The sequence below is a fragment of the Flavobacterium pectinovorum genome (assembly GCF_900142715.1).
Taxonomy (GTDB): domain Bacteria; phylum Bacteroidota; class Bacteroidia; order Flavobacteriales; family Flavobacteriaceae; genus Flavobacterium; species Flavobacterium pectinovorum.
Genome location: NZ_FRBX01000001.1, coordinates 115,343 through 173,013 on the forward strand (window position 1 = coordinate 115,343; position 57,671 = coordinate 173,013).

At 35.7% G+C, this 57,671-nt stretch carries 29 protein-coding genes (2 of these 29 running past the window's edge); 25 read left to right on the top strand and 4 right to left on the bottom strand.

From position 1 onward, the window contains the following. Positions 1-117: the 3' end of a DUF6624 domain-containing protein gene (locus tag BUE22_RS00400; RefSeq protein WP_073392856.1), read on the top strand. The gene continues 483 nt to the left of window position 1, outside the view; only the last 117 of its 600 coding nucleotides appear in the window; its start codon lies off the left edge, out of view; its stop codon occupies positions 115-117. Between the two features lie 92 nt (positions 118-209). Here the strand turns inward: BUE22_RS00400 and BUE22_RS00405 are convergent, their stop codons facing one another. Next, entirely contained in the window at positions 210-1,319 is a 1,110-nt protein-coding gene (locus BUE22_RS00405; protein WP_073392859.1) for a PepSY-associated TM helix domain-containing protein, read from the bottom strand. A 41-nt stretch (positions 1,320-1,360) separates the two neighbouring features. Next, the gene (locus BUE22_RS00410) at positions 1,361-3,805 is read right to left on the bottom strand and encodes a TonB-dependent receptor (protein ID WP_073392862.1); all 2,445 of its coding nucleotides are present in this window, start codon (positions 3,803-3,805) and stop codon (positions 1,361-1,363) included. A gap of 364 nt (positions 3,806-4,169) precedes the next feature. Here BUE22_RS00410 and BUE22_RS00415 point away from each other — a divergent pair, with 364 nt between their 5' ends. Together BUE22_RS00415 and BUE22_RS00420 are read left to right on the top strand one after the other, a co-directional pair. After that, entirely contained in the window at positions 4,170-7,157 is a 2,988-nt protein-coding gene (locus BUE22_RS00415; protein WP_073392865.1) for a SusC/RagA family TonB-linked outer membrane protein, read from the top strand. 11 nt (positions 7,158-7,168) lie between these two features. Further along, positions 7,169-8,770, top strand: a complete 1,602-nt coding sequence (locus tag BUE22_RS00420) for a RagB/SusD family nutrient uptake outer membrane protein (protein WP_084540184.1) — start codon at positions 7,169-7,171, stop codon at positions 8,768-8,770. 367 nt (positions 8,771-9,137) lie between these two features. Here BUE22_RS00420 and BUE22_RS00425 read toward each other — a convergent pair whose 3' ends face one another. Further along, positions 9,138-9,980: an AraC family transcriptional regulator gene (locus BUE22_RS00425; RefSeq protein WP_073392869.1), complete on the bottom strand. Its 843-nt coding sequence runs from the start codon at positions 9,978-9,980 to the stop codon at positions 9,138-9,140. Positions 9,981-10,117: 137 nt separating this feature from the next. Here BUE22_RS00425 and BUE22_RS00430 point away from each other — a divergent pair, with 137 nt between their 5' ends. From BUE22_RS00430 to BUE22_RS00495, 14 genes are all read left to right on the top strand, one after another. Next, entirely contained in the window at positions 10,118-11,032 is a 915-nt protein-coding gene (locus BUE22_RS00430) for a dihydrodipicolinate synthase family protein (protein WP_073392872.1), read from the top strand. A gap of 20 nt (positions 11,033-11,052) precedes the next feature. Beyond that, positions 11,053-12,621, top strand: a complete 1,569-nt coding sequence (locus BUE22_RS00435) for an aldehyde dehydrogenase (NADP(+)) (protein ID WP_073392874.1) — start codon at positions 11,053-11,055, stop codon at positions 12,619-12,621. Between the two features lie 3 nt (positions 12,622-12,624). Further along, positions 12,625-13,635, top strand: a complete 1,011-nt coding sequence (locus BUE22_RS00440; protein ID WP_073392877.1) for a 4-hydroxyproline epimerase — start codon at positions 12,625-12,627, stop codon at positions 13,633-13,635. Between the two features lie 78 nt (positions 13,636-13,713). After that, complete coding sequence (locus tag BUE22_RS00445) at positions 13,714-14,949, top strand: NAD(P)/FAD-dependent oxidoreductase (protein WP_073392880.1); 1,236 nt, start codon at positions 13,714-13,716, stop codon at positions 14,947-14,949. A gap of 512 nt (positions 14,950-15,461) precedes the next feature. Beyond that, on the top strand, positions 15,462-16,877 hold the full coding sequence (locus BUE22_RS00450; RefSeq protein WP_073392883.1) for an APC family permease: 1,416 nt from the start codon (positions 15,462-15,464) through the stop codon (positions 16,875-16,877). Between the two features lie 246 nt (positions 16,878-17,123). Further along, positions 17,124-19,376 carry a S9 family peptidase gene (locus BUE22_RS00455; protein ID WP_073392885.1) on the top strand — a complete coding sequence of 751 codons (2,253 nt, stop codon included), beginning with the start codon at positions 17,124-17,126 and terminating at the stop codon, positions 19,374-19,376. A gap of 57 nt (positions 19,377-19,433) precedes the next feature. Next, on the top strand, positions 19,434-22,490 hold the full coding sequence (locus tag BUE22_RS00460; protein WP_073392887.1) for a beta-L-arabinofuranosidase domain-containing protein: 3,057 nt from the start codon (positions 19,434-19,436) through the stop codon (positions 22,488-22,490). A 127-nt stretch (positions 22,491-22,617) separates the two neighbouring features. Further along, positions 22,618-24,309, top strand: a complete 1,692-nt coding sequence (locus BUE22_RS00465; RefSeq protein ID WP_073392889.1) for a DUF885 family protein — start codon at positions 22,618-22,620, stop codon at positions 24,307-24,309. Positions 24,310-24,394: 85 nt separating this feature from the next. Further along, positions 24,395-27,085 (top strand): DUF5695 domain-containing protein, encoded by a 2,691-nt coding sequence (locus BUE22_RS00470; RefSeq protein WP_073392891.1) that lies wholly within the window; start codon positions 24,395-24,397, stop codon positions 27,083-27,085. A gap of 10 nt (positions 27,086-27,095) precedes the next feature. After that, positions 27,096-29,195, top strand: a complete 2,100-nt coding sequence (locus BUE22_RS00475) for a beta-galactosidase (protein ID WP_073392893.1) — start codon at positions 27,096-27,098, stop codon at positions 29,193-29,195. Positions 29,196-29,517: 322 nt separating this feature from the next. Beyond that, on the top strand, positions 29,518-31,653 hold the full coding sequence (locus tag BUE22_RS00480) for a family 43 glycosylhydrolase (RefSeq protein WP_073392895.1): 2,136 nt from the start codon (positions 29,518-29,520) through the stop codon (positions 31,651-31,653). Positions 31,654-31,698: 45 nt separating this feature from the next. Beyond that, a complete protein-coding gene (locus tag BUE22_RS00485) occupies positions 31,699-32,910 on the top strand; it encodes a M24 family metallopeptidase (protein WP_073392897.1) in 1,212 nt (403 codons plus the stop codon). A 337-nt stretch (positions 32,911-33,247) separates the two neighbouring features. Next, positions 33,248-35,452 (top strand): alpha-galactosidase, encoded by a 2,205-nt coding sequence (locus BUE22_RS00490; protein WP_073392899.1) that lies wholly within the window; start codon positions 33,248-33,250, stop codon positions 35,450-35,452. 193 nt (positions 35,453-35,645) lie between these two features. Then, entirely contained in the window at positions 35,646-37,874 is a 2,229-nt protein-coding gene (locus BUE22_RS00495) for a DUF6055 domain-containing protein (RefSeq protein WP_073392901.1), read from the top strand. A gap of 228 nt (positions 37,875-38,102) precedes the next feature. Here the strand turns inward: BUE22_RS00495 and BUE22_RS00500 are convergent, their stop codons facing one another. Then, entirely contained in the window at positions 38,103-39,515 is a 1,413-nt protein-coding gene (locus BUE22_RS00500; RefSeq protein ID WP_073392903.1) for an arylsulfatase, read from the bottom strand. Positions 39,516-39,961: 446 nt separating this feature from the next. On the opposite strand from BUE22_RS00500, the gene BUE22_RS00505 reads away from it, so the two are divergent. The 8 genes from BUE22_RS00505 to BUE22_RS00540 form a co-directional block, all read left to right on the top strand. Then, a complete protein-coding gene (locus tag BUE22_RS00505; protein WP_073392905.1) occupies positions 39,962-44,011 on the top strand; it encodes a hybrid sensor histidine kinase/response regulator transcription factor in 4,050 nt (1,349 codons plus the stop codon). Between the two features lie 452 nt (positions 44,012-44,463). Beyond that, complete coding sequence (locus BUE22_RS00510; RefSeq protein WP_073392907.1) at positions 44,464-45,861, top strand: cadherin repeat domain-containing protein; 1,398 nt, start codon at positions 44,464-44,466, stop codon at positions 45,859-45,861. Between the two features lie 45 nt (positions 45,862-45,906). Further along, complete coding sequence (locus BUE22_RS00515; RefSeq protein ID WP_073392909.1) at positions 45,907-48,939, top strand: SusC/RagA family TonB-linked outer membrane protein; 3,033 nt, start codon at positions 45,907-45,909, stop codon at positions 48,937-48,939. A gap of 11 nt (positions 48,940-48,950) precedes the next feature. Next, complete coding sequence (locus BUE22_RS00520) at positions 48,951-50,552, top strand: RagB/SusD family nutrient uptake outer membrane protein (protein ID WP_073392911.1); 1,602 nt, start codon at positions 48,951-48,953, stop codon at positions 50,550-50,552. After that, complete coding sequence (locus BUE22_RS00525; RefSeq protein ID WP_084540185.1) at positions 50,552-52,189, top strand: glycoside hydrolase; 1,638 nt, start codon at positions 50,552-50,554, stop codon at positions 52,187-52,189. The genes BUE22_RS00520 and BUE22_RS00525 overlap by 1 nt, the downstream gene beginning before the upstream one ends. 284 nt (positions 52,190-52,473) lie before the next feature. After that, positions 52,474-54,057 (top strand): glycoside hydrolase, encoded by a 1,584-nt coding sequence (locus BUE22_RS00530; protein ID WP_073392915.1) that lies wholly within the window; start codon positions 52,474-52,476, stop codon positions 54,055-54,057. Positions 54,058-54,148: 91 nt separating this feature from the next. Continuing rightward, entirely contained in the window at positions 54,149-56,572 is a 2,424-nt protein-coding gene (locus BUE22_RS00535; protein ID WP_073392917.1) for a glycoside hydrolase family 2 TIM barrel-domain containing protein, read from the top strand. Between the two features lie 264 nt (positions 56,573-56,836). Continuing rightward, positions 56,837-57,671 carry the 5' portion of a glycoside hydrolase family 27 protein gene (locus BUE22_RS00540; protein ID WP_073392919.1) on the top strand. Its footprint extends 536 nt past the window's final position, so only the first 835 of its 1,371 coding nucleotides appear in the window; it begins with the start codon at positions 56,837-56,839; the stop codon falls past the right edge of the window.

A 57,671-nucleotide genomic window follows, 5' to 3' on the forward strand; every position in this document is an offset into this window, starting at 1 on the left:
CAAACAGAAATTATAAGAAAACAGGTGAAAAACGAAAATCAATCACCACCGACAGACTTTGAAAAAAGAAAGAAGGAAATTGAAGAATGGAAAAAAACTGTCGGCTGGATAAAATAAAAACAACCATTAATAATTGACGTTTTTGAATTCTCTGCTGAAATGAGCGGTTTGAACTTTCCTGTTCTCAATTACAATGATATCGCTACTTATTATTTTTTCTTTTTTTTCCTTCCCAGCCATATTATTAAACCCGTGATAGGCATTGTCGCAGCAAAAAGGCAGACCAAAAAAGCCAGAATTTTTGTTGGATAACCATAGATGCTTCCTGTATGAATGGGATAAATAAGACGGCGCACTTTATCGCCTCGGCTAAAAGATTCGTAAGGTTTTATTTTTAAAAGCTCTCCCGTATATTTATCAAAATATGCCATACTTGAAATATTTGGAATCGATTTTTCAAGGTTGAGTTTAATCACCATAATACTGTTTATGGTATCAGATGGGATTCTGATTTGAGTATCGCCTTTATATTTATAAATGCTGTCTGTTTTTGAAAATATGTTTTGATAAAAAAACGTTTTCTCAAGTTTAGGATCGACTTTTGTTGGATTTTCAACTTTGGCCGAAGGCTTTTTTGTTGTTCCGTCTGCGAGTAAATAGATACTGCTTTCAAACCATTTAAAAGACCATGTTAATCCGGTCAGCGATATTATCAGAAGAAATAAAAAGCTGTAGAAACCAAAATTTGAATGAAAATCCCAATTCACTCTTTTAAAAGAGGCGCTCCATTTCACGGTTAATCTTTGTTTTAGGTTTTTGATTTTTTTCGGCCACCATAAAATAAGACCCGAAATAAGCATAAATGCGAAAATGAGACAGCTGCAGCCGGTAATAAATTTCCCTACTTCTCCTAAAATTAAATGTCTGTGCAGATCTAGTACAACAGAAAAAAACCTGCTTTTTTCAGGAATAGACGCCAATACTTTTCCTGTGTAAGGATCTACAGAAAAGATCTGATCTTTTTTATCAGCATCGGTTCCGGAAATAATTACAGTTCTTGCCGGATCTTGATAAGTTTGAATACGATCTAATTCAGTAATATTATATTTTTTCTGAATGGTATTAACGTAAAGATCGACAGGTAATTTTTTTGTTCCCAGAGTCGAAACTTTATAAAATTCAGGATTGACAAAAGCATCAATTTCATCTTCAAAAACTAAAATGCTTCCTGTAAGTGCTACAATAAATACAATAAGCCCGGACGAAAGTCCGAGCCATAAATGTAAAAATCCAATATTTTTTTTAAATGTTTTATTCATGTAAAAGAGGCGGAAAATATTCTCAAATATAATAAAGCTTTTTAAAACGAGTAACCAAGAGTTAAAAGCCAGTTCGAAGGCGCGCCGGGAAACAAACGAATATAATCATAGCCACCAACCCAGTAGGTTTTATTCAATATGTTATTGGCATTTACCTGAATTTTAAATTTATTAATGCTGTAATACAATGCCGCATTAAATAAAGTATAGCCAGGAAGTGTCTGCTTGTCGGTTTGGCTTAGTGTACGTGTGGTTGCAAAATTGCTTCCAAAAGCAAGTCCAAAATCTTTCAAAGCACCGTCTGTAAAATTATAACGTGTCCATAAATTACCTTGCTGACGCGGTGTATTTGGTTTTTGTCTTCCAATTTCAGATTCAATCGGACTTTCAGAAATTGCAGCTTCATTATAAGAATAAGCAGCAGAGATACTCCAGTTTCTTGTAATATTTCCGTTCAAATCAATTTCAATACCTTTCGATTCTTCTTCACCTATAGCACGCATTAAATCAGGATTTGTAGTATCATTTGCCGGATATAAAGTGTTTTTCTGCTTAATTTTAAAAAGGGCAACGGTTACAAAAAGTTTTTCTTTAAACCACGAAGATTTTCCTCCAAACTCAATCATATTACTTTCTAACGGATCAAAAGGGCCACCCGCATTTGGGTTTGATAAAGAAGAAGCCGTTTGTGGGTTATATCCTTTTACGTAAGTTCCGTACAAGTTAATGTTTGGATTAAGGGTATATGTAAGTCCAAAACGAGGTAAAAACGAATGCTGTTTTACTTTATTTTCATTCGTTTTTTTGTAGTTTTCCTTATCGCTGTATTCGTCGTAACGTACTCCAATTAAAGCCTGAAATGCACCAAACTTAATATGGTCCTGAAGATAAACTCCATATAATGAATAAAAAGTAGGATCAAAAGGACGGGCTGCATAAAAATACTTGCTCATGTCTTTTAACTGCTGTGATCCAGACGGATTTGTTAAATCAAAATGCGCCACGTTTGGCACAGGATTACCTTTGGAATCCAATAAATAATTAGCTTTATTAGCCGGGTTATACGTTGCAATCGATCCTGTATTTGCAGCATTTCTATATCCTGTAGCCTGCAATTGCGAACCTCCTGCAGGAACTTCTTCCTGAGCATAATCGTAACCCAAAATCAGGTTATGATCTAAAGCTCCGGTTTTGGCTTCGTATTTAAAAAACGTCGAAAGATTATCGATATAACGTTTACGTTTACGCATAAAAACCTGCATTTCTATAGAAGTCGGAATTGTAGTTCCGTCACCGGCAGATGCATATTTATTGGCACCACGATGTTCTAAAAGATCTTCTGTATAACCTGTACGAATGTAAGATCCTGAAAATGACAAACGATCTGTAAATTGATGATTTAAGGAAGTCGTTACAATGTAAGTTTCTTCATTTAAATAATCGTTGGTAGAGTTTAATGAATTAGAAATTTTGGTAGAGTATAAATCATCTTCATATGTCGATTGGCCACGATCCAGTATACTTTTTGAGCTTGTATAAATCAAGTCAAAATTGACACTCGTTTTATCATTTGGAAGGAAAGACAGGGAAGGAGCAAGTACAATATTTTTATCAAATTGTAAATCCCTAAAAGAATTTGCATTTTCATAACCTAAGTTCAATCGGTATAAAAGCGATTTATCTTCTGTTAATGGTCCTGTAAAATCGGCTAAAGCGCGTAAAGTATTAAAACTTCCGGTAGAAAAACTCACGCTGTTTGCAGCCTGATCCAAAGGTTTTTTGGTAACTCTGTTGATAACTCCTCCTGGAGAAGCATTTCCAAACAAAGCCGATGAAGGCCCTTTTAAAACTTCAACACGTTCCAGATAATTAGCAAGCGGTTGTTTCCAGAATCCTGTAGACGTTCGCATACCATTAAGTAATTGCGTGTTACTTCCTCCGTTTATTCTAAAACCTCTAATCGAAATATCATCATAAAAAGTAAACTGGCTCACACCACTGAAATTTTTCACCACTTCGCCTACGCGGATAGCACCCTGATCTGCAATTAATTCTTTGGTAGCATACGAAACGGCTTGTGGTAAATCTTTTAAAGCAATTTCTGTTTTGGCACCAATAAAAGATTTTGTGTTTCGATAAGATTTCTCTTTACGTCCTGTAATTTCTACAGTTTGCAGTGTATTGATATTTTCTTTTAAAACAACAGAAAGATCAAGGTTTTCATCTTCATGGAGTTCGATATTTTTTTCCTCAACTGTAAATCCCATTGCCGAGAAATTAACAGTATAGTTTCCAGGGGTAAGATTAGAGATTTCAAAATTTCCCTTATCATCAGAAACAGTATTTTTTTTAAGGCTTTTAATTGAGACAGAAGCATAAGAAACTGCTTCGTTATTTTCGGAAACAATCTTTCCGGTGATTTTGGCGTTTTGTGCCAGGCCTATATTAAAAACGGCAAGCAGCATTAATGAGAATGTTAACTTCATGGCGGTTATTTATTTTTAAGACTGCAAATCTAAACTTATTTAGATTAAATACAAATAAGATTCTTTAAATAAATGTTTTTAAATGAGCCAATATTGTTTCTAATAATTTGATTGTGATTTTGTTAATTTTTTAAACTAGCTAACATTTAAGAAATTAATTTTTGAGGGTTAAATTAAAATCTCCTAAAAAAACTCTAACAGCATTTTTTTTGTTAAATTATCTATTATTCTATCAATAAAGTAAAATTTACTATAAAAAACGGATAATATAGTATTAGCATGTGGTAATATAAACATTTTTGTTAACTCTAATTTAACATAATTTTACAAGTGTCAAAAATACACTAACCAATATTGTTAAATTATGAAATCAGCCACACAAGCTTTAAAAAGTACTGCAACATCCTGTTACAGAGATAAAATGCAGTACACGATTTTATTTTTGTTTGTCGTTTTTAGCTCTTTTTCACAACAGAAAATCAGCGGTAAAATTACAGATGCAAATAATCTTCCTCTGCCTGGAGTATCAGTTTTAGAAAAAAATACCTCTAATGGCGTTGTAAGTGATTTCGATGGAAATTTTGAGATTACGCTTAAAAATAAAGATTCAAAATTAATTATCAGTTATTTAGGTTTTTTAACTCAGGAAATTTCTGTTTTGAATAAGAATAAAGTAAATGTAGTTCTTAAGGAAAGTAAAGAAGAATTAAATGAGGTAGTTGTTGTAGGATACGGAACTCAGAAAAAATCAAGAATTACCAGTGCTATCGCCAGTATAAAAGAAAAAGATTTTACAAGAGGAGCCATTAATGATGCTTCTGATCTTATAAAAGGTAAAGTTGCGGGTTTAACAATTAATAACGGTTCAGGAGATCCGGGATCCAGACCAGATATTACATTGCGTGGATTCTCAACTTTAAAAGGAGGTACTGGTCCTTTGGTCTTAATTAATGGTGTACCCGGAGGTATAGATACGGTGGCTCCAAATGAAATTGCGTCGATAGATGTTTTGAAAGATGCATCTGCGGCAGCAATTTACGGAACCAGAGGAGCTAATGGAGTAATTCTTATTACAACAAAAACAGTAAATAAAGAAACAGCACCCACAATTACGTACTCAACATTTGCTACAACATCTAATTTTGCTAACAAGGCCAAATTTTTGGATGCCAATCAACAAAGAAGTTTGCGTTCACAAGGGGTTACCTTACCTTTTACCGACGGTGGCGCCAGTACGGATTGGTTAGATCAAATCTCAGGAACTGGATTTTCTCAAAATCATAATTTAGCTTTAAAAGGCGGAAGTGCTAAAACAAATTATGTAGTAAACCTTAATTATGTTAATCAAACAGGAGTTTTTGTTAATACGTTTAATAAAGAGTATCGATTTTCATTTGATGTCAATCATACCATGTTCAATGATAAGTTAAAGATTAACTTAAGCTTGCTAAACGGGACAAGCGATATGGGAATTGAAGAGACCATCGCTGCATATGCTTACAGACAGGCAATGATAAGAAATCCTACCGCTCCTGTATATAACCCAAATGGTACATATAATGAAGATCCAAATAAACTTCAGTATTACAACCCTGTGGCAATTATGAATGAAACCACACAGGATAGAAATAGCACATGGCAAAGATTTACGGCTAATCTGACTCTGGATTTGTTACCGGGATGGGATATAAGTACACAGCTTTCAAAAAATAAAAATACAGGTTTAAATGGATATGTTGAAAGTAAAAAGCATTATTCAAATACCATAAACAGAAGAAATGGAGTTGCCTCAAGAAGTACAGGAGCTACAGATAATGATTATGTGGAAATAACATCTAAATACCATAAAATTTTTGGTAAGCATGAGTTCACAGTATTAGGTGGTTATAGTTATCAATATACCCTTAACGAGGGATTTGAAGCCAGAAATTCTGATTTTCCAACAGATGCCTTTTCTTATAATAATTTAGAAGTTGGAAATGGTTTGTCAGATGGTATCGCATTTATGGATAGTTATAAAAATGACAGTAAATTAATTGGATTTTTTGCCAGGCTTAACTATAATTATAATAACAAATACGATTTGTTATTCAGTATCAGACGTGAAGGTTCTTCTAAGTTTGGAGATAATCACAAATGGGGTAATTTTCCGGCAGCTTCTGCAGGATGGAGCATAAATAAAGAGTCTTTCTTAAAAGACGTTTCTGCTGTAAATACTTTAAAACTAAGAGCAGGTTATGGAGAAACAGGAGTAATACCTAATGACCCTTATATGTCAATGACATTGTATGATTATGAAGGGTATTTCTTTAGTAATGGAAAATGGGTTAAAGGTTTAGAACCGGTAAGTAACCCAAATCCTGATTTACGCTGGGAGAAAACTACGGAGATAAATATTGGTCTTGATTTTGGTTTTTTCAATAATAGAATTAGCGGAAGCTTTGATGTCTATAATAAAAAAACAAGTGATATGTTATGGGATTATAGTGTACCAACACCTCCTTATTTGTTCCCTGAGATTACTGCAAATGTTGGAAAAATGGAAAATAAAGGATTTGAAATTCTTCTTAATACGGTTCCTGTTAAAACAGAAAATTTTGTTTGGAACTCTTCAATGACTTTTTCGCACAATCAAAATAAACTGACGAGTCTTTCTAATGATTTATATAAAATTGAAGGAGATTTTTTGAATACCGGAAACACAGGAGATCCAATTTCGTTTGAAACACACCGATTAGAAGTCGGACAACCAATAGGTAATTTTTGGGGATTAAAATCGGTAGATATTACTACAGATGGAAAATGGATTGTTGAATTGCCAGACGGCACAAGAGAAACACTTACTACAGAAATGTATAACGATGATTATAAGCGATATTTAGGAAATGGTATTCCGCAATATTATGCCGGATGGACGAATACTTTTACCTATAAAAAATTTGATCTTAGTGTTGTATTAACAGGTGCTTTCGATTTTCAAATACTCAATACACAGCGTATGTTTTACGAAAATCCAACAATTGCTTACAATACGTTAGATTCAGCATATGATAAAGTATATGATAAATCAGTATTAAGTTACAATCAAACCTATGTGAGTTATTATGTTGAACAAGGAGATTATGTAAAAGTAGATAACGTAACCTTATCGTATAATTTTGATGTTAAACCATTTAAAGTTATAAACGCAATGCGATTGTATGTATCTGGAAATAATTTAGCAACAATTACCAAATACAAAGGATTGGATCCGGAGATAAAGAGAGATGATCCATTGTCGCAAGGAATGGACAATAGAGATAAATATCCAAGTACTACAGGCTTAACCCTAGGTTTAAATGTAACTTTTTAAATTAAATCAAAATGAAAAATATAGTATATAAAATTCTTATTTCCGGCTTGCTTCTTTCAGGAGCAGGATGTACAAATCTGGATGAGACCGTTTATGATCAGGTAAGTGCAGAGGATACTAAATTAACTGCAGAAGATTTAACGAGTATTATTGCGCCGGCCTACAACTCATTCAGACAAATTTATGCAGATTGGGATGCTATTTACAACTTGTATGAAGATTCGTCAGATCTAATGGTAACACCTCAAAGAAACGGTATTGGCTGGGGCGATTATTACATTACAATGCATAAACATACTTGGGGAACTGCACTTCCAATGGCAGAGGGTAATTGGTATTATATGTATACCGGAGTAAATAAAGTCAATAGGGCAATATACCAAATAGAGGAATTAGAAGGTATTGAAAACAAAGAAAATATCATTCAGGAATTAAAAGCGTTAAGAGCCATTTATTATTATTTACTATTAGATAATTTTAGAAATGTACCTATTGTAACTTCATATATCAATCCTCCGGGTTATTTACCTGTTCAAAATACAGGGAAAGAAGTATATGATTTTGTAGAAAGCGAATTAAAAACAGCTTTGCCTTATTTGAGCAATAAGAACAACTCTGAGACTTATGGTAAAATTAACCAGTGGGCAGTAAAAATGACTTTGGCAAAATTGTATTTGAATTCCGGTGTTTATTTAGGTACACCAAAATGGGATGAAGCTTTAGCTCAGGTTAATGATGTTATAGATAATGGCGGGTTTCAATTAACACCTAATTATCGGGACAATTTCATAATAAAAAATGAACTTTCTAAAGAACAAATATTGTCTATCCCTTTTGATCAGGTGAAAGCTCCGGGAACAAGCTGGCCATACAGAACATTGGCAGCTGCAAGTCAGGCGACTTTTGATTTGGCGGGAGGTCCTTGGAACGGAACTGGCGGAATACCACAATTTATAGATACGTATGATCCGGATGACCAAAGATTAAAAGACTGTTGGTTAGGAGGTAAACAATTTACCAGTCAAGGAGACCCAATAATGTTGGATGACAAAGTAACACAATTTGAATATATTAATTATATAACTAATGTTGATGGAGCTGAGCCTAATGAATGTTTTAGAATGGTTAAATATGAAATTGGCCCTGGTGTTGTAGGACAAGCAAGTAATGATGTTCCTTTTTACAGATTAGCAGATGCTATGATGATTAAAGCTGAGTGTTTATTAAGAAAAGGTGATGCCGGAGGAGCCGCTGCTATTGTTACTGAAGTTAGACAAAGAAATTTTAAAAATACCAATCCTGCCAAAGCAACCGTAACAGGAGAAAAACTTTTAGGAGGCAGTGTTTATAAATACGGGACTTATGAGGCAGGAGTGATTACAAATTATGAAGGTGGTGCAGATATTCTGTATGGTGGTTTCCTTGATGAATTAGCATGGGAATTTGTTGGCGAAGCACATAGAAGACAAGATTTAATACGATTTGGAGTATATTCAAAAAAATCATGGCTTTCGAAAAAAGGAGATGCCAGTGAAGATTTTAGAGCTATTTTTCCAATACCACAGTCAGAAATGGCTAAGAATGGCAATTTAAAGCAAAATCCGGGGTACTAGATAAATATAAAAAATTTGCAAGTTGGTTACTTGTAATTTATAAGTGTGTGAAAAGCTATTCCTCCCCAGGAATGGCTTTTCATTTTAAATGATGTTGATATGAAAAATAAAATCATATAAATTGTTTTTGCCTAAAAACGGACATAATTCTGTGTCAACCTTTGTCAAAGTTTTAAACTTTGACAAAGGTTTTTAAGCATAATCAAACCTGACAGATTTCCAAAACCTTTCCGGAGAATAGAAATAGGGCGACAAAAATATTCAAACATTGCCCACGGTTTCAACCGTGGGAAACGAATCATGATAAATTTTATATTTTATTACATGATAACATTTTCTCTACATTAAATCAATTGCAAAAAAACAATCAAAAATGAGCGCGATAATGCGAAGGCGAAATTCCTTTTAGCTCCTTAAATTTTCTGTTGAAATTGGCAATATCCTGAAAACCGCAAAGCTCAGATATTGAGGCGATCGAAAGGTCTTTTTTATGATGCAGTAATTTACAGGCATTTTCAATTCTGATTTCAATCAAAAACTGAAAAAAAGTTTTATTGGTGCGCTTTTTAAAATAACGGCAAAAAGCATTTTTACTCATATTGGCTTTTTCCGCCACTTCATCAAGAGTAATATTTTGATGGTAAAATTCAATTGCGTATTCAAAAACGGCGCTCATTCTTCTCCCTTCATCATCGGTATATTTTTTCTTGTAAACAAAAGAAGAAAGCGGTGTTTTTTCTGAACCAATAATGATGTTTATAATTTTAAGAAAAGAAGCAATTCGCTGTATTTTATTTTGTTTTTTAAGTTTGGTAAAATGATGAATTATTTTCTTTTGGTTCGATAAGATTTTCATCCCATATTCAGATTCCTTAAAAAAATCGTCGAGACCACTCATATCATTCAGGCTGAAAAAATCTTTTCCAAAGGAAGTTTTGGTAAAAAATAAAGTGAGCATTACAGACTCCGGACTGGCTTCAACATTACTTCTAAAAACATGCGGTATATTCTCGCCAATAACTAAAATATCTTCTTCTTTATAATTGTTAATAGAATCTCCAACAATTAGTGAACCGGAACCTTTCATAATGTAACTGATCTGAATTTCTTCATGCTGATGCAGTTGGTCATAGAAAACACGTTCAATATCTTCCTGATATATCAGCGCTTCCCGTTCAGTTTTAGGTATTTTAAAAGGTAGGATTTTCAACGTAATGTTTTTAGATATGTAAATATTAACAAAAAAAACAGATTATCCAACAGATATGGTAATATAGTATTGATAAAGGCTAATAATGACACAGGAGCTATTTTGTTTAAGCTTTATTTTTGATAAAAATTAAGAATATGAAAATAAATTGGGAAGGCGTAATGCCAGCTGTAACAACAAAGTTTACAGCACAAGGAGAGTTAGACCTGGTAATGTTCGAAAAGAATATTAAAGCACAAATTGATGCCGGTGTTAATGGAATTATACTGGGAGGTACTCTTGGAGAAGCCAGTACATTGACCAAGGAAGAAAAAGAGGTTTTAATAACGGCTACTTTAAAATTTGCCGACGGAAAAATTCCGGTTATCGTAAACATTGCTGAGCAAACTACAAGTGAGGCAATAACTTTGGCAAAACGTGCAGAAGAACTTGGGGTAAATGGTTTAATGTTACTGCCTCCAATGCGATATAAAGCAACAGATTACGAAACGGTGGTTTATTTTAAAGAAATTGCAAAAAGCACATCATTGCCTATCATGATTTACAATAATCCTGTCGATTATAAAATTGAGGTAACACTGGATATGTTTGAAGAACTTTTAAAATTAGATAATATCCAGGCGGTAAAAGAGTCCACTCGTGATATTAGTAATGTAACGAGAATCAGGAACCGTTTTGGAAATCGCTTAAAAGTACTTTGCGGTGTAGATACTTTGGCACTTGAGAGTTTAGTGGCAGGAGCCGATGGATGGGTTGCCGGTTTAGTAGTGGCATATCCGGCAGAAACCGTTGCCATTTATAAATTGGTAAAAGCCGGAAAAGTAGAAGAAGCTTTAGCGATTTACAGATGGTTTATGCCATTGCTTGAACTGGATATCTCGCCGCAATTGGTACAAAATATCAAACTGGCAGAAGTAGCCACAGGACTTGGAACCGAAAACGTAAGAGCACCAAGATTGCCGTTACAAGGAGCAGAAAGAGAACGTGTCTTGGCGATCATTGATGTTGCCATGAAAAACAGACCGGTTTTGCCAGCCTACAAAAACATTTAATTTAATTTTAATAGAAAGCGATGACTACAGGTAAAAATTATATTGGAGACGTGCTTTCCGCAAAAGGTAAAACGACATACAAAACCGTAAATCCGGAATTAAATTCTGAAAATGAAACTGTTTTCTACGAAGCTGCCGCAGATGAAATTTCCAAAGCTGTAGTATTAGCCGAAGAAGCTTTTAAAACATACGGTGTAATTGAAGATGCAAAAAAAGCCGATTTTCTCGAAGCTATAGCGGAAGAAATTGAAGCACTTGGCGAGGATTTATTAACCACTTATATTCAGGAATCCGGCCTTCCGGCCGGAAGAGCCAACGGCGAACGAGCCAGAACAACCGGACAACTAAGGGCATTTGCGGCTATGTTGAGAGAAGGTTCCTGGGTAGAAGCGATTATCAATAAAACCGAAGGAAAACTGGATATTAGAAGATTACAGATTCCGCTAGGGCCTGTCGCTATTTTTGGAGCCAGTAATTTTCCACTTGCCTTTTCTACAGCAGGCGGTGATACGGCGAGCGCTTTGGCGGCCGGTTGCTCTGTAGTGGTTAAATCGCATCCGCTTCATGCGGGAACTGGAGAATTAGTAGCTTCTGCAGTTATTAAAGCAGCCCAAAGAACCGGAATGCCCAATGGTGTTTTCTCTAATCTTAATAGCAGCGGTATAGAAGTCGGAACAGCTTTGGTAGAACATCCTTCCATAAAAGCAGTAGGATTTACAGGAAGTATAAAAGCAGGTACGGCACTTTGTAAAATTGCTGCCAACAGACCAGTTCCAATTCCTGTTTATGCAGAAATGGGAAGTATCAATCCGGTACTCATTTTACCCTCTGCATTGAAAACCGATGCCGAAAAATGGGCTCAAAATTATGCTGCATCGATTGTGGCAGGAACGGGTCAGTTTTGCACAAATCCGGGGCTTATTTTAGGAATAAAAAGCAACGAATTGGACTATTTTATTACTATTTTAGCTTTAGAGATCGATAAATTAGAGCCAACTTGCATGCTGCATCCTAATATAAAAGCACAATATGAGCGTCTAAAATCAGAAGTACTTGGAGAAGAAGGGTATACACAGCAAACCAATTTAGAGAGAAGTGTAAAACCAAATTATGCATTGCAAAATGTTATTACGGTTGATGGCGATATCTTCTTAAAAAACAAAACATTTCATAAGGAAGTTTTCGGGCCATTTTCTATTGTAGTTAAATGTGATGATATTGAGCAGCTTAATGAAATTATTCTTGACTTAGAAGGGCAGCTAACCGGCACAGTTTTAAATGGAGATTTAAACGAATGGGAAGATTTCAAAGAAGTAATTGAAAACCTTAAAAACAAAGTAGGCCGATTAATTTTTAATAATGTTCCGACAGGTGTTGAGGTTTGTTCGGCAATGACACATGGAGGGCCTTTTCCTGCAAGCTCAGACTCCAAATTTACATCAGTTGGATTAACAGCGGTTAAAAGATGGGTACGTCCGGTAACTTTTCAGGATTGGCCAAATCAGCTATTGCCAGTTGCGCTGCAGGATAGTAATCCGTTAGGAATTAATAGAATAGTAAACGACATAGTAACCCACAATCCTATTTAATATATGCCTAGAAAAACCTTTTTTTGTGTAGATGCACATACTTGTGGAAATCCAGTAAGAGTTGTAGCTGGTGGTGGTCCAAATTTGATTGGAGCGAATATGAGTGAAAAACGCCAGCATTTTCTAAAAGAATTTGACTGGATTCGTAAAGGACTTATGTTTGAACCCCGTGGTCATGACATGATGAGCGGCAGTATATTGTATCCGCCAAGCAATCCCGAAAATGATTTTGGAATCTTATTTATTGAAACTTCAGGATGTCTGCCGATGTGCGGCCACGGAACTATCGGAACGATCACTATTGCCATTGAAGAAGGTTTGGTAATTCCTAAAATTCCGGGAAAAATTAAAATGGAAGCACCTGCAGGTTTGGTTCAGATTGAATACCAGCAAACCGGTAAAAAAGTCGATTGGGTGCGTTTAACCAATGTAAAATCATACCTGGCTGCCGAAGGACTTACGATAGATTGTCCCGAATTAGGAGAAATTGTTTTTGATGTCGCTTACGGCGGAAATTATTACGCCATTGTAGACCCGCAAAAGAACTTTTCAGGAGTTCAGGATTTTACAGCAGGAAAAATTGTGCAGTACAGTCAGGAAGTTCGTAAAAGAATAAATGAGAAATATCCAAATCTTTTCATTCATCCTGAAAACGATACAATTCGCGATGTAAGTCATATGCTGTGGACAGGCGATCCTATCGACCCAGCTTCATCAGGCAGAAATGCCGTTTTTTATGGAGATAAAGCAATCGACCGTTCTCCGTGCGGAACCGGAACTTCGGCCAGAATTGCGCAGCTTCATGCAAAAGGAAAACTTAAAAAAGGAGAAGATTATATTCATGAAAGTTTTATCGGAAGCAAATTTATTGGAAGGGTAGAAGAAGAAACTTCGATAGGAGATATCAAAGCCATAGTACCAAGTATTCAGGGCTGGGCAAAGGTTTACGGTTATAACAATATCATTATTGACGAAGATGATGATCCGTACGCATTTGGTTTTCAGGTGATTTAAAAGAAAATAATAATATAAAAAATTCATTGGTTTGCAGATAACTTTCGAGGCCAATGAATTTTTAAATTTATAAGACTAATGAAAAAAGTAAGTATAATTGGTGGAGGGATAATAGGCTTGTGTTCAGCTTATTATTTAGCCAAAGAAGGTTATGAAGTAGTTGTTTTTGATAAATCTGATATGAATGATGGCTGTTCTTACGGAAATGCCGGAATGATCGTCCCTTCGCATATTATTCCACTCGCACAACCCGGTATGATTGCTCAGGGAATAAAATGGATGTTTGACAGTCATAGTCCGTTTTACGTAAAACCCAGATTAAACAGAGATTTAATGAAATGGGGATTGCAATTTTATAAACATGCCAATTTAAATCATGTTGAGAAAGCAATGCCGGCACTTTGCGATTTATCACTTTTGAGCAAAGAATTATATCAGGATCTTGCCAGGCAAAACAACTCTTTTTTTTATGAAGAAAAAGGGCTGTTAATGCTTTATAAAACCGAAAAAACAGCAGAAGAAATTTATCATGAAGGAAAACTGGCAGAAGCATTAGGTTTAGAAGTTGATTTTCTTTCCAAAGAAGAAGTTACAAAACTAGAGAAAGGAACAGCCACAAATGTAATTGGCGGTGTACATTATAAAAGCGATGCACATGTTTATCCGCAAAAATTCATGCAGTTTATAAAAGACGAATTAAAACAGCTCAATGTACAAATTCACCCTTCGACAACAGTTAGTGATTTTGTGTTAAAGAACAACACCATTGCCGAAATTATAACCGACAAAGGCAATTTTACAACAGACGAAGTAGTTTTGGCAACAGGATCATGGAGTCCGCATATCGCTAAAAAATTAAATATCAATATTTCGATTTTACCGGGAAAAGGGTACAGTTTTACACTGAAAGATCAAAACCATAAACCATCTATTCCAAGTATTTTATGCGAAGGAAAAGTAGCCGTAACCCCCATGAACAATGATATACGTTTTGGAGGAACAATGGAAATCACCCATACCAACGATACCAAAATTAATCAAAACAGACTTCAGGGAATCGTTAATTCCATCAATGATTTTTACCCCGATCTAAAAATCGAAATGCCAAAAGAAGAAGAAACCTGGTTTGGATTCAGGCCTTGTACACCTTCCGGAATGCCAATCATAGCCAGAGACAAAAAACTTAAAAATTTAACTTTGGTTACAGGCCACGCCATGATGGGATTAAGTCTTGCCCCTGCAACAGGAAAAATAGTCGCAGAGATTATTTCTGAAAAGAAAACTTCTGTAGACACCCAAATGTTTCAATTCTAAAATTCAGCTTCAATTTTTTAAAGATTGAAGCTGAATTTTTTATTTAGAACAAAACATGTAGGTTGCTAGCCTTGAAAGGGCGTAATATTTATAGAAAAAAGAATGTGTCGCTCCGCTGGAGTTCTAATGTTGAAATATATGGATTGCCGTAAATATTCCGTTCCGCCCGAGCTCGCTGGACAATGATCTTTACAAGCCCTGAAAGGGCGAAATATGTATAGAAAAATAATACATTCATTTTGTTGAACCCATCGGGGTGAAATATTTTTCCGTAAAACACATATATCGCTTCGCTGGAGCTCATATAAAATAATCTAAAATTCAACTATAAATATCTTGCTCCGCCGGAGCTTTAAAATTGAAATATTATAGCATAAACATTCAGACTGATCATCTGAAAATCTAAATCCTAACTCAATTTAGATTCAATACAACCATTTCGCATACCTAACAAAAAACAACCAAAAAACAACCAAAAAACAACCAAAAAACAACCAAAAAACAAACCCAAAATGACAGATAATAATCAGGAAGAATTTAAAAAAGAACTCGGACTTCTCGACGGAACCATGCTTGTGGTAGGTTCCATGATAGGTTCCGGAATATTTATTGTAAGTGCCGATATAGCCCGACAAGTAGGATCAACAGGATGGCTCATTTTAATATGGCTTATTTCGGGAATCATAACCATGATTGCGGCAGTAAGCTACGCAGAATTAAGCGCCATGTTTCCTAATGCAGGCGGACAATATGTGTATCTAAAAGAAGCTTATAATAAATTAATTGCCTTTTTGTACGGCTGGAGTTTTTTTGCCGTTATCCAAACCGGAACAATTGCAGCAGTTGGAGTAGCATTTTCAAAATTTGCGGCCTATATAATTCCTGCTGTCAGTGACGAAAATATCCTGTATGAAATGGGCAGTTTTAAACTAAATGTAGCACAAATTGTTTCTATTGTAACCATTGTTTTTCTTACCTATCTAAACACACGTGGTGTAAAAAACAGCAAGATTCTACAAACCATTTTAACCATTATAAAAATAGTATCCATTTCAGGATTAATCATTTTCGGATTCACCTTAGCGGCTAAATCTTCTATTTGGAATGCAAACTGGACAGATGCCTGGACACCACATTCTTTCAATACCGAAAACGGATCCTGGATGCCAATTGGTACAACAGCTTTAATTTCGGGAATTTCTGCAGCAATGGTTGGTACTTTATTTTCGAGTGATTCCTGGACAGGAGTAACCTTCATTGCAGGAGAAATTAAAAATCCGAAAAGAAATGTTGGGTTAAGCATGTTTCTGGGAACTTTAATCGTAACCATAATTTATGTACTGACCAATTTGATGTATGTAGCCGTAATTCCGTTAAACGAAATTGCCGGCGCAAAATCAGATCGGGTAGCAGTAGTAGCCTGTGATTATATTTTTGGAGATATCGGAACCCTTATTATCGCATTAATGATTATGATCTCGACTTTTGCGTGTAACAACGGATTGATTATGGCCGGAGCCAGAGTTTATTATACAATGGCCACCGATGGTTTGTTCTTTAAAAAAGCAGCCGTATTAAACCATTCAAGTGTTCCTGCCTGGGCATTATGGGCACAATGTATCTGGGCTTCAGTATTATGTCTTACAGGCAAATATGGTGATTTGCTGGATTTTGTAATCATCATCGTGTTGATTTTCTACATTTTAACCATTTACGGAATCATACGCCTTCGTAAAAAAATGCCCGATGCCGTTCGTCCATACAAAGCAATTGGATATCCTTTTTTGCCAATATTCTATATTATAATTGCTTCGGCAGTTTGCATTTCCTTATTGTTTACCAAATTTTCAACTTGTGGCTGGGGTGTTTTTATAATGCTGCTGGGAATTCCAATTTATTATTCAATTAAAGAAAAAACCTCTAAATAAAACCTGTTAAGTCTATCGAATTCCAAAATATAATGTAGAGACGCACAGCAGTGCGTCTTAGACATTGCATATCGACAACCTTTTGTAGACACTACTGTGTCTCTGCAATATTGAATACTTGTAATATGCATTTAATAACTGATTTTGCTTATATCTTTCTTCTGATGGGTAATATAATATTACTATCTGTTAATATTAACCCATAACCGTCAATAAATAATATATATTTTTATTAATATTTAAATTATGAAGACAACTAACAAAAAAATAAGTGTGTTTTTAACACTTTCATGGTGTTTGTTTGCTCACGCTCAGGGAACTTTGAAAGAGTATAAGAAAGCAAATGCCGTAGATTCTTTATTTAAGAATAAAGTGATTAATACGCCTAAAGAATTTCATTGGATTGGAAATGATTATGTATGGTATAGCAATAACCTGCAAAAAGGAAAAGAATTTCTTTTGGTAAACACCAAACAGCAAAAGCAATCTCAGGCGTTTGACCATACAAAATTAGCACAATCCTTATCTAAATTTTCGGGTAAAGAAGTTACTGCAAAAGATCTTCCAATTGAAAATTTAGAATTTGATAAAATGCTTGAAAAACTGGTTTTTACAACAGATACACTTAAACTTTCTTGTAATTTACAAACATACGAACTAACAAAAGTAAGTGGTTATAAACTGCCATTAAACAAAAATGAATACTGGGGCGGAAATTTTGATGAGTTTGGAAATAAACCCGTAGGCTCTCCGGATTCCCTGCATATTGCATTCATAAAAAATTATAATTTATACATACAAAACAAAAAAACAAAAGCAGAAACCCAATTAAGTTATGATGGCTCAAAAGGGTTTTATTATTCGTCTTATATGCAATGGTCGCCAGACAGTAAAATGATTATGGCCTACAAAGTGAGACCGGGAGAAGAGCATAAAATTTATTTTGTAGAATCAAGTCCTGCAGATCAGTTTCAGCCAAAACTGCAAAACAGAGATTATTTAAAACCAGGCGATCAATTACCATTTAAAAGTCCGCAGTTGTTTGTAGTGGCTTCAAAAAAACATATTCCCATTGCCACAGATTTATTTCCGGAGCAATATGAACTCACAGAAATAGAATGGAAAGACGACAACAGCGGTCTTACTTTTGAATACAATCAAAGAGGACATCAGGTGTATCGTGTTCTCGATTTAAACGCTGCTACCGGAAATGTAAAAATTATTATAGAAGAAAAAAGTCCAACCTTTATAGATTATAGTGGGAAAAGATTTCGTTACAACAGCAAAAAAAGCAACGAAATAGTTTGGGCTTCAGAACGTGACGGCTGGAATCATTTGTATTTGTATGATGCCCTTACCGGAAAAGTAAAAAATCAGATTACCAAAGGAAACTGGCCGGTAAGAGAAGTAATAAAAGTGGATGAAGAGAAAAAACAAATCTACTTTACGGCCAGCGGATTAGACAGCAATCAGGATCCGTATTTGCTTCAGTTATGCCGAATTGATTTTAGCGGAAAAAACTTCACCAGATTAACCACTGAAAACGGCAATCACAAAGTAACTTTTTCGCCAGATTACAAATATTATGTGGATCAGTATTCGCGTGTAGATGCCCCACCAATTACGGTTCTGAAAAGTGTAGATTCTCAAAAAACAATTGTCGAAATGCAAAAAGCCGATATTTCGGCATTAGAGAAAACGGGATGGACCGCGCCTGAAGTTTTTACAGCAAAAGGCAGAGACGGCAAAACAGATATTTGGGGAATGATCGTGCGCCCGACTACTTTTGATCCTAATCGTAAATATCCAATTATCGAATACATTTATGCCGGACCCCATGATTCATTTGTTCCAAAAAATTTCCAGCCTTATTACTGGGCGATGTCTTCTTTGGCTGAATTAGGATTTATTGTGGTTCAGATTGACGGAATGGGAACTTCAAATCGTTCAAAAGCTTTTCAGGATGTTTGCTGGAAAAACTTAAAAGATGCCGGTTTCCCTGATAGAAAACTTTGGATGAAAGCCGCTGCCACAAAATATCCTTATATGAATATTGACAAAGTGGGAATTCACGGCACATCAGCAGGCGGACAAAATGCAGGAGCCGCTTTGGTCTTTAACTCAGATTTTTATGATGTAGCCGTATCATCTTGCGGCTGTCATGATAACCGAATGGATAAAATGTGGTGGAACGAACAATGGATGGGATATCCCGTTGGACCAGAATACGAAGCCTGTTCCAATACGACGCATGCAGCACAAGTAAAAGGAAACCTGATGCTGATTCTTGGAGAATTAGATGATAATGTCGATCCATCCTCAACCATGCAATTTGCAAATGCCTTAATAAAAGCCAATAAAAATTTTGAATTGGTAACCGTTCCCGGAATGGGACATTCTGCCGGAGGAGATTTTGGAGAACGAAAACGCAGGGACTATTTTGTACAGCATTTGTTAGGAGTTATTCCGCCAACATGGGAAGAAATTTATACGAAATAAGAAACTTCTAAAAGGAAAAGAAAAGAGATTTTGTAATCATAAGAAAAAGAAGCAGTGATGAAAAAATATCAGTTATTTATTGGTGCGATTTTGAGTTTTTGTGCACTAAGTACAACAACTTTGAACGCGCAAAACGGCGATCAGATTTTGGACGGGATTGGAGAAACCGGATTAATTGCCCGCTATGTTTTTGATGGCGATGCAAAAGACTGGTCACGAAATAATTTACACGGTAAAATTTCCGATACAAAAGCCAAATTTGTAAACGACGAACAATTTGGAACCGTACTTTCTTTACCCGCAGACAGTAAAGCTTTTGTTTCCATTCCTGCCGACGGATTGTTGGGAGAAGAATCATTGAGTATTTCAGGATGGATTTTCTTAAGATCTCCACAAAAAGACCAGCGATTTTTTGATTTTGGAAAAAACACCAATTCACATTTGTTTTTTGCACCAGCCGGAACAGAAAATGAAGCCGGAATTCAAACGCAGGTTATTATAGAAACAGGAACAAAATACACAACAAAATCGGCAGCTTTAGAAACAGGAAAATGGAGTTATGTTGCAGTTGTGATTAATATTCCATCCAAATCGATTAGCACTTACGTGAATGGATTATTGGTAAATGATACCAAGAATGCAGAATTGGACTTAGCAAAATTATTCGATTATAATTCAGCAGAAAAAAATAAACTGTACATCGGAAAATCACTCGCAGACAGCAATATTTATCTCAATGCAAAATTGCACGATTTCAGAATTTACAGAGTTCCATTAACAGACAAACAAATTACCAGAATTTATAACAATGCCCTGAAAGAAAGCCAGGAAGAAGAATCTGGAGAAGAACAAACTGCAGATTTACCAAAGTTTGCAGCAACAACACCACAGCTTTATAATCAGTTCCTTACAAGCGTTTCTGATGTAAAAGTGGAAACAGTTGTGGGTACACTTCCAAGATTACCGAGTTATATAAAAGGGGTTTATACCAATGGAATTGAAGGGCCAGAGGTAAGAGTAATTTGGCCTTCGCCGAAGGATAATAGCGACGTACTTAAAAGCGGAAAATATACCGTAACCGGAAGCATTTCTGGAACAGATTTAAAGCCCAAAGCAACAGTAATTGTCAAAGAAGCCAAAGAAACCGCAACACCGGAACGCAAACTCGAAGTTTTCAAATTAGATCAGGTATTCTTAAACGCTGACCATGACGGTCATCAAACTAAATTCATAGAAAATCGCGACAAGTTCCTGACAACCCTCGTAACGACAGATCCGGATTCTTTCCTGTATATGTTTCGCAACGCTTTTGGGCAGCCACAACCCAAAGAAGCAGAACCGCTTGGCGTTTGGGATACTCAGGAAACCAAATTACGCGGCCATGCTACAGGACATTACTTAACTGCGATTGCTCAGGCATATGCAAGTACAGGATATGATAAAACGCTTCAGGCTAATTTTAAAGATAAAATGGAGTACATGGTTAATACATTGTACGACTTAGAAAAGCTTTCAGGAAAACCAAAGGAAGCCGGAGGTAAATTTGTGTCAGATCCGACGGCAGTTCCTTTTGGTCCTGGAAAAACAAACTATGATTCAGATTTGAGTCCGGAAGGAATTCGTACCGATTACTGGAATTGGGGTGAAGGTTTTATTAGTGCTTATCCTCCGGATCAATTTATTATGCTCGAAAATGGAGCAACTTACGGCGGACAAAAAACTCAAATTTGGGCTCCTTATTACACCTTACATAAAATTATGGCCGGATTAATGGATGTTTACGAAGTGAGCGGTAACGAAAAAGCGCTTGAAACTGCAAAAGGAATGGGCAATTGGGTATATGCCCGTATGAAAAAATTACCGACCGAAACGCTAATCAGTATGTGGAACCGTTACATCGCAGGAGAATTTGGCGGAATGAACGAAGCCATGGCAAGGTTATACAGAATTACAAAAGATCCACATTATTTAGAAGTAGCACAATTATTCGACAACATTAAAGTCTTTTACGGCGATGCCAATCACACACACGGACTCGCTAAAAATGTAGATACTTTTAGAGGATTACACGCCAATCAGCACATTCCGCAAATTATGGGAGCGCTGGAAATGTATCGTGACTCTAATACGCCTGATTATTATCGTGTTGCTGATAATTTTTGGTACAAAACCGTAAACGATTATATGTACAGTATTGGAGGAGTTGCCGGAGCAAGAAATCCAGCCAATGCAGAATGTTTTATCAGTCAACCTGCTACGATTTATGAAAACGGTTTTTCATCGGGAGGTCAAAATGAAACCTGTGCCACTTACAACATGCTTAAACTAACCGGAGATTTATTTCTATACGATCAGCGTGCAGAGTTAATGGATTATTACGAGCGTGGCCTTTACAATCACATTCTTTCTTCTGTAGCAGAAAATAGTCCTGCCAATACGTATCATGTACCGTTAAGACCAGGTTCGGTAAAACAATTTGGAAATGCACACATGACAGGATTTACCTGCTGTAATGGAACAGCGATTGAAAGTAATACCAAATTCCAGAATTCAATTTATTTTAAAAGTGCCGATAACAATGCACTTTATGTAAATCTGTATGTGCCTTCGACATTAAAATGGACAGAAAAAAAGATAACAATCGAGCAAACAACAGACTTTCCTAATGAAGATTTTACCAAATTAAAAATCAATGGAGATGGGAAATTCGATCTTAAGGTTCGTGTACCACATTGGGCGACCAAAGGGTTTTTTGTGAAGATAAATGGAAAAGAAGAAAAAGTAAAAGCACAGCCGGGAAGTTATCTTACGCTAAATAAAAAATGGAAAAATGGAGATGTAATTGAGTTGCGTATGCCTTTTCAGTTTCACTTAGAACCTGTTATGGATCAGCAAAATATAGCCAGTTTATTTTACGGACCAATCTTATTGGCAGCACAGGAAACAGAACCTCGAAAAGACTGGCGTAAAGTAACTTTTGATGCAAAAGATATCAGCAAATCAATAACCGGAGATGCGAAAAAATTAGAGTTTACTATAGGCGGAATTTCGTATAAACCGTTTTATGAAACGTATGGACGCCATTCTGTTTATCTGGATGTTACGTTGAAATAATAGATTGAAATAGCTAAAAAAGTTCGCCACGAATTCCACAAATTATCACGAATTAAATTCACAAAAATTAGTGTGAATTAGTGTAATTCGTGGCAAAAAAAACATTCTAAACCATCAAACCACGAGCATGAAAAAAACAATTCTAAGCCTTATTCTATTTTTATTTATGATAACGCCTTCTTTTTCCAGCGAACTTATAGATGTTGTAAATACCTTTCAGGCAGATAAAACCGCGCTGCAAAATTTTTATTCGAACAATGAATCGGAAGAATATTATGTGCGTTTTTCTAAATTTTATGCCGATTGGTCCACAACAGTAAAAAATATTGATTTCAAAAATTTATCTAAAGACGGAAAAGTCGATTATTTATTATTGAAAAACCTGATCAGCAAAGAAGATTATTTTCTGCAGATAGAATATAAAGCCTATAAAGAAGTGGCTTCAGTGTTGGATTTTTCAACTGATATTTCGCTGTTTATTCAGGAAAGAAGAAGAGGTAAAAAACCAGTTTCCAGTCAATTGGCAAAAGCATTTGATAGTGCCGGAAATAGCATCGATAAAAAAACAGAATTATTAAAAACAAAACCATTTAAAGATTGGTTTGCAGCCGATAAAGCCGCAAAATCAGTAGCTGCTTTTCAACTATCCTTAAAAGAAGCCTATGAGTTTTATTACAGTTATGATCCGGATTTTACATGGTGGATGGAAAAACCGTATAAAAACCTGTCTGAGAAACTTAAAGTTTATGAGGAATTTCTAAAAACCAATTATCCAAAAACAAGTGTAAAAGATGATGGAAGCGGAATTATTGGAAAACCAATTGGAAGAGATGCCATCATCAAAAGCCTTGCATTTGAATACATTCCATATTCTCCGGAAGAATTAATATCGACGGCACAAAGTCAGTTTGAATGGTGCAAAAAAGAAATGATCAAAGCATCAACAGAATTGGGTTATGGAAACGATTGGAAAAAAGCACTCGAACATGTTAAAGATACTTATGTTCCGGCAGGTGAACAGCCACAAGCGATTACTAATTTATACAATCAATCAGTAAAATTTATAGAAGACAGAGATTTAATAACGTTGCCGGATTTGACAAAAGAAACCTGGCAGATGATTATGATGACGCCGGAACGTCAAAAAATAAATCCGTTTTTTACAGGTGGCTGGGAAATCAGCATATCCTATCCAACCGAAGACATGGATCAGAAAGACAAATTGATGAGCATGCGCGGTAATAATCCGAATTTTTCTTTTGCAACCGTACAGCATGAACTACTTCCGGGACATAACTTACAGTTTTTCATGAACAGCCGTTACAAATCATATCGTCAGCCATTTGATACACCGTTTTGGATGGAAGGCTGGGCTTTATATTGGGAAATTAATCTTTGGAACAAACAATTTCCGCAGACACCCGAACAAAAATTAGGCATGTTATTTTGGAGAATTCATCGTTGTGCCAGAATCATATTTTCACTGAAATATCATTTGGGCGAAATGACACCGCAGCAATGTATCGATTTATTAGTGAACGAAGTAGGACACGAAAGAGCAAATGCAGAAGCCGAAGTCAGACGTTCGTTTGCCAGCGGAGACGCACCGTTGTATCAGGTTGCATACATGACAGGAGGTTTGCAGTTTTATGCTTTAAGAAATGAATTGTTAGCCAAAGGATGGACAGAAAAACAATTTCACGACCGTGTTTTAAAAGAAAATATTATGCCTGTAGAAATGCTGCGGATTCTATTAGAAGATTTGCCTGTTTCTGAAGATTATAAAACCAATTGGAAGTTTTCGACTGATTTTAAATAATTAGAATACGCTGAAATTTATCTGTAAAAAGTATAACAAAGAAGCTGAATTAAGTCTGTTCAGCTCTTTAAAAATAATAGGAATTATGAAGAAAATAAAATTATTTGCTTTAATTATTGGCTGCACCTTTGTTGTAAATAACTTGCAGGCACAAGAATATTGGGATAAAATTAAAGCTAAAAAATCAACTCTTGAAATCGACAAAGGATTTCTTAATTTGAGCACAAAATCTTTTGAACTTAAATTAGTAAAAGCATCTCAAACAGTTGCCACTTTGTCTCCGGTTACAGATAAAACTTTCGATTTTACACCCGGAGAACGACTCTCGATTCGTGATAAAGACGGACTTTATCAATTAGGAGATATTAATCTGAGAATTAAAGCAGTAGATGGAAGCTGGAAAAGTTATTCAACAGCAGCAAAAAGAGCTTCAGTTACTCCTTTAAATGTTTCGGGAAATGTTTTGGCAGCAGCTGATCTTTCGAATACATTACCAGCCGATATTCCTTTAACCATAAAACGTTTTTATGAGCAAAAAGACGGGAATTTAATCTTGCGTTTTGAAATTTTAAATAAATCGGCTACGGCTCAGGAAATAGGAGCATTAGGCGTTCCTATGGTTTTTAATAATATTTTGGAAGGGAAAACATTAGATGAAACCCATCTTCACAACGTCTTTTTTGATCCTTATATTGGTAAAGATGCCGGTTATCTTGAAGTAAAAAGATTAAGTGGCCATGGTCCGGCATTGTTAGTACTTCCGGAAGTGAATATGCCTTTTGAAGCATATCGTCCGTTATTGGATGATGATACACCAAGAAGTATTGTTTTTGAAGGTTTTCATGAGTGGATGCCTATCAGTAAAGCCTATGCCGATAACGAATGGAAAACTGCCGAACAATGGAATACGCCAACTTCATTAGTGCTTCAACCGGGAGAAACAAAAAGTTTTTCATTGAAGTTTGTCTTGGTCGATCAAATTGAAAACATTCAGGCTGGTTTAATTCAAAACGAACGTCCGGTAGCAGTTGGCGTTCCGGGTTATGTATTGCCTCTGGATGTTAACGGTCAGCTTTTTTTGAAATATAAAAAAGCAGTAAAATCTTTTAAAATTGAGCCGGAAGGATCTTTGGCAATCGAGGAAAAATCAAAAAATAAAAATGGATATTTTCAATATGCTGTACACGGAAAAAAATGGGGAAGAGCCAGATTAACAGTAGTCTATGAAGACGGATTAGAGCAAACAATCAATTATAAAGTAATTAAATCAGAAACTAATGTAATAGCCGATTTTGGACATTTTTTGACTACAGCCCAATGGTTTGATGAAAAAAATGATCCTTTCCACAGAAATCCTTCGGTAATCTCGTATGATTATGAAACCAAAAAGCAAGTTGTTCAGGACAGTCGTGTCTGGATTTCGGGTCTAAGTGATGAAGGCGGGGCAGGAGGCTGGCTTGGCGCTGTCATGAAACAATTGGTAGAACCCAATAAAGAAGAAATAGAAAAACTACAGCAGTTTGTGGATAAAACGCTGTGGGGCGGAATTCAGTATAATACCGCTGATACATTGAAATACGGCGTTAAAAAAAGTGTTTTTTATTACGAACCCAAACTAATGCCAGAAGGAACATACAACAAAGATGTTAATTATAAAACCTGGGCTGCATGGGACAAAAAAGGTTCTGATGATCCGGGAAGATCTTATAATTATCCACACGTTGCAGCCGCATACTGGACAATGTATCGTTTGGCAAGATATCATGACGGTTTGGTTACCAATCACGACTGGGACTGGTATTTAAAAAGTGCTTACGAAACCAGTATTGCCATGACAACATTAGCACCTTATTATGCGCAGTTTGGACAAATGGAAGGAACGGTTTTTTTATTGATTCTAAAAGATTTAAAAACGGAAGGATATACTGAAATGGCGAATAATCTGGAGGCTAAAATGAAAGTGAGAGCCGATCACTGGAGAACGCTTAATTATCCTTTTGGAAGTGAAATGCCTTGGGATTCTACAGGTCAGGAAGAAGTGTATATGTGGTCTGATTATTTTGGATACAATGATAAAGCAAAAATAACCCTTGATGCTATTTTAGCCTATATGCCTACAATGCCGCACTGGGCGTATAACGGAAATGCGCGCAGGTACTGGGATTTTTTATACGGAGGAAAATTATCCAGAGTAGAACGCCAGATTCATCATTATGGTTCGGCTTTAAATGCGATTCCGGTTTTAGAGCAATTCAGAAAAACACCTGATGATTTTCATTTATTGAAAGTAGGTTACGGCGGATTATTAGGCGGAATTTCAAATATTACCGAAGACGGTTTTGGATCAGCGGCTTTTCACTCTTATCCTGAAACTTTAAGAATCGATTATTTATCAGGAGATTATGGTTCTGGATTCTTTGGGTATGCGGTTAATACAGCTACTTTTATTACCAATGAAAAAGAATTCGGCTGGCTGGCTTTTGGAGGAAATGTAACAGAAAAAGGAGATGTAGTTGATGTAGCTATTACAACAGCAGCAAAATCTAAGATTTTCATTGCACCGAAAAAAATGTGGTTAACATTAGATGCAGGAACTTTTAAAAAGGTAAGTTATAATACTAAAACAGGAAAAGTGACCCTTACTTTAGATCCTAAAACAGCCTATACACCAAATGCTTATTTAAGAGTAGATCAGGATGTGAAATTATCTTATGAAAAAGTGAGAGGCGCTTATAAAATTGCTTTGAAAAATAAAGAGATTCAAATTAATTTATAAGGATGAAATAATGCAGAAATCAAAAAAACACCTTTTCAAAAAAATAATATTTACTGTATTTGGAGTACTTATCAGTTTAAATTCTGGTGCTCAAAATTTCGACAAATATTTCCCAAAAAAAGACCTGACAACAGTAGGGGTTTATTATTATCCTGAGCATTGGGATCAGAGTCAATGGGATCGGGATTTGAAAAAAATTGCCGAAATGGGTTTTGAGTTTACTCATTTTGGTGAATTTGCCTGGGCGCAATTAGAACCGCAAGAAGGTGTTTATGATTTTAAATGGTTAGATAAAGCTGTTGAAATTGCTGTAAAATATAATTTAAAAATTATCATGTGTACTTCAACAGCAACACCTCCTGTATGGTTGGTTCGCCAGCATCCTGATATCCTTGCAACTTATGAAGATGGAACCAAAACAGATCACGGTTCGAGACAACATGCATCATTTTCAAGTAATTATTATCGAAGCTATTCGCTAAAAATGATTGAACAATTGGCAAAAAGATATGGCAATAATAAAAACATTATTGGTTGGCAGGTAGACAATGAACCATCTCGTTTTCTGGATTATGGACCAGATGCACAGCAACGCTATCGCAATTGGCTAAAAGAAAAATATGTAACTATTGACGCTTTAAATAAGGCTTGGGGCAACAATTTCTGGAGTGGAACTTATAGCAATTTTGATCAGATTAATATTCCGCTGCACAAAGAATGGGGAATGAACTTACACTCCCAATTAGATCATTATCGATTTGCAGATCAGGAAACGGCAACTTTTCTCGATAACCAGGCGCTTACCATACGCAAATACATAACCAAAGACCAATGGATTACCTCTAATTACAGATCCAACTATGATGAAAGTTTCGTGGGGATGAGTAAGGAATTAGATTTTGATTGTTACACCCGTTACTTGGTTTATGGTGGAAGTTTAGGAATCGGCTCAAAAGGCTATCGTTTAGGAGATTACACCAGTATTGGTGTGTCCAATGATTTTTTTCGTCCCTTAAAAGGTATGTATGGCTGCATGGAATTACAGCCAGGACAAGTGAATTGGGGAAGTATTAATCCGCAGCCATTGCCCGGAAGTGTTCGTATGTGGCTTTGGCATGTTTTTGCCGGAGGAAGTAAATTTGCGTGTACGTATCGTTTTCGTGCGCCTTTGTATGGGTATGAGCAATTTCATTATGGTATTGTAGGCACAGATGGTATAACACCAACTGTTGGAGGTCTAGAATTCAGTCAGTTTATAAAAGAAATTGATACATTACGAAAAAAGTATGATGCTAAAGCAGTATTACCAGATTATTATTTAAAACGTAAAACAGGAATTCTATTTAACGCCGATAATGTGATGGGTATCGAGTTAAACAAGCAAACAAAAGAGTGGAATACCATTGGGCATTTCTTAAAATATTATAAAGCAACAAAATCGATGGGTGCGCCAGTTGATTTTGTTCGGGATACAACGGATTTCTCTAAATATCCTTTTTTAATAGTACCTGCTTATCAGATGATTGACCAAAAAATGATTGATAAATTGACTTTGTATGCCAAAAACGGAGGAAATTTAATCTTGAGTTGTCGATCCGGAATTCAAAATCGTGAAGGCCATCTTTGGGAAGCTAAATTCTATGAACCCATGTGGAATTTAATAGGTTCACAAATAGAATCCTATGATCTCTTAATGCCACAATCTCCGGGTATAATAAAGTTTAATAATCAGGAATTTGGCTGGACAAGCTGGGGAGATTTACTAAAACCAAATAAAGAAACTGAAATCTGGGGAACCTATGAAGGCGATTTTTACGCTGGAACTCCCGCTATTATTTCACGTAATTTAGGTAAGGGATCAGTTACTTATATTGGAGTAGATTCTAAAAATGGCGAACTTGAAAAACAAGTATTAAGAAAATTATATCAAAAGCAAAATGCTCCTATAGAAAATTATCCCGAGGGTATTATGGTGGAGTATCGTGACGGATTTGGTATCGCAGTCAATTATTCGGATAAAATCTACAACCTCAATTTACCAAAAAGCGCCAAAATTATTATTGGAACTTCAGCAATAAAAACCGCTGATGTACTGGTTTGGAAATATTAATTGAATTCATTGAATGTAAATTAAATGATTAGGTTTCAGGCTGATATTTTTATTTGTTTAATTTTTTTCACGCAGATTTGGCAGATTGTGCAGATTCTTTTTTTTAAATTTTAATAATTTAATCAGGAGAACATAGATTTACTGCAGTGGTAAAAAAACATATTTTTTTAATAAATCTAAAAACAAGAGTTTATAAAATAAATCTGCTAAATCTGCCAAATCTGCGAGAAAAATAGACAAAGGATTTGCAAATCAAAACAGAATAAATGGATCAAAATAATCATACCCAACGTTTTAAAATCAACAAAAGTTAATAATTGCAATGCTGAAAAAGAACCTATTATACAGTCTCATTTTACTTTTTTTTGCGGGAACTATTTTTGCCCAAAAAGACGTTGATGTAAATACTCCCGGCGCCGGAAATCCTATTTTACCGGGTTGGTTTGCAGATCCTACAATTAAAAAATTTGGAGATATTTATTATATCTATGCCACTACAGACAATGAAATGCTGGCATCCGGAGCGCCAACCGTTTGGTATAGTAAAGATTTTAAAAATTGGTATAACTACATCATGGAAATCCCTTCTTTTTCAGCAAAAGTAATAACTAATTTTTGGGCTCCCGATATTATCGAAGGCGATGATGGTAAATATTATTTGTATTTTGGAAACTGCGAAATAGGCTGTAATATTTATGGCTATGTTTCAGATTCGCCTGTTGGACCTTGGAAAAAATTAAGTGATCAGGATGTTCCGGTAATTTCAAATGGGTATCCCAGAGAAAATTTCCCTTCACTTGATGCACAGTTTTTTAAAGATACCGATGGAAAAATCTATGGATATTGGGGAACCTGGGTGCATTATAATGGCGGATATGCTGTAGGAGAGTTGAACAAAAAAAATATGAGCGGAATGATGAATTCTGCCAATATTCCCTTAGCGCAAACTCCGGCTCCATTTGAAGCTGCTTATATGATGAAAAAAGGTTCTAAGTACATTCTGATGTATTCCGGAGCCTCTTGTCATGACGAAACTTACAATGTGCGTTATTCGTATTCTAATTCGCCATACGGACCTTTTACTCCCGGCAAAAATAATCCCATTTTGAGTACCAATGAAAATCAGACCGTTCATGGACCCGGGCATCATTCTGTATTACAAGAGAAAGATGATTATTACATTGTATATCACAAACACGATTATCCAATGACCAGAGGCGGACTAGCCAGACAAGTTTGCATTGATAAAATGATTTTTGAAAACGATTCGACAATTAAAACGGTTGTGCCTTCAAATAAAGGGATTGAAGATTTGGTAAAGTCTGAGGTTCCTGAAAACATTGCTTTTAAGGCAAAAACAACAGCTTCTTCATTTTATCATTTAAAATCAACTCAGTACGATTATCAATATCAGCCTTCGTATGCGACTGATGATAATAATGCCACAATGTGGAAAGCTGCAGATAATACAACGCCACAAGATTTGATTGTTGATTTGGGTTCTGAAAAAAAGATTAAAAGAATAATGACCCAATTTGAATTTGCCAGTTATTACTATCAATACAAATTGGAGTATTCTTTAAATGGAAAAAATTGGAATCTATATTCCGATAAATCCAAGAATCGTACAGCGGGAAGCCCAATGATTGATGACAACGACGTAACGGCGCGTTATATAAAACTAACTGTTTTAGCAACAGAAAAAACCGGACTTTATGCTGCAGTCTGGAACATCAAAATATACAGTTCATTATTTGATCTTCCTTTAAAATTAAAAAATACAGCATCTAAGATAGTTCCTGCTGTTAAAAGCACTAAAAAATTATTGGTTGATCTTGATGCAGGAAAAATATCTGATCTGAATGCTATTTCTAATAAAGGTTCTATTGGTGGAATTTTCACAAAAAGCGGAGACATATCTTTAGAAAAATCAGAAGGAATTAAGGCTTTTCATTTTAAAAACGGAGCTTTTACTTTAAATAAATCAGTACCCAAAAGCTTAGCCTGGAATGGTTCTTACACAGTTGCAGCCTGGGTTAAAAACCCTGAAATTGCAAACGAAGGAGAGATTATAGTATCATGGTGTGACAGAACCGAATTTGGTTTGGCAAATTCTTATAATGCGCTGGCTTACAATAGCGGGAGTTATGGTGCAGGAGTACATTTAGACGGTCATTTTGATATGAAATTCAACAAGATTCCCGAAGCTAATAAATGGCATTATATCGTTTTGACTTTTGATGGTGTTGTGGAGAAAATTTATGTAGACAGCATTTTAGATAATTCTCAAAATATGCTGTTATCATCAGCAATTGATAAGGCTAAAATTATAATAGGAGCTTCAGATATTGGTGAAAATTTCTCCGGATTTATTGCTTCACTTCGCATGTACGATTATGCGCTGAATCAGGAAGATTTACTTCAGCTAATGAAGCAGACTCAACCAAAAAAGGAATAATTAAAAACTTATTAATTTAGCCGTTTAAATTAAAAAAATAAAAAAATGACAATAGGTATAGGTGGTTCTGACGCAGCCACAGAATTAGGAAAAATAGCAAACAGAACTCAGGATGTACAACCCATTCTTTTAGAGGAATATCTGGAGCGTATCAAAAAATCAGTTTTGTTGATGAAAGCGCTTTCTGTAAAAGCATTGTATCTAAATGCAGGAACCAATCTGTATTATTTTACAGGAACTCGTTGGAATGCTTCAGAAAGAATGGTGGGAGCGTTATTATTTGATGATGGAACTTTAGAATACATTGTTCCAAAATTTGAAGAAGGTACTTTTAAAAAATACATGCAGGTTGAGTCACGTATTAATTGTTGGGAAGAACACGAATCTCCTTATATTCTATTAGGAAAATTATTGACAGATAAAAACCTGAATAGCGGTACAATTGCCATTGATGAAGCTTCTCCTTATTTTTTAGTTGATGGAATTTCAAAAGCAAATATAGCTTATGATTTTACAACTGCTCAGAACATTACGTCGGCTTGCCGAATGCAGAAATCTAAAAATGAAATTGCGATCATTCAAAAAGCAAAAGACATAACGATGGAAGTACAGCGTGCTGCGGCTAAGATATTAAGACCTGGAATTTCGGTGAGCGAAGTAACAGATTTTATAAATAAAGCGCATATAAAGGCCGGAATATCTTCTGGTTCTTATTTCTGTATTGTTTTGTTTGCAGATGATACACAATATCCTCACGGCGTTTCTGTTCCTCAGGATTTAAAAGAAAATCAGGCCGTTATTATTGATACCGGCTGTAGATTAGAAGGCTATCTTTCTGATATTACGAGATCGTATGTGTACGGAACAGTTTCTGAAGAATATAAAACGATTTGGAATTTAGAAAAAAACGTACAACTCGCTGCTTTTGAAGCTGCAAAAATTGGCTCTTCATGCGGATCTGTAGATGATGCAGCCCGAAAAACATTGGCTCAAGCCGGATTAAGTCCGGATTATGATTTACCTGGATTACCGCACAGGGTTGGGCACGGAACCGGACTTGACATTCATGAATACCCGTATTTAGTCCGCGGAAGCGAAATAAAACTGCTTGAAGGAATGGTTGTTAGTAATGAACCGATGATTTGTATTCCCGGAAAATTTGGAATCAGACATGAAGATCATTTTTACATGACTGAAAACGGAGCAAAGTGGTTTACCGAGCCAATGCATAGCGTTGACAATCCTTTTGGTTATTAATTGTTAGGCACATAGATTCTCTGTGATGATTAGCTAATCCGGTGTTTATTTTTACGCAGATTTAGCAGATTTTAGCAGATTTATTTATAAGCTCTTATTTTTTTAAACAGATTGAATATAGATTTTTTTTTATATTAAATAGGATGCAAAAAGAAGTATATTTTTTTCAAACATCGCAGTAAATATATGCAGCGGATTAAATCTTAAAAGTTTAAAAAAGAATCTGCTAAAATCTGCAAAATCTGCGTGAAAAATTTATACAAAGAAGCATATTGTACTATCTATTATATAAAATATTGTAATTACATCCGGAAAGATTAATTAAAAAAAATAAAAAATGAAGCGATTTTTACTGTTATTCCTAACAATTGTTTATACTGCTGTTCAGGCACAGGAAAGTGCATTGATTTGTATTGAAACTGAAAGTTCGGCTTTGGTTTTAAAAGTGGGTAAAAACAAAAAACTGTATCAAACCTATTTTGGTACAAAGTTGAATAACAGTTTAGAATATGAATTGATTTCGAAAGAAAACACAAAAAAGTTTGTGGTAAATGACGGCAATCCTTTAATTGATTTGCGTCATTCGGCATATCCAACTTTTGGTACCGATAATTTATTTGAGCCCGCTATTCGTATGACGCATAACGATGGAAATCCTTCATTAGAATTTGAATATCAAAATCATAATGTTCAAAAAATAGATGATAATACTTCCGAAATCATTGTCAAATTAAAGGATCCTCAATATCCTGTTTTTGTCAATCTTCATTACAAAATATTTTATAAAGAAGATGTAATCGAAGCGTGGACAGAAATTCAGCATCAGGAAAAAAAAACAGTTACACTTTATAATTATGCTTCATCGGCTTTGCATTTAGATGCTGATAAATATTGGCTGACACAATTTTACAGTGATGTTGTGGAAGAAATGAGAATGGAAGAAAGCCAGCTGACAAGAGGAAGTAAAGTGATCGATTCAAAATTAGGAGTTCGAACCAATATGTTTGCGTCGCCCAGTTTTTTTCTTTCATTAAATGAAAAAGCAGGAGAAAATAATGGTGAAGTTATTGCGGGTTCAATAGCCTGGTCGGGAAATTTTAAGTACACTTTTGATATTGATAACAATAATGAACTTAGAATTATTTCGGGAATCAATGAATTTGCATCAGAATACAATTTAGAACCCGGAAAAGTGTTTAAAACACCAGCTTTTATCTATACATTTTCGAATCACGGAAAAGGGCAGGCGAGTAGAAATTTACATGATTGGGCAAGAAAATATGGGCTTAAAGATGGAGAAAAACCACGTTTGACTTTATTGAATAATTGGGAAACTACTTTTTTTGATTTTGATGAAAAGAAACTGGCCAATATGTTTACAGATGCCAAAACATTGGGTGTTGATATGTTTTTGCTGGATGATGGCTGGTTTGGTAATAAATACCCAAGAAGCGGTTCTACATCTGGCTTAGGCGATTGGGAAGCTACAAAGTCGAAACTCCCGAATGGTATTGGTTTTTTAATGGAACAGGCAAAAAAAACAGAGGTCAAATTTGGTATTTGGATTGAACCTGAAATGATCAATGAAAAAAGTGAATTATTCGAAAAACATCTGGATTGGGTTTTAAGCCTTCCAAATAGGGAAAAAAGTATTTACCGCACACAACTGGTTCTGGATTTATGCAACCCGAAAGTACAGGATTTTGTTTTTAAGGTTGTAGATGATATTATGCAGACACAATCGGGTGTGGCTTTTTTTAAATGGGATTGTAATCGAATGATGACGAGTGCTTATTCAACCTATTTAAAAAATCAGCAGTCTCATTTGTTTATTGAATATACAAAAGGACTTTATAAAGTTTTGGACCGAATAAAAGCCAAATATCCAAATCTTCCCATGATGCTTTGTGCCGGAGGTGGCGGCAGGGCAGATTACGGAATGTTGAACTATTTTACGGAGTTTTGGGCGAGCGACAATACAGATCCTTTTGATCGTGTATTTATTCAATGGGGTTATTCTAATTTTTATCCAGCATTGGCAACCTGCAATCACGTAACTTCCATGGGAAATCAGTCCATTAAGTTTAAAACCGATGTCGCTATGATGGGAAAACTAGGTTTTGATATTCATGTTGGAGGATTAAAACCAAACGAATTAAAATTTTGTCAGGAAGCTGTTTCGAATTATAAAAGATTAAGTCCGGTAATTTGGCAAGGAGTGTTGTACCGATTGATTTCGCCATATGAAGATACCAGAGCGGTTTTAATGTATGTTAATAAAGATAAAACCCAATCGGTAGTTTTTTCATACACCTTGCATCCGCTCACAGATCCTAATTACAGTATTGTAAAATTAGAAGGACTTGACCCTTCAAGAAAATATAAAGTAAAGGAAATCAATATAATGCCTGAAAGTAAAAATACTTTTGAAGAATCAGGCAATGTATTTTCTGGCGATTTTTTAATGAAAATTGGACTAAAAATTTCTTCTTCCAGTCGGGAAAGTAGTATTGTATTAGAACTTATTGCTGTAGAATCGTAGAATTCATTTTTTATACTATTCTTTTTAAATTAAAAAATCCAGATAATTTGGGTAAACAATTGTTTAGCAAATAGATAAGGGTTTTATAATAGGTAAAATAGTATTAATATAAGGTAATATTGTATTACAAGCGCTACATTTTCATATTTACATTTACAAGAAAATATTCTTAACCTATTAAAAAGATGTAATTATGAAAAAACTTTTCTTACAAGTTCTACTTTTTCTTTGCAGTTATGTTGCAATTGGCCAAAAAACGCTGTTTACGCCCACAGAATGGAGTGATCCCAATAACGAGTTTTATAATAAAGTATCCAGTAGCAGAAAATATGAATCTACAAATTTTGTGGTTTATTGGGGAGATAAAGTTGGCACAAATCCGTCAACTTATTCAGATCCTGCGTTGAGGTTTACACCAAAATCGGTTGCCGATACGCTTGAAACAAGTTTTAAGCGCTATATAACCGATTTGCACTTTATTAATAATGCTTCAACAACAAATTTCGGCAAGTACAAGATCATTATTATGATGATGAATACCTGGAATTCTACAGATCCGCGTTTAGAAGCGTTTGCGCAGGCAAGTTCGTTTAGCAATACGATTGGAGCCATGTTTGTTCATCCGGAAGCCACGAGAGATGGAGGTGCATTATCCCACGAGTTTGCCCATACGCTGCAAATGATGATGCGTATTCAGGAAAATCCGGGTAACGGAACCGCATTTTCAGGATATGATTGGGCTGGCCCTTTCTTTGAAGGACATGCTAATTTCATGAGAGCTCAGGCCTATTCTCAATGGGCAGAGATCGATGGAACTTTAACCCGCTGGATACAGACCAAACATTTTATGTGGTCTTCTACCAGGCATCATTACACCAATTTTCATTTAATGTATTATGTGCAGGAAAAAGAAGGTTTTGATTTTACCCGAAGAATGTGGGCAGAATCTATCAATGAAGAACATCCGCTTCAAACAATTAAGAGGCTAAAAGGTTTTACACAAGACCAACTAGACGATTATCTTTGGGGATATGCCCAACGACAACCGGCATTTGATTATCCTATTCAATGGAATTCCCAAATAAATACGACCAGCAATTTTGGTAAAACAATCAGAAACGTTTACAATAGTATAAAAACCAATATGCCGCGTTATACCAGCAGACAATACACACTGTTAACAAAAGTAGCAGGTACTACAGATCAATATTATACCAATAATGACTGGGCTCCACAGGATTATGGAATGAATGTAATTCCATTATACCCAACATGTACGGGAACACAGAAGAAAGTTACGATTAAATTTAAAGGACATACAGAGGTTAATCCAACTCAGGCCGGCTGGAGATATGGTTTTGTAACGACAAAAGCAGACGGTACAGTATCTCGTTACAGCCCGATGTATAAAACGGATGGAGAAGCTTCTTTTACCTTAAATACTTCTACTGAAACGGGTATTTTTCTGGTAGTGTTCTCAGCACCAAAAGTTCATGTCAATTACAATATGGATGAGGGTTACCCTAAGCAGAGAAGATATCCTTATGAACTAAAAATTGCAAATGCAACTCCAGAAGGATTTCAGCCTGCCGCCAATTTTAGAAGTTTTCTTAAAACAAATGGTCATTTGCATACTAACGGAGGAGGATGGGTATCCAATAATGCGACTGTTGCATCAACAGTTTATGTTGGTCCTTATGCAGTTGTCAGAGCCGGTAGTATTTCGGGAAATGCCCGTATAGAAGATTATGCAATGGTCGATGGAGGAACTATAAATGGTAATGCAATTGTAAGAGGAAATGCATGTGTTTACAATGCAACGTTATCCAATAGTGCCATTGTTGAAGGTAATGCCTGGATGGAAGGCGGTTCTGTAGCCAATACAGCCAATATTAAAGGAAATGCGATGCTGTTTGCCGGTAATTTTGGAAGTTCAGTTGTAGTGGGTGGAGATGCAGAAATAGGTAGTTGCTCAACTCCGGGTGTTTATTTGCAATTTCCTTACTGGAGAAATGGCAGAACAGATTGTGATGGCAAAGGAGCCAGCGATGCTTCGAACATTGATATAAATGCGACTTTCACCAATTTCACGGCCGCACAAATGGCTTTTAGTACAACACCAAACTGTACAGTAAGCACGCTTGCTGCAAGTAAGGCAGTCGATTCAGAAGAAGATTTGAGTGTTTACCCAAATCCAACATCAGGAAGTATAAATATAACCTTTATGCAGACTGAACAGCAAAAAGTAACGATTTCATTATTTAACATTAGTGGGCATAAGTTAAATGTCATTACCGATCAAACCTATGATGTTGGCAGAATTGAAATTCCGTTCAATTGCAGTCATTTGATTAAAGGTGTTTATCTTTTAAAAATCCAAACAGGAGATACTATTGTAAATAAATCATTTATTAAACAATAAGAGACTAAACTTCTTAAATTAAATACCTCGGTTCATTTTTTTATGAGGATTGAATTTCCTTATGTTTGATGCGAAATTAAAGAGCCTGCAAAATATTTATTTTGCAGGCTCTTTTTTAGTTTAAATAAATCTATAGTTGGTTTTCAGGTTTTATTTACCGCATCCGAATTATTTTATTTATCCAAGACCAGGAAATCAGCTTTGTTGTAGAATTATAAATATAAAGTCCTACCACGGGAATACTTGACTTTCTATGTGAGCTTCATTCATAAAGAGGGCAATTTTTTTAACTATATCAGGATGTTTTAGTGCAATATCATGTTTTTCCTGAGGATCGGAACTAAGATCGTACAATGCAATTACTGCGTTTTTATCTTTTATAACGTTCAGTCGGATTCCTTTCCAATTTTCATAGCGGACCGCTTGTTTACCTCCTCCTTCATGAAACTCCCAGTAAAGGTATTCATGAGTATTTTGGTTTTTATTGCCCGTAAGTGCGTTGGTAAAAGAAATTCCGTCAATGTGTTCTGGACTTTTACTGCCCGTGATTTCTGATAAAGTAGGCATGATATCCCAAAATGCACCTACGAAATCACTGCTTTGACCAGCCTTAATAACTTTCGGCCATTTGGCAACAAAAGGAACCCTGATGCCGCCTTCATACAAATCACGTTTAATGCCCCGGAAACCTGCAGCGCTGTTGAAAAAGTCAGGATCTGCTCCACCTTCTTTGTGAGGGCCATTATCACTGGTAAATATAATTAGTGTATTTTCTTCTAATCCTAATTCCTTCAATTTAGCAATAACCTGTCCAACATAGAGATCCAAACGAGTTACCATTGCTGCAAATGTGGCATGCGGGTATTGTTGAGAAACATATCCTGTAGGTTTTGCGTTTGTTCCGTAGTCAAAACCTTTAAAAGGTTTTTCATCAAACTTTCCTTTATAATAACGAAAAATACTATCGTTGGGTACAATAAGTTCAGCGTGAGGTAATATGTAAGGTAAAAAAAGAAAAAAGGGTTCCTCCTTATTTTTATCAATAAATGCTAATGCCTGCTGTTGGGTTAAGTCAGGTGCGTATTCTTTAAGGGATTCTAATTTACCATTTTCTTTCAATATTACTTTCTCCTGATCGTTCCATAAATGCTCAGGGTAGTATCGATGTGCCAGAGACTGGCAGTTATAGCCAAAGAAATGATCAAATCCCTGTCGGTTTGGATCTCCCTGTGATCCAACAGGTCCAAGTCCCCATTTGCCGTAGGCGCCTGTTTTGTACCCGCTTTTCTTTAATACTTCAGCCAGCGTTACAATTGTATCAGGTATTGGGTACTGTCCTTCGGGTTCAACACCCAAATTACCACGAATAAAAGTATGCCCGGTATGTTTACCGGTCATTAAGGAGGACCTTGATGGAGCACATACGGCAGTGCCAGCATAAAATTGTTTTAGTGTAATTCCGTCATTTGCCAATCGGTCCAGATTTGGGGTTTTAATCAGTTTCTGCCCATTAAAGCCCACATCTCCGTAGCCCAGATCATCAGCCAGTATCAGTACAATGTTTGGTTTTTTATTCTGCGATAAAACAGTAACAATACAGCATGGCAGAAGAAATAGGATTATTAATAATTTTTTTTTCATCTAATAGTATTTGATTAATATTGAATTCTGTGATTATTAATATCATTGAAAAAATAACGGGAAACCTGCATTCAATTCGTTTCGTTTTTCTAATTTATATGTTATTGTATTAGTTATAGTCTTTGTTCAATGATTAATATAGTTGTAAATTCAAACAACTGATTATAAAGACTAATCTAAGAATTTTTTTGTATATCCTTAATGCATTAAAAAATATTTAGACAGCAAGATCATTCGGTATAAATTAAATAAATTTTACTGATTTACTGTTTGCCAGTAAAATGTTTGAACAAGTACAATCTAATTATGTTTTTTTTAACTACAAGAAGAGTCTTGTTAATAATTAAATAAATTACTAAATATGAAATTTAAGAGTAATTTAATGTAAAATATCTATAAAATTAACTTATAATTGTACTTGTTACACCTGGCAAAAACATTTTATTTTGAAGTATTTTGTTTTACATCTTCTTTTTTTAATAGGTTTTTCTTCTGTAGGTTTTACACAAGATAATCCTATAAAATTTCTTGATATTTCTGATGGTCTGTCTAATAATTCGGTAACCACCATTTTTCAGGATAGTGATGGTTATCTTTGGTTTGGAACTTATGACGGATTGAACCGCTATGATGGCTATAATTTCAAAGTTTTCCGTAACAGAATCAACGATAAAAAATCATTACTCTTTAATACGATTTATAATATCGAAGGCGATTCCCGAAAAAACATTTGGGTTGGAGGTTCCAACGGGATTTGTATTTACAGTAAAACCACAGCGACATTTCATCCTGTTGAATATACCTCTTCAAACAAAAAAAATAAAGTTTTAAAAGATATAATTCACCAGATGCGATCAGTGTCTGAGAATTTAGTTTTAGTTGCCTCTCAGAATTTAGGATTAATTGCTTTTGAGAACGGTTCTTTCATCGGAAAACAAATTCCGCTTAAAGTTTTGGACAATAACATTAGTATTGATAATTACGATGCAATTGCCCTTCAGGACGACAAAAAGAAGGAGCATTGTTGGGTTCATGTACGAAATATTGGAATCTGTAGTTACAATTACAAATCAAAAACCTTAAAGGTAGTTTTTCCGTTTTCTAAAGAAGTAAAATCAATGAAATTGGCTTCTGACGGAAATCTTTGGCTGGGAACTGATGAAGGCATTTTTCTCTTTAATACCAAATCAGGAGTTCTTTCAGATAATTATTTTTCGAATAAATGCAGCGTTACCGACATTCTATTGGGAAAGAAAAAGGAAATCTTGATTACCACAGACGGTTGCGGCATCTACAAAATCATCGGAACAAATAAAAAAGCAATTCCATATAATGTTATAAATGGCGTACAGCTGGCCAAAAGCAACTCAGTCTGGAGCTTATACGAAGACAAAGCAGGCAATAAATGGTTTGGTTCTTTGCGCGGCGGTATAAGTATGCTCAGCAGCACACCTAAATATTTTAAAAGTATTCGTTATAACGCCACAAATCCGGCAGAGAATTTTATTTTATCTTTTTGTGAAGACGAAAAGAAAAATTTATGGGTCGGGACAGATGGTGCAGGATTGAAATATTGGAACCGAAAAAACAATACGTACACTAATTACAGCAACAAGCTTTCGAGTTCTTTTATTACAGGAATTGTACGTGATACTAATAATGAAATTTGGCTATCGACATGGAATGGCGGAGTAAACAAAATCAATCCCAGAAATAATTCAGTTACGCAATATTCTTGTTTTAATCCTTTCACCAAACAAATCGAGAAGAAAATTTGGCTCGTTTATAAGGATTCAAAAGCAAATATTTGGGCCAGCGCTACAAACGAAGGTTCATTATATCTTTTCGACAGACCAAAAAATACTTTTATTCTTTTCGATAAATCAATTACAAATTTGCAATGTTTGACCGAAACAAGCGACGGGAAACTTTTGGGAGGAAATTATACGAGTCTGTTTTCTTTGGAGAAAAACACCAGAAAAATCACTAAAACGAATATCGGGAATCCTGTAAGATGTATTCATGAAGACAAGGATAAAAATCTATGGCTGGGAACCCAGGAAGGCGGATTATTATTGTTCGACCGAAAAACAAATACTTTTAAAAGGCTAACTACAGATGATGGTTTGCCTTCGAATACAATTTTAAGAATGCTCGAAGACAATGAAGGCAATCTTTGGATGAGTACGTACAATGGCGTTTGTCGATTCGATAAAAAAAGAAAAACTTTCCGTAATTTCTCTGTAAATGATGGTTTACAAAGCAATCAATTCAGTTTTAATGCCGGAATTAAATTATCTACAGGCGAGTTTCTGTTTGGCGGAATTAATGGTTTCAATATATTTTTTCCCGAAGCAATCAAAGGATTTAATCAGCAGAATAATTTATTGCTGACCGATTTTTACGTAAACAATCAGCCTATTGAAGAAAGCAAAAATGATTTGGTATCTAAATGGGAATCGGGTAAAATAAAAGAAGTAAATCTTCCTTACGATCAAACCACTTTATCGCTGGAGTTTGTTGCTTTAGATTACAATAATGCCGACAAAATAAATTATGCGTATTATTTAGAAGGCTGGGATGCGCAATGGAATTATGTGGGTCAGGCCCGAAAAGCAAATTACGCCAGATTAACCGAAGGGAAATATACTTTTAAAGTAAAAACTACCAACTTTAAAGGAGGATGGAACAAAGAAATAAGCCTTGTAACAATCGAAATTTTACCGCCATGGTACAGAACATGGTGGGCATATACGTTGTATTTATTGGCTATGGCAGGGATTCTTTTTGCCTATTTGGAATATCATAAAAATAAGGAAAAACTAAAATATAAAGTAAAAATAGCCGAGCTGGAAAGTAAGAAAGAAAAGGAAGTTGCCGAAAAACAATCGTCGATGTTTACGTATATCTCACACGAGTTTAGAACGCCGCTTTCGCTAATTATAAATCCGCTCAAAAAAGCAGTTCAGAAAGAAAGTGTTCAAAATGGTTCTTCCGGAAGCGATTTGGCAATTGCACATCGAAATGCCCGCAGGCTTTTGAGTTTGGTAGATCAGCTGCTTCTTTTTCGAAAAGCCGAAAATGACGCTGATTCGCTCAGATTATCAAATATAAATGTAAATAATCTTTGCAATGAAGTGTATCAATGCTTTGTAAATCAGGCAAAAGAGAAAAACATTACTTATCAATTTTCTATTCCGGAACATGATATTGAAATTATTGGAGATTATGAAAAAATAGAAATTTCCTTATTTAATTTAATGTCAAATGCCTTTAAATACACACCAATTGGAGGGGAAATTAATCTGAAACTTTCTGAAAATACAAATGAAGTTATCCTGGAAATTTCAGATAGTGGCGATGGAATTGAAAAGAAAGATATCGACGTTATTTTTGAAAAATTCAAACAGATCAACTCAAAAGTGTCTGTTGGAACAGGTTTTGGAATTGGACTTTATATTGTAAAATATTTTGTAAACAAACACAAGGGAACAGTAAACTGTAGCAGTGAACCAGGAAAAGGAAGCACTTTTACCTTGACGTTCCTTAAAGGAAACAGTCATTTTGAAGATATTGAAATTACTGATGTTGTTGCAACAAGAAGCCAGTTGTTTGATGAATTGATCATTGATGATTCAGAAGAAAACAATCAGTCTTTAAATAATACGGTTTCAGAAAGTGATTTTCAGAAAATTATGCTTACTGATAAACGTACCGTTTTAATAATAGATGATAATGCAGAAATTAGGGCCTATCTAATCAAATTATTTTCAAAAAACTACATTGTTTATAATGCTGAAAATGGAGAAGAGGGCTTGAAAATGACCAAAAAACATATGCCTGATCTGGTTATCAGCGATATTACGATGGAACATATGGACGGTCTCGAATTATGCCGAAAAATAAAAGAAAGTGATAGTTTATCTCATATTCCTGTTATTTTATTGACGGCGTCCAAAAATACCGAAACGCATTTACAGGGAATCACAGATGGTGCAGATGATTATATTACAAAACCGTTTGATGATGATATACTCGTAGCACGTGTGGAGTCATTATTGCGAAACAGAAGTAATCTGCGAACTTATTTCTTAGACAGTATAACACTTAGGGAAAACTCACAAAAAGTTCCGGTTGAATATCAGGAAATCCTGAAAAAGTGTATCGATATTGTCGAAGCCAATATTCATAAAAAAGATTTTACGATTAAGAATTTTGCACTCGAAATGGGAATGAGCCATAGAACTCTTTATACCAAAATCAAGATCATTTCAGGCCAGACTTTAAATGCTTTTATTCGTTCGCTCAGAATTCGAAGAGCGGCAATGTTAATGTTGACAGAAGATATGAATATTGCACAGGCAAGTGCAGAAGTTGGTTTTGAAGATCCAAAATATTTCAGACAGCAGTTTGTCAAACTCTTCGGAATGACACCTTCAGAATACATTAAAAAGTATAAAAATTCGTTTAATTCTGACCTGAATATTATCAAATAACAATCCTTTTATGTTTTTATTCTTTGAATACTCTTTTGCTTTTTATGCAGAAGAGTATAAAATTTTTAAAAAAAATCAAACGTTGTAGTTGTAGTTTGAGGATTGTTTAATAATTGCGAATTCCTGAAAAATACCCTATTATTTTTTTGTACTTGTTAATTTTAAATCCAAAATAATAGTTAATTTCCATTTTGACCTCCTTTTTTTTCCATTTTACCCCTCCTTAGAAGTCTGTATTACATATTTCTTTGCACTTATACGTTTAAGAAGAAAAAAAGAATATAAACCAAACTTTACTAGAATGACAAAAAACCACACCATTATCTTTTATTGTCCTATTTCTTTATTATTAGAAAGACAATTTAGATGCTCTTCAAAAATGAGTTTATCTCATCTTCAACAAACAATTTTTTAGCATAAAAACTAACTAACCTAACCTTAAAATTAAAGAAATGAAAAAAAATGTATTTTTATTTTTTCTTGCCCTTTTTGCCGTCCTTGTTACCGGATGTCAAAATAACGAAACTGGTTATCCTTCTTCTGATGATCCTACAGCTGTAGTGACAACAAAGGAAATTTACGGAGCACCAAACAGAAAATTCGAAATTAAAGCGGTGCTTAATGACGATTTAGGACTGAAAAGTGTGAGAATTCAAATTCCTGAATTATCCTTAGATAAAATGATCACGTTTGCAAGTGATCCATTACTTGAATCATATGATTTAAGCTATTTTTTTGAAGTACCTTCGGACAGGGGAACCTCAGAATCTTTCAAAATTAAATTGACAATAACAGATGTTTCAGGAAATGCCATTGACGAAGATATCAATTTACGTCTGGATGGAGAATTTGCAGCACCTGCAATAACCATGGTTACGCCAAAAGAAGGAGCTGTTATTTTATTGTCAACAAGCAATGAAATGCCCGTAAATTTTGTGGTAAACGATGATTCAGGAATAGATTATGTTCAGGTAAAATGCGAGGCTTTAGGCATTGATGAAACGATTCAGTTAGCGGGCTCGCCTCAATCTTATACTTTCAATAAAACGTATACTTTACCTGTAACTGCAGCAAATTATGTATTGACAATTACAGCCAAAGATAAATTTGCGATTCCAAATACCGGATCTTTAAATATCAATATTGTAGCAACAAACGAATATCCAGCACTGTATTTATGCGATCAGCCAAAAGGTACCAATCTGACTACTGATGCTGTGGGCGTACCGATGTATTTTCACGAGAAAAACGGACAGGATTTTGAGTTTAAATATTATGCTGATAAAGACAATAAAGAAGTTTATTTCTTAGGTCAGGAAGCCGACTTTGCCCCACATTGTTTCGGATTAAATGCAGCTGGAGGTTTAGTAGACGATTTAACTGCAACACCAATTATTTTACCAACAAAAGGCTATTACAACATAAAGGTAAACCCAAATACACTAGCTTATACAGTTACTAAATATACGCCTTCAAGCAAAGTTTGGGCAGATGTTGCCAATGGATTATGGAGTGATGACGAAGCTTTAAGAAGACCGTTTGTGAGCGTATGTGGCGGTGGTATTCAGGGTGCAGACTGGGATACATGGACAGCCTGGACACAAACCGGATTGCATTTGGCAAATAACCCAAATAATGCATATCAATTAGTTGGTGAGTATACGCTGACAGGACAATTGGAAGCCACTTTTACAGGTCAATGGTGGAATCCGTCATGGAGATTAATCAAAAATGGTATTGCTACAATGTCACCAGGTGAAAATGGAAATGCAAAATATCCAGCTGCTCCGGGAGTATACAAAGTTGTACTGGATACAGAATTGGAAAGAGTCTTTATCACAAAAAAATAGTTTGTTAGAACTTAAGTTTTAGCATTAATAAAAAAATATATTAATATGAAATATAAATTTATATGGTTATTTATCACCATGTTGTGCACCGCCACGACATTCGGGCAAATAACGGTAAAAGGAACTGTTAAGGATAAAGGCAATGTGCCAATTCCCGGAGTTAATCTGGCAGTAAAAGGAACTTCAACAACAACATCAACAGATTTTGATGGGAACTTTTCTATCAGTGTATCCAATAAAAACGCTCAAATTGAATTCTCATTTGTTGGTTTTTCTAACAAAACAATTCAGGTTGGCGATAAAACAACTTTTGATGTTGTGCTAGAGGAATCTAGCCAAGCATTAGAAGAGATTGTCGTTGTAGGTTACGCCGCGGTAAAAAAGAGCGATGTAACGAGTTCTATTTCTTCTATAAAAGGAAAAGAACTCCAAACCATGACAGTAGGTAATGTGACCGAATCATTACAAGGGAAAGTTTCCGGGGTTCAGGTTACAGGCCAAGGAGGTCCTGGTGCACAGCCAAGAGTTTTGATCCGTGGTATTTCTACGTTAAATCTGGATACTTCTCCTCTTTATGTAGTGGATGGTATACCAATGGGAACCAGTATTAACTTTTTGAGCCCGAATGAAATTGAATCGATGGAAGTTTTAAAAGATGCTTCTGCAAGTGCTATTTATGGTTCACGTGCTTCTAACGGAGTTATTCTGATCACTACCAAAAAAGGGAAAGTGGGTCAGACAAGATTCAACTTTGATATAAGTTCAGGGATGCAGCTTATGAACAATCCCTATCATATGGCCGATGCCGAAGGATATGCAAACATCATGAACAAAGCATACAACAATTCTGGTTATGCAGATTATTTGCCAAACCCTTCTCAATACAAAGGTAAAACGACAGATTGGTGGAAAGCCGGAATTAAAAGTGGATCTCCCGTTACAAATGCTTCTTTAAGTGTTAGTGGTGGTTCTGAAAAACATACTTATGCAATCAGTATGAATTATTATGATGCAGAATCTATTTATGAAGTAGGAGGTTGGGAAAGAATAACGTTAAGAATTGCCAATGATTTTAAATTCTCTGATAAATTCTCTGCCGGAATCACTTTAAATCCACGTTATGAAACCTATGGTCAGCCTGGAAACTGGGCAGATTTTGATAAAATTGATCCGATTACGCCAATTTACAAACCAGCAGATCAGTTAACAGGAAGTGAAAACGAATACAGCATTTATGCACGTTCGCCTTCGTATGTATGGAATCCGGTTGCAGGTGTAAAGAGATATGATGATTTTACAGATCAATATAATTTAAATACAAATGGGTATTTACAATATACTCCAATGAAAGGTTTAGTATTTCGTACACAGGCTTCTGTTGAAGTTGGTGATAAAATAAGAAGCAGGTTCAGACCCGATTTTATAATTGATGCGGCACACGAAAAAGAGGAGATTAATAAGGTTGAAAGATGGGCTACTAATAATGTAGACTGGACATGGCAAAATACAATTACCTATTCTAAAACATTTGCAGAAAAACACAATGTTTCCCTAATGATTGGTAATACAATGGAAGAGTACAATGGCAATGATGTTTGGGGTTACGGTGAAGGTGTGCCTAATAACTCAGATTTAATGAGAGAGGTAAATGCAGCAACTAAAAACCGCGATAGTAAGGGTAACACTTGGTCAAGTTCATTGATGTCTTATATTTCTCGTTTTTCTTATAACTACGACAATAAATATTATTTCACGGGAACTTTCAGACGTGATGGTTCTTCTAAATTTATGACGAACAACAAATGGGCAAATTTCCCTTCGGCATCAGTTTCATGGAGAATTTTGAACGAAGGATTTATGGAATCTACAAAAGATGTTCTAAGCGATCTTAGATTTAGAGCAGGTTGGGGTAAAGTAGGGAATCAGGGATTGCCAACACAAGTGTATCAGTCCAACATTGGGCAAGGATTTTATCCTATCGGAGATGTTGTGGGAGATACTTCATTTCCTTCTTCTATGGCCAATAAAGACATTAAATGGGAAACTGTTGAAGATATGAGTTTTGGAATCGATTTCGGATTATGGAAAAACAAGCTTTCAGGATCATTAGAATATTATCAGAAAAAAACAAATGATATGTTATTCTTAAAGCAATTTCCAGCTTATAGCGGATTTCCTGAAAATGCCACAATCTGGACAAACGTTGGTTCTATGCAATCCAGCGGTATCGATTTGCTGATTTCTTATAAAGATAAAAAAGGGGACTTCTCTTATGGTGCCGATGTAACTTTTACAACGGTTGATGTTGAGATGTTGTCTTTATCTTCTGATGGAGAAAAACTGTACGGAGCTAATAACAGAAGTGTGACTGTAAAAGGAGATGAACCGGGTTATTTCTACGGATACGTTGCTGATGGTTTATTCCAAAATCAAACGGAATTAAATTCTCATACAGATGAGCACGGCACTAAATTACAACCTTATGCAAAAGAAGGAGACATTCGTTTTAAAGATGTTAACGGAGACGGAAAATTAGACGATAAAGACCGTACTAAAATTGGTTCTCCATGGGCGGATTACAACATTGGACTGAATTTAAATTTTGCTTACAAACAATTTGATTTGGTTGCTAATTTCTATTCCAGTATAGGAAATGATATTGTAAACACAACTATTTCAGATTTATACAATGGTGCAAGTTTAACCAACAAAGTAAGCGGATTAGACCAAAAAGCATGGCATGGAGAAGGAACTTCTAATTCTATTCCTCGTTTGTCTAAAGATGATAATAATGAGAACTACACTAAATTTTCTTCTTTATACGTAGAAGATGGGTCTTATGTCCGTATGAAAAACTTACAGTTAGGATTTTCATTCTATAATAAATTTGGATTAGACAAACTTAGAATTTCTTTATCAGGCCAGAATTTATGGACTTGGACAAAATACACAGGAGTTGATCCTGAAGTTGCAGGGGGAGACCCAGATAAGGGCGACAGAGTAAAAGGAGCAGGTTTTGGAGAATGGAACTATCCTGTACAGCCAACAATTTTGATGGGTCTTAATGTAGCATTTTAATAAAAACGAACATGAAAAAAATAATTTTATCAATAATAGCTTTAGCTGCAGTTGCAGTTTCCTGCTCTGATTTTATTGAAAAAGACGAAAGAGGAAAGCAAACCTTAGAAAACTACTTTCAAACGGCACAGGAATGCGAAAATTATACCAACGAATTAACCCGCAGATTGTTAGTTACCAATGATTGGTGGGTATTGGTTGCACCAAGAGTTACCAACGAAATGGCAACAGATGATGCCTGGATGGGTAATACAGGTCAGGACAACAGTGCGCACAGACCAAGTTCTCAATACATTATTTCGCCAGATAATATGGGAGATATGAACAGCAGTTATACAGCGCATTTCTATACCATTCAATCAGCAAATATTGGTTTGGAGAGAATGGCTGAGGCACCAATCTCTGAGTCACAGAAGAATCAATATATGGGAGAATCTCTATTTGTTCGTGCCTATTGTTATTATGAACTGGTAAACCTTTTCGGAGGGGTTCCACTCTATACAACATCATTAGGTACTGGTGATTTAAAGTTAGAACGAAGCTCTGCTGAAGAAGTGTATGCTCAGATTGAAGCCGATCTTAAAGAGTCTGCTGCTAAACTGGAAACCATTCCGGTAAACAGAAGCGGAAGAATAAACAAATGGGCTGCTTATGCTTTATTGGCGCGTGTTTCTTTATTTCAGGAAAAATGGGCAGAAGCGAAACTATATTCAAATAAAGTAATCACGGAAGGACCTTTTGCATTAGAAGCGGATTTCCTAAACATTTGGAATGTAAACAATCACAATGGAGTAGAATCTATTTTAGAAGCACAATCTTCAGATGTACAAAATAAAAGTTTAGGTTCTGCATTGCCAACATTGGCAGGGGCAAGAGGAGAAGACAAGAAAAATTTTCCAAGCAATGATGCTGCAGATGTTTTAGACGGCTGGGGATGGTGTATGCCAACCAGTGATTTAGAAAATGCTTATCTTTCTGAGAATGATGTAATCCGTCGCAGAAGTACCATCACAAAATGGGGAGAGGCTGCTTATGGTGATGAGGTTTTAAATCCAACACATAAATTCAGTTTAAATGATAATAAATCAGGACGTATTTGTCGTAAATATTATATTCCGATAGCAACACGTCGAGCTTTAGACAATAAAGACGGGCATTTGCCTTTGAATATTCCATTGATTCGTCTGGCTGAAATGTATCTGACCAGAGCTGAAGCAAATTATCATACAGGAGGAGATGCCTTGGCAGATATCAATATCATCAGAGCACGTGTAAAATTAGATCCAAAAACAGGTTTATCTGGTCCGACACTACTGAACCAAATTTATAAAGAGCGTCGTTTAGAATTGGCTTTTGAAGGATTGCGTTTATACGATATCCGTCGTGAAAAAGACCCAACTACCGGAAAACCAGTTATTGAATCTTTGATGGGACCAAACGGAACTTTTGTTCAATACAACCTGAACTCTGCAGATCCGTATGAAACAACCAATTTGAGAGAACCTCAGGATAAAGGAATCAATTTTAACCCTGCCAAAAACTTATTGTGGCCAATACCTCAAATGGAAATTGACTTAAGTGGAGGAGTAATCAAACAAAATCCAGGATATTAATGAAATTTATAAATAACAAAAAAGTAAGTCTGCTATGTGCAGGCTTGCTTTTCGCTAACTTTTTTATGATTAGTTGCGATTCTGAAAAATCAGATGATTCAGGTGCTGAAAACACCATTGCAGAATTAAGTGTAAATCTGGATATGAATCTCCAAACCATGGAAAGTTTTGGTGCTTCTGATGCCTGGCAATGTAATTTCATTGGAAAAAACTGGCCTTCTGATAAAAGAAATAAAATGGCGGATTTGCTTTTCAGCAGAGAATTGGATGCTGACGGAAACCCAAAAGGAATCGGACTATCATTATGGCGTTTTAATCTTGGAGCGGGAAGTACAGAACAAGGCGATGCCAGTGATATTTCAGATGAATGGAGACGTACAGAATGTTTTACAACAGATGGAGTTTCGTATGACATGAGCAAACAAGCCGGACAGGTTTGGTTTATGAAAGCGGCAAAAGAACGTGGTGTTGAGAAATTATTAGCTTTTACCAACAGTGCACCGGTTTATTTAACTCAAAACGGAAAAGCACACGCCAGCATAAAAGAATTTTATAATTTGCAAGATGGAAAAATGCCGGAATTGGCTGATTTCTGGGTTACTGCATTAGATAAATTAAAAACAGAACAAGGTTTAACAATCGATTATGTGAGTCCGTTTAATGAGCCGCAATATGAGTGGGACGGAACTGCACAAGAAGGATCTCCTGCTACCAATGCTAACATTTACAGTTTTGTAAATGTATTATCTCCTAAATTGCAGTCAAAAGGGCTTACGGCTCAAATTGTTGTTGGGGAAGCCGGAGCTTACGAATCTTTATATAAAACCGTTTCAGGTAAAGAAAGCAGATCCAATCAGATTGATTATTTCTTTGCAGCAAATTCTGCTAAAAAAATAACAGGATTATCAAACGTAAAGAAAACCATTTCCGGACACAGTTACTGGCAGGCCTGGCCTTTGAACGAACTGATTTCTTCAAGACAACAAGCGGCTTCAAGAATTCAGTCAGTTGGTGCAGTTAGTTTATGGTCTTCAGAATATTGTGTTTTAGAAAGTCCCGGAACATCAGAATTGTCAGGAGGCGGAGGTCCGGGAAGAGATTTGGGAATTCAGCTGGCACTTTGGACAGCCCGTATTATCAGTACTGATATTGCTGTTGGTGGCGTTACGTCATGGCAATGGTGGACAGCGATTAGCCGTGGTGATTACAAAGACGGATTGATTCACGTAGATGACAATGCAAGCAACGGAGCGGGAGATGCAAATTATTGCAAAAACGACGGATACATTAGAGATTCTAAAACGCTTTGGGCTTTAGGAAACTTCTCTTTCTTCGTAAAACCGGGAATGGTTAGAGTTCAGATTCCGAGTGTAGATAATGCCACTTCCGTGAATGATGTAATGGTAACAGCATATAAAGATGCGGCAACAAAGAAATTAGTTGTTGTTGCGGTTAACATTAGCAAATCGACGAAAGCCTACAAATTAAATCTTACGGGAGGAACTTTAGCAGATAATAAATTGACGCCGTACACAACTTCTGAAACTTTAAGTTTGAAAAAAGGTGCAGCTGTAGATGTTTCTAATTTTACAATTCCGGCGAAGTCGGTTGTGACTTATGTTGGAACGTATAAATAATAAGGTTCAGAGGTTCAAAGAGGCAAAGGTTCAAAGGTTTTAGAATCGATGCGCAAATCTTTGTCAAAGTTTTAAACTTTGACAAAGATAAATAACCACAATGTTTGTTATTGGATTTAGATGACGAATAGATTGCATAAAACTTTGAAGTAAAGTAATTAATCGTAAAGTATGTCATCCCGAGGAACGAGGGATCTCCGCGAGAAGCTCTACAAAGATTAGCAAACCCGAAAGGTTTTTAAAACCTGTCGGGTTTATATAAAGACTTAAAGAATAAAAAGAAAATGAGAAAAACCTATATCTCGCTTTTATTGGTAATGAGTTCGCTGTCTTACGGACAGCGAACCATAACCATTAGCACAGATAATGTTGTACAAACCATGGATGGTTTTGGGGGTTCTGATGCCTGGAGATGCCAGTTTGTGGGTAAATGGCCGGAACAGAAAAAAAACGCCATTGCCGATTTGCTTTTTAGCAAAGAAATCGACGCACAGGGAAACCCAAAAGGAATTGGGCTTTCGATCTGGAGATTTAATTTAGGTGCGGGAAGTACAGAGCAAGGCGAAAACAGCAAAGTTTCGGACGAATGGAGAAGAAGCGAATCTTTTCTGCAAGCTGACGGAACTTATGATTTTTCGAAACAGGAAGGACAAAGATGGTTTTTGCAGGCAGCTAAAAAACGAGGTGTTGAAAAATTCCTGATTTTTACCAATAGTCCGCCAGTTTATATGACAAACAACGGATTATCTTTTGCCTCTCAAAAGAATAAACTGAATCTAAAAGATGGTGCAATTCCAAAATTTGCCGATTTCTTAGTTCAAAGTATTCAAGGGTTAGAGAAAAAAGAAGGAATAAAATTCGATTATATAAGTCCGATAAACGAACCGCAGTGGGAGTGGATGCCAAAACACGGTGATACCAACAGTCAGGAAGGAACACCGGCAACCAATCAGGAAATTTATGATTTGACCAAATCACTTTCGGAAAAATTAAAAGCTCAAAAAATGAACACCGAAATTGTAATTGCCGAAGCCGCACAAATCAATTATTTATACGAAAATGTAAATGGCGAAAACCGCGATAATCAGATTGACTATTTCTTTGGAAAAACAAAAACAAATATTTCGAAATTCCCAAATGTTAAAAATGTAATTTTAGGTCACAGTTATTTTACAACCTGGCCAATAGAAAAACAAGTTTTAAGCCGTAAATTGATCGCTGCAAATGTGAAACAAAATCCGGGATTAAAATATTGGCAATCTGAATATTGTATTTTAGAAAATCCGGGCGAAGCTGAAATTCCGGGTGGTTCAGGCGGAGGAAGAGACTTAGGAATGCAAACCGCGTTATTCGTAGCTCGTTTGATTCATAATGATATTGCTGTCGCTAATGCGGCTTCATGGCAATGGTGGACTTCTATAACCCGTGTTGATTACAAAGACGGATTAATTTATCTGGATGATGGAAAAAGCAATGGAGGAACTGCACCGAATTATGTGAGAAACGATGGAGAATTTCACGATTCAAAACTGCTTTGGGCTTTAGGAAATTACTCTTTGTTTGTGCGTCCGGGAATGTTGAGAATTGATGTTCCAAATCAAAATGAACTCGATGCAGCAAACGATGTTATGCTAACAGCCTACAAAGATACGGCAAACAAAAAACTGATTGTCGTTGCAGTAAACTGCGGAAAATCATCTCAAAAATACAAGTTTGATTTATCCAAAGGAACAATCAAAAACAATGAAGTTATGCCTTATGTAACTTCTGAAAATTCAAACCTAAAAAGAGCCAATATTCAGAAAATTGATAATCTGGAAATCCCTGCAAAATCTATTGTAACGTTTGTGGGAGAATTGGAATATTAAAAAAAGTTTCAGGTTTCAAGTTCTGTGCGAGACCTGAAACTTGAAACCTGAAACAAAGAAAACTAAAAACAACAACTAAAAATTAAGAATAGTGTTTACAAAAAAGAGCTTATTACCTGTTTTACTCTTTTCGTGTGTCTCGGCATTCAGCCAGATTTCGTTTGGAGATTCAAAAAAAATCAATGACAACTGGAAATTTAATCTTCAGGATATTTCAGATGCAAAAAACACCACTTTTGACGACAGCAAATGGCAGTCGGTAAATGTACCTCATGATTGGAGCGTAAAAGGACAGCTAAGTCCAACACTGGCAAGCTGTACAGGTTATCTGCCGGGCGGAATTGCCTGGTACAGAAAATCAATCAATATTCCGCAGAGCAAAGCCGGAGAAAAAGTGTATTTGTATTTTGAAGGAGTTTACAACAGAAGTGAAGTTTTTATCAACGGACATTCTTTAGGAAAACGCCCTAACGGATATATTTCTTTTGCTTATGATGCAACTCAGTTCGTAAAATATGGCGGAGAAAACACGATTTCAGTTCGTGTAGATCACAGTCAAAGTGCCGATTCCAGATGGTATACAGGTTCTGGAATTTATAGAGATGTTTGGGTAGTTTATGCAAATCCGGTTCATATTGCACAATGGGGTGTTTACGCCTATCCCGAAGTAAAAAAGGGAGTGGGAACCCTAAATGTTGAGGTTGATGTAGAGAATGGTTCTTCTGCAAAATCAACTTTAACTGTAGTTAACGAATTGATTTCAAAAGATGGAAAATCTGTTGCAAAAGCTTCTAATAAAGTTGAGGTCGCGGCCAATCAAAGTGGTAAAATAGCAGCTAAATTAGATGTTAAAAATCCACAATTATGGGACATCAATAATCCAAATTTATATCAGCTTAAAACAACCGTCCTGAAAGATGGAAAACAAATAGATCAAACAGTTACAAAAACTGGTTTTAGAACTTTCACTTTTGATCCAAATAATGGTTTTGCTTTAAATGGGACATGGATGAAAATGAAAGGCGTTTGTTTGCATCACGATGCCGGAGTTTTAGGTTCTGCAGTACCTCGCGAAGTTTGGGAAACCAGATTGAAAACATTAAAAGAAATTGGCGTAAATGCGATCCGTACAAGTCATAATCCACAAGCACCGGTTTTTTACGAATTGTGTGATGAATTAGGATTATTAGTATTGAACGAAGCTTATGACGAATGGGAATTTCCAAAACGTAAATGGTTAGAAGGCTGGAATTACGGAACACCGGGATTTGAAGGCTCGTTTGACATTTTTGCAGATTACGGAGAAAAAGATCTGGAAGACTTTGTGCGTCGTGACAGAAACCATCTTTCGGTTTTTGCGTGGAGTATTGGTAATGAGGTAGATTATCCAAACGATCCTTATTCTCACCCAGTTTTAGATAAAGGAAAAGAGGGTTTTGGACAAGCGGCTTACGGAGGTTATAAAAAAGAGGCACCAGATGCCATGCGTCTTGGAGTAATTGCAAAACGCTTGGTTGCAGCAGTAAAAAAATACGATAAATCCCGTCCGACAACTGCTGGTTTGGCCGGTGTAGCAATGTCTAACGAAACAGAATATCCGGGAGCTTTAGATATTACAGGATATAATTATACAGAAAGCAAATATAAATCAGATCACGAAAAATATCCAAACAGAGTTATTTTCGGAAGCGAGAATGTTCACGATATGGAGCCTTGGCTGGCCGTAAAAAATAACAAACATATTTTTGGACAATTCCTTTGGACAGGTATTGATTATTTAGGAGAATCAGGAAGATGGCCTTCAAGAGGATTTTACTCTGGTTTAGTTGATTTTGCGGGGATTATCAAACCGAGAGGGTATTTCCGTCAATCTTTATGGTCTGATAAACCAATGGCTTACATCGGAACTTATCCTTTAAAAAATGAAAAGGATATTTCTAAAGATGCGTGGGCAATCTGGAATTACACTCAAGGTGAAAAGATTCGCGTTGTGTGCTATACAAATGCTGCAAAAGCTCGTTTAGAGTTAAACGGAAAAGTAGTTGGTGAGACAAAAGCTTATGATGAGAAAACAGGAATTATTTATTGGGATATTCCGTTTACTGCTGGAAAATTAGAAGCAATTGGTCTAAACAAAGACGACAAAGAAGTAAGCAGATACACGATTAATTCGACACAACAACCTGTTGAATTAACCATTGCTGATACTAATATCACAATTGCAAAAGACAAAGGTGTAGCTAAAATTATGGTGCAGCTAAAAGATCAAAATGGTCTTCCTGTAATGCTTTCAGATAATGAAGTTACCTGCACAATTACGGGGTCAGGAACATTGTTAGGACTAGAAGCCGGAAACAATAGTGACATGACAGATTATACAGATAATGTACAGAGAGTATATCACGGGCATATTGCGGCTTATGTTCAGGCAACAGGAGAATCGTCTCAGCCTATTAAAGTTACGTTTACAAGTCAATGGTTAAAACCGGTTGACGTTACTGTGAGTGTGAAGTAAGAAGTTAAATGTAATTAGTTATAAGTTCCAGCGGAACGATATATTTATAGTAGATCGTCACCGAAGATCTGACAGGTTTTAAAAACCTGTCAGGTCTATCAAAGGATGCTTGTTCCGTTGGAACTAGTTCACACAAATTAGTAGTTTGTTTTTTAAATTGTCAATTAACCTGTCAGCGTTTTGGTTAGCAGACAGGTTAATTGTATTTAATGACGAAAAGTTTATTATATTCGAGTGTATTATTAACACTTATTAAAAATCATAATGAAAATAAAAAATATAGTTCCGTTGATTTTGGGGTTGGTTTTCGTATCGGTTTCTTCTAATGCCCAGACAAAAGTTTTTAAAAAGGATGAATTCAAACAATGGGCACAAACGCCGCCGATGGGTTGGAATAGTTGGGATTGCTATGGTCCGACTGTAGAAGAACATGAAGTAAAATCCAATGCCGATTATATGGCAAAAAACCTCAAGAAATTCGGTTGGGAATATATTGTCGTTGATATCAGATGGTTTGTTGAAAATGATAAAGCAGGAGGATACAACCAAACAGATCCACGATATGTAATCGATCAATACGGAAGATATTTGCCAGCCGTAAATCGTTTTCCATCAGCAAAAGACGGACAAGGATTTAAGCCTTTGGCAGATTATATTCATAAAAAAGGATTAAAATTCGGAATCCATATTATGCGCGGAATTCCGAAAAAAGCGGTTGAAGATAAAATGCCTATTAAAGGCGCAAACGGAATCACAGCAGATCAAATTTATACTACGGTGTTGCAATGCGAATGGCTAAAAGACAATTATACAATTGTTGCAGACAAGCCAGGAGCACAGGAATATTATGATTCTATATTTGAACTGTATGCAAGTTGGGGAGTTGATTTTATCAAAATTGATGATTTATCCAGACCGTATCACGAAGGCGAAATTAACCTGATTAGAAATGCAATCGACAAATGCGGACGTAAAATCGTATTGAGTACTTCTCCTGGTGAAACGCCTATAACCGCAGCTCCTCACGTAAAAGAACATGCCAATATGTGGCGTATGGTTGATGATGTTTGGGACACCTGGCCGCATATTACACATTTAA

Coding starts and splice junctions, on each gene's coding strand:
- BUE22_RS00405 (WP_073392859.1), bottom strand. CDS start 1,319: ATGAATAAAACATTTAAAAAAAATATTGGATTTTTACATTTATGGCTC.
- BUE22_RS00410 (WP_073392862.1), bottom strand. CDS start 3,805: ATGAAGTTAACATTCTCATTAATGCTGCTTGCCGTTTTTAATATAGGC.
- BUE22_RS00415 (WP_073392865.1), top strand. CDS start 4,170: ATGAAATCAGCCACACAAGCTTTAAAAAGTACTGCAACATCCTGTTAC.
- BUE22_RS00420 (WP_084540184.1), top strand. CDS start 7,169: ATGAAAAATATAGTATATAAAATTCTTATTTCCGGCTTGCTTCTTTCA.
- BUE22_RS00430 (WP_073392872.1), top strand. CDS start 10,118: ATGAAAATAAATTGGGAAGGCGTAATGCCAGCTGTAACAACAAAGTTT.
- BUE22_RS00435 (WP_073392874.1), top strand. CDS start 11,053: ATGACTACAGGTAAAAATTATATTGGAGACGTGCTTTCCGCAAAAGGT.
- BUE22_RS00440 (WP_073392877.1), top strand. CDS start 12,625: ATGCCTAGAAAAACCTTTTTTTGTGTAGATGCACATACTTGTGGAAAT.
- BUE22_RS00445 (WP_073392880.1), top strand. CDS start 13,714: ATGAAAAAAGTAAGTATAATTGGTGGAGGGATAATAGGCTTGTGTTCA.
- BUE22_RS00450 (WP_073392883.1), top strand. CDS start 15,462: ATGACAGATAATAATCAGGAAGAATTTAAAAAAGAACTCGGACTTCTC.
- BUE22_RS00455 (WP_073392885.1), top strand. CDS start 17,124: ATGAAGACAACTAACAAAAAAATAAGTGTGTTTTTAACACTTTCATGG.
- BUE22_RS00460 (WP_073392887.1), top strand. CDS start 19,434: ATGAAAAAATATCAGTTATTTATTGGTGCGATTTTGAGTTTTTGTGCA.
- BUE22_RS00465 (WP_073392889.1), top strand. CDS start 22,618: ATGAAAAAAACAATTCTAAGCCTTATTCTATTTTTATTTATGATAACG.
- BUE22_RS00470 (WP_073392891.1), top strand. CDS start 24,395: ATGAAGAAAATAAAATTATTTGCTTTAATTATTGGCTGCACCTTTGTT.
- BUE22_RS00475 (WP_073392893.1), top strand. CDS start 27,096: ATGCAGAAATCAAAAAAACACCTTTTCAAAAAAATAATATTTACTGTA.
- BUE22_RS00480 (WP_073392895.1), top strand. CDS start 29,518: ATGCTGAAAAAGAACCTATTATACAGTCTCATTTTACTTTTTTTTGCG.
- BUE22_RS00485 (WP_073392897.1), top strand. CDS start 31,699: ATGACAATAGGTATAGGTGGTTCTGACGCAGCCACAGAATTAGGAAAA.
- BUE22_RS00490 (WP_073392899.1), top strand. CDS start 33,248: ATGAAGCGATTTTTACTGTTATTCCTAACAATTGTTTATACTGCTGTT.
- BUE22_RS00495 (WP_073392901.1), top strand. CDS start 35,646: ATGAAAAAACTTTTCTTACAAGTTCTACTTTTTCTTTGCAGTTATGTT.
- BUE22_RS00500 (WP_073392903.1), bottom strand. CDS start 39,515: ATGAAAAAAAAATTATTAATAATCCTATTTCTTCTGCCATGCTGTATT.
- BUE22_RS00510 (WP_073392907.1), top strand. CDS start 44,464: ATGAAAAAAAATGTATTTTTATTTTTTCTTGCCCTTTTTGCCGTCCTT.
- BUE22_RS00515 (WP_073392909.1), top strand. CDS start 45,907: ATGAAATATAAATTTATATGGTTATTTATCACCATGTTGTGCACCGCC.
- BUE22_RS00520 (WP_073392911.1), top strand. CDS start 48,951: ATGAAAAAAATAATTTTATCAATAATAGCTTTAGCTGCAGTTGCAGTT.
- BUE22_RS00525 (WP_084540185.1), top strand. CDS start 50,552: ATGAAATTTATAAATAACAAAAAAGTAAGTCTGCTATGTGCAGGCTTG.
- BUE22_RS00530 (WP_073392915.1), top strand. CDS start 52,474: ATGAGAAAAACCTATATCTCGCTTTTATTGGTAATGAGTTCGCTGTCT.